The organism is Actinomycetospora sp. NBC_00405 (assembly GCF_036044095.1).
Taxonomy (GTDB): domain Bacteria; phylum Actinomycetota; class Actinomycetes; order Mycobacteriales; family Pseudonocardiaceae; genus Actinomycetospora; species Actinomycetospora callitridis.
The window spans coordinates 4,986,460-5,043,957 of record NZ_CP107938.1 but is presented as its reverse complement, the minus strand read 5'-3'; the positions used below and the strand labels follow the sequence as shown (position 1 = coordinate 5,043,957).

Below are 57,498 nucleotides of genomic sequence, written 5' to 3'. Positions count from 1 at the left end.
CCGGGGTGACGACGCTGGTCGGCATGGGCATCGGCGGCGTCTGGGACGTCGGCGCCAACCCCGCGCCCAACCTGCACACGCTGATGGCCTCCTGGACCGGCGCGCCGGTCAACGCCGCGTTCCTCGCCCGCGGGTCGTCCGGCTCGGCCGAGCTCCTGGAGCGGGCGGTGCTCGCCGGAGCGGGCGGGTTCAAGGTCCACGAGGACTGGGGCGCGGGCCCGGACGCCGTCGACACCTGCCTGGGCGTCGCCGAGCAGGCCGACCTCCCCGTCGCCCTGCACACCGACACGCTGAACGAGTCCGGCTTCCTCGACGAGACGCTCGACGCCGTGGGCGGGCGGACCGTGCACGCGTACCACGTCGAGGGCGGCGGCGGGCACCCCGACCTGCTGCGCATCGTCGGCCGGGACTCCGTGCTGACGTCCTCGACCACGCCGACCCTCCCGCTCACCGCCGCGACCGTCCGCGAGCTGGGCCCGATGACGATGACCGTGCACCGCGGGCACCCCGACCTGCCCAGCGACCGGACCATCGCCGCGAGCCGCATCCGCGAGCACGCCATCGCCGCGGAGAACCGGCTGCACGACGACGGTGCCATCTCGATCATCAATTCGGACGCGCTCGGCATGGGCCGGATCGGCGAGACCGTGCGCCGCACCTGGCAGCTCGCCCACGTGCAGGCCCACCTCGCCGGCGAGACGGGGCCGGACGTCGCGAACAACGCGCGGGTCCTGCGCTACCTCGCCAAGCTCACGCACAACCCGGCCGTCGCGCACGGGCTCGCCGGGCACGTCGGCTCGCTGCGGGCGGGCCGGGTCGCCGACGTCGTGCTCTGGTCGCCCGCCTGGTTCGGGGCGGTGCCCGAGCTGGTGATCAAGTCCGGGTTCGTCGCCTGGGGTGCGGCCGGGTCGGGGTCGGGCTCGACGCGGCTCGGTCAGCCCCGCCGGATGCGCGGCTTCCACGGGGCCCGCGGAGGTGCGCCCGCGCGCCTGTCCCACCAGTTCGTCGCCGCCGCGTGCCTCGACGACCCGGCCGCGCGGGCCGCGCTGCCGGTCGGACCGCACTACACCGCGATCACGGACAGCCGGGGTCTCGGCGCCGCGGACATGCTGTTCAACACTGCGACACCGGACGTCGAGATCCCCGGCGAGCCGGCCCCGGTCCGGGTCGACGGCCGCGAGGTGCCGCTGCACCACGCCGTCGACCTGCCCCTGACCCGCCTGCACCACCTGGCGTGAGGAGAGCCGTGGCCCGCGACCTGGAGATCGACCTGCTGGTGCGCGACGCCGACGTCCGCACCCTCGACGACGCGTTCCCCCGCGGGCGGGCCGTCGCGGTGCACCAGGGCCGGGTCGTCGCCGTGCTGGAGGACGACGAGCTCCCGGCCGGGGTGCGCGCGCGCCGCGTCGCGAGCGCCGGGGGCGCCACGGTGGTGCCCGGGTTCGACGACGCCCACCAGCACACGGCCTGGTTCGGGCAGTCGCTCGCCGAGATCCCGCTCGGCGGGCTGCGCGACCTCGACGCCGTCTACGACGCGGTCGCCGCGCGGGCGGCCGAGCTCCCGCCCGACGCGTTCGTCGTCGGCAGCGGCTACGACGACGTCGCGCTCGGCGGCTCGCCGGACCGGCGTGCGCTCGACCGCGCCGGGGGCGGGCGGCCGGTGTGGCTCAAGCACCGCTCCGCCCACGTCTGCGCGGTGTCCACCGAGGTCCTGGCGCGGGCCGGGGTGCTGGACGGGCAGGCCGCCGTCCCGGCCGGTGGCGTGATCGTCCGCGACCCTGCCGACGATCCGGCCGGCGACCCCACCGGCGTCCTGCTCGAGGCCGCGCAGGCGCTGGCCGGCGACCTCCTGCGCCCCTACGGCGTGACGGACCTGGCCGACGCGATCGCGCGCGCCACCGCCGTGTTCGCCCGGGAGGGCCTCACCCACGTCACCGAGGCCGGGATCGCCGGCGGGTGGATCGGGCGCTCGCCGCGCGAGCTCGCCGCCTACCAGCTCGCCCGCGAGCGCGGGGACCTCGCCGTGCGCGTCGACCTCATGCCCGAGATCTCGGTGCTGCACGACGCGCCCGGTGGGGCGGGGCGCGGCCTCGACCTCGGGCTGCGGCCGGGCCTCGGCGACGACGAGCTCCGCGTCGGACCTGCGAAGATCTTCTTCGACGGCGCCCTGAGCTCGCGCACCGCGGCGATGCGGGCGCCGTACGCGGACCGCGACCACGCCGGCTACCTCGGCGCCGAGCCCGAGGCCCTGCACGACGCCCTCGTCGAGGCCGTCGCCGGCGGCTGGACGGTCGCCGCGCACGCCATCGGCGACCGGGCCGTGGACGCCGCGCTCGACGCCTTCGCCGCGGCCGCCGACCGGCCCTGGCCCGGCGTGCGCCCGCCCCGGCACCGCCTCGAGCACGCCGGGGTCGTCGACGACGCGGCGCTCGCGCGCCTGGCCGCCCTCGGCGTCACGCCGATCCCGCAGGCCCGGTTCCTGTACGAGATCGGCGACTCGATGGCCGCCGCCGTCGGCGACGACCGCGCCGACCTGCTCTACCGCCACGCGTCGTTCCTGCGCGCCGGGCTGCGGGTGCCGGCCAGCTCCGACCGGCCGTGCGTCGCCGACGGGCACCCCCTGCGCGGGATGGCGTCGATGGTCCAGCGGCGCACTGCGGCGGGACGGACGCTGGGCGCCGACGAGGCCGTCGACGTCGAGACCGCGCTGCGCGCCTACACCGTGGACGCCGCCTGGATCGCCGGTGACGAGGACGTCCGGGGGCGGCTCGCGCCCGGCCTCGCCGGCGACCTCGTCGTCCTCGGCGACGACATCACCCGCGTCGACACCGACCGCATCGGCGACATCGAGGTCGTCGCCACCCTCCGGGGCGGACGCGCCACCCACGGCGCGGGCGCCCTGGGGCTGCCGTCCGACGGAGAGTCACCATGAGCGACACCGCACCCGCCCCCACCCCCGCCGACGCGCGCCGCGTCGCCGTCGGCGCCTTCGTCGGCACCGCCCTGGAGTGGTACGACTTCTTCCTCTACGGCACCGCCGCGTCCCTGGTGTTCAACCGGCTGTTCTTCGCCACCGACGACGCCGTGGTCGCCACCCTCGCCGCGTTCGCCTCCTTCGCCGTCGGGTTCGCCGCGCGCCCGCTCGGCGGGATCATCTTCGGCCACCTCGGCGACCGCATCGGGCGGCGTGCCTGCCTGCTGATCACCGTGGTCATGATCGGCATCGTCACCGGGCTCGTCGGCGTGCTGCCCGACTTCGCCGACATCGGCATCGCGGCGCCGGTGCTGCTGACCCTCCTGCGTCTGCTGCAGGGCGTCGCGGTCGGCGGGGAGTGGGGCGGCGCGATCACCCTCGCCGTCGAGCACGCCCCGCCGGAGAAGCGCGGGCGGTACGCGGCGATGCCCCAGATCGGCTCGCCCGTCGGCACGTTGCTCTCGTCCGGTGCGTTCCTGCTCGTGGCGCTGCTGCCGCCCGAGGACTTCGACTCCTGGGGCTGGCGGCTCCCGTTCCTCGCGGCGTTCCCGCTGGTCGCCGTGGCCCTCTGGCTGCGCCGGCGCGTCGAGGAGTCGCCGCTGTTCGACCGCCTGCTCGCCGAGGACGCCCGCGCGTCCGCCCCCGTCCGCGAGGTGATCACCGGTGCGTGGCCGGGCCTGCTCGTCGGCGCCGGGTCCGCGCTGCTCGGGGTCGGCGGCTTCTACCTCGCGACCACGTTCGTCATCAGCTACGCCACCGGCGACCTCGGGCTGCCGCGGCCGCTGGCGCTGGGCGCGACGCTCGTCGCCGCCGTCGTGGAGATCGGCGTGCTCGTCCTGGGCGGGCGGCTCGCGGAACGCTTCGGGTCGGCGCGGGTGACGGTGGTCGGGGGTGTCGCCTCCGCGGTCGTCGCGCTGCCGATGTTCTGGCTGCTCGACACCCGCAACGCCGCCGCGGTCGTGCTGGGGGTGACGCTCGGGGTCGCGATGCTCTCGATCCCGTACGCGGTCTCCGGCGACCTGCTCGCCCGGCTCTTCCCGGCCCGCCTGCGCTACAGCGGCATCGCGCTCGCCGCCAACCTCGCGGGGATCGTGTCCGGCTTCGTCCCCCTCGTCGCCACCGCGGTCCTCGCGGCGGCCGGCGGGGGCTCGTGGGCGCCGGGGCTCCTGCTGGTGGGGATCGCCCTGATCACCGTGGTGAGCGGGATGGTGGCGCCGCGGCTCTACGTGCCCGAGGGCGAGCTGTCGTTCGATGGCGGCCGGCCTACTGCGCCCAGGGAGGTGTGAGCCGCGACCCGTCGGCGAGCTCCGCCTCCAGTCCGGGCGAGGTGGTGACCCAGACCGACGCCGTCGTCGTCCCGCCGTCGACGCGCAGCTCGGCGCGGGCCGGGACGAGGACGACGTCGCCGGCGGCGACCGTCTCGGGGTGGCCGTCGAGGACCACGGTCAGGTCGCCGCCGAGCACCAGCAGCACCTCCTCGCGGCTGGGCCGGTGCGGCGCGCCGACCTGGTGCGGCGGGACCTCCAGGCGCCAGGCGCAGAGCTCGGCGCTGCCGCGCGACGGGGCGACGAGGGCGTGGAAGGACGCGCCGTGCACCTCGTGGCGGACGGCGTCGGCGGGGCGGAGGACGGGCATCCGGGACTCCTCGATGTAGTCAATACAATTGACCATATGGTCAGCCTGCTTGACCGGTGTGTCAAGGTGCGGGCGTGGACGACCGCGCTGCCACCGACCTGGCCATGCTCGTGCTGCGCGCCGCCACCGAGGTGGTCGACGGCATCGGGGAGGGCATGGCCGCCCGCGGGTACGACGACCTGCGCCCCGCCCACGGCTTCGCGTTCGCCCGGATCGCGGCGGCGGACACCACGGTCGTCGACCTCGCCGAGCACCTGGGGACGACCAAGCAGGCCGCGAGCCAGCTCGTCGCGGGACTCGTCGAGCGCGGCTACGTCGTGCGCGAGCCCGATCCGCGCGACGCCCGCGCGCGGTTGCTGCGGCTGACCGAGGCGGGCGAGGCGTGCACCCGCGCGGCGGAGGAGGCGGCGGCGGACGTCGTCGCCGGCTGGAACGAAGTGCTGCCCCGGGCGTCGCTCGGCGCGCTGCACGCGATGCTGCGCCGCGTCGTCACCCCGGGGCCGCTGCGCCCGGCGTGGTGACCAGGCGCGAGTGATCGACGGAAGAGTACGGACACTCAACGTCAGCGACGGTCCGCCGCTGACACAGAGAGCTCAGAGCTTGCGCAGCCTCAGCAGCGCATCGGCGAGGATCTCGTCGCGCTTGCAGCACGCGAAGCGGACCTGGGTCTCGACGCCCTCGGGCGAGGCGTGGAAGACCTGGTTCGGGACGGCCGCGACGCCGACGCGCTCGGGCAGCGACCGGCAGAACTCCAGCGAGTCGGTGACGCCGAGGGGCGCGACGTCGGCGGTGACGAAGTACGTCGCCTTGGAGTGGAACACCTCGAGGCCCAGCTCGCGCAGGCCGTCGGTGAGCAGGTCGCGCTTGCGTCCGAGGTCGGCGCCCAGGGCGGCGAGCCGGCTGTCGGGCAGCTCGAGTCCCGCGACGATGCCGTGCTGCAGCGGCGTGCCGGCGGCGAAGGAGAACCACTGCTTGACCCCGAGCACCTTCGCCACGAGGTCGGCGGGCCCGGTCGCCCAGCCGATCTTCCAGCCGGTCACCGAGAACGTCTTGCCGCCCGAGCCGACGGTGATCGTGCGCTCGAACATCCCCGGCAGCGTGGCGATCGGGACGTGCACGTTGTCGTCGAACACCAGGTGCTCGTAGACCTCGTCGGCCAGCACGATCAGGTCGTGCTCGATCGCGACGTCCGCGATCGCCTCCAGCTCGTCGCGCGAGAGCACCGCGCCGGTGGGGTTGTGCGGGGTGTTGAGCACGATCATCTTCGTCCGCTCGGTCACCGCCGCCCGCAGCGCGTCGGCGTCCAGCGCGTAGTGGGGCGCGTGGATCCGGACGGGCACGAGCGTCGCGCCGAGCAGCTGAGCGGTCGCGCCGTAGAGGTCGTAGTACGGCTCGAGCGCGATCACCTCGTCGCCGGGACGCAGCAGCGCGGTCATGGCCGACGAGAGCGCCTCGGACGCGCCGGAGCAGACCACCACGCCGCCGGTCGCCGCGACGTCGAGGCCGTACCAGCGGCGCTGGTGCTCCGCGATGGCCGTGCGCAGCGACGCGATGCCGACCGCCGGCGGGTACTGGTTCCACCCCTTGTGCATGGCGGCGACGGCGGCGTCGACGACCTCGTGCGGGCCCGGCGTGTCGGGGAAGCCCTGGCCGAGGTTGATCGCGTCGTGCTCGAGCGCCAGCCGGGACATCTCGCTGAAGATCGTCTCGGCCACTAGTGGGTCACTCCCATTCGATCGTCCCCGGCGGCTTGCTCGTCACGTCCAGGACCACGCGGTTGATCTCGGCGCACTCGTTGGTGATCCGGGTGGAGATGCGTTCGAGCACGTCGTAGGGCAGGCGGGTCCAGTCGGCGGTCATCGCATCCTCGCTGGAGACGGGACGCAGCACCACCGGGTGCCCGTAGGTGCGCCCGTCGCCCTGGACGCCCACCGAGCGCACGTCGGCGAGCAGCACCACCGGGCACTGCCAGATCACCTCGTCGAGGTCGGCCGAGGTCAGCTCCTCGCGGGCGATCGCGTCGGCGCGGCGCAGCGTGGCGAGCCGCTCGGCGTCGACGGCCCCGATGATCCGGATCGCGAGCCCCGGACCGGGGAACGGCTGGCGGCGCACGATCGTCTCGGGCAGGCCCAGCTCGGCGCCGACCTTGCGCACCTCGTCCTTGAACAGCGCGCGCAGCGGCTCGACCAGCGAGAACTGCAGGTCGTCGGGCAGGCCGCCGACGTTGTGGTGCGACTTGATGGTGGCCGCGCCGGAACCTCCGCCGGACTCGACGACGTCGGGGTAGAGCGTGCCCTGGACCAGGAAGTCCGCGCCCTTGCCCTCGGCCACCTCGCGCGCCGCACCCTCGAAGGAGCGGATGAACTCGCGGCCGATGATCTTGCGCTTCTCCTCCGGGTCGACGACGCCGTCGAGCTCGCGCAGGAACGTCTCCGCGGCGTCGACGGTGACGAGGTCGACGCCCGTCGCGGCGACGAAGTCGCGCTCGACCTGGCCGCGCTCGCCCTCGCGCAGCAGGCCGTGGTCGACGAACACGCACGTGAGGCGGTCGCCGATCGCGCGCTGCACCAGCGCCGCGGCCACCGCGGAGTCGACGCCGCCGCTCAGGCCGCAGACGGCGCGGCCGTCGGGGCCGATCTGCGCGCGGATCGCGTCGACGGTCTCGGCGATGATGTTCGCGGTGTTCCAGTCGGCGTCGACGCCGGCGACGTCGCGCAGGAAGCGGCGCAGGATCTCCTGGCCGTGCGGCGAGTGCCCGACCTCCGGGTGGTACTGGACGCCGGCGAACCGGCGCGCCACGTCCTCGAACGCCGCCACCGGCGCACCGGGCGACGACGCGGTGACCGTGAAGCCCTCGGGCGCCTTCGTCACGCCGTCGCCGTGGCTCATCCACACCGGGTGCGCGTCGGGCAGGTCGTCGTGCAGGCGCCCGGGTTCGGTCACCGACAGCTCGGTGCGCCCGTACTCCCGCGCGCCGGTGTGCTCGACGACCCCACCGAGCGCGCCGGCCATGAGCTGGAAGCCGTAGCAGATGCCGAACACCGGCACCCCGGCGTCGAACAGCGCCGGGTCGACGGCCGGCGCTCCCTCCTCGTACACGCTCGCGGGCCCGCCGGACAGCACGATCGCCGCCGGGTCCTTGGCGAGCATGTCGTCGACGGCCGTCGTGTGCGGCACGACCTCCGAGTACACCTGCGCCTCACGCACCCGACGGGCGATGAGCTGCGCGTACTGAGCGCCGTAGTCGACGACGAGGACGGGTCGGTCACCACTGCCGGTCACGGTCCCCATCGTGCCCGACGACCGGCACCGACCGGACGCTCGCCACCTTAGTGTCAGTGACACTAGTGTCTCCGCTACCATGACTCAGCGATCCGGACTCGCCCTCGCCGTCCTCGCCCTCGCCGCCGAGGAGCCCATGCACCCGTACCGGATGCAGCAGCTCCTGCGGGAGCGCGGCAAGGACCAGGTGGTCAACGTCGGCCAGCGCTCGCAGCTCTACAAGACGATCGACCGTCTCGTGCGGGACGACCTGCTCGTCGCCCGGGCCACCGAGCGGGAGGCGACGCGTCCCGAGCGCACCGTCTACGCGGCCACCGACGCCGGCCGCGAGCTCGCGATCACCTGGACCCTCGACATGCTCACGGCACCGCGCCACGAGTTCGCCGAGTTCACCGCCGCGCTGGCCTACCTGCCGCTGCTCGACCCCGAGGTCGCCGCGGACGCGCTGGCCCTGCGTCTGTCCGACCGGCGCAGCGAGCTCGAGCGGGTGCGCCACGACCTCGAGAAGGCACCCGACTTCCTGCCGCGGATCGTCGTCGTCGAGGCCGAGTACGCGATCGCGCACCTCGAGACCGACGTCGCCTGGATCGCCGCCCTGCTCGACGACCTCCGCTCCGGCGCCCTCACCTGGGACCGCGCCGCCCTGACCGACATCGCGCGCCGGGCGGACCCCGGCGGGGAGGACCGACCATGAAGGTGATCATCATCGGCGGCGGGACCGGCGGCATGTGCCTCGCGCACGGCCTGCGCCGCGCCGGCATCGACGTCGCCGTGCACGAGCGCGACCGGACCCGGACGAGCGGGCTGCACGGCTACCGCGTCGGCATCTCGCCGAACGGCGCGCGGGCGCTCAAGGCGTGCCTCGACCCCGAGCTCTTCGCGACGTTCGTCGCCACCACGGCCGCGCCCTACGACACGCTCGCCATGCTCACCGAGCGGTACCGGACGCTGCTCACGATGTCGTTCGACGACCTGCCGCACACCAGCGGCGGGCCCGAGGACCGCGCCCCCGAGGACAAGGAGCACAACGTCAGCCGGATGACGCTGCGCCAGGTCCTGTTCACGGGCATGGAGGACGTCATCACGTTCGACCGCCGCTTCACGCACTACTCCCAGCACCCCGACGGGCGCGTGACCGCGCACTTCGACGACGGCAGCGCCGACACCGGTGACCTGCTCGTCGGCGCCGACGGCGCGGGCTCGCCGGTGCGGCGCCAGCACCTGCCGCACGCCACGCACACCGAGACCGGCCTGGTCGGGATCGGGGGCAAGACGCTGCTCACCGAGCGCACCGAGGCCCTGCTGCCCGAGCCCGTCCGGCACGGCTTCGGTATGTACTTCGACCGCCGCGGCCAGTTCGGGATCACGCACGTGATGCGGATGCCGTGGGGCGGCGTCGACGGTCCGGGCTCCAGCGACGAGGAGCTCATGGGGCGCTGGCCCGGCCTGCGCTTCGACAACACCACCGACCACGTGTCCTGGGCGATCACGACGTCCCGCTCGCTGGCGCCGCCCGACGTCCTCGACCGCACCGGCACCGACCTCGTCACCCTCGCCGGGGAGCTCAGCGCCGGTTGGGACCCCCGCTGGCTCGACCTGATCGCCACCTCCGACCCGGGCGCGGCGGTCGCGCTGAGCATCCGCACCGCCGACCCGGTGCCGGCGTGGACACCGAGCACCGTGACGATGATCGGCGACGCGATCCACACCATGACCCCGGGCCGCGGGGCGGGCGCCAACACCGCGCTGCGCGACGCCCGCGAGCTGCGCGACCGCCTCGTGCGCGTGCGGGACGGGGAGCTCGGGCTCGTCGAGGCCGTCGGCGAGTACGAGGACCTGATGCGCCGGTACTCGTCGCTCGCCGTCCGCGAGTCGCTGGAGTTCATGAACGACAACGGCACCGCCCGGCGCCCGGTGATCGGCCCGCTCTCGGTGCTGGCCCAGCGCACCGGGATGCGCCTGGTCGACCGCATCCCGCCCGCCAAGCGCCGCATGGCCCGCGGCTTCCAGAAGGTGCGGGACTCCGAGCTGGTGTGAGGGCCTGCGGCCACGTGAGGGATCCGGGTCGCCCGGACGACCCGGATCCCTCACGTGCGGAGCATCAGCGCCAACGGTCCCGCGTCCACCTCGCCGCGGTGCCAGGGCACCTCGGCGAGCGGGACGGCCAGGCGCAGCCCGGGGGCCCGGCGGGACAACGCCGTGAGCGCAGCGGTGATCTCCAGCCGGGCCAGCGCCGCGCCGAGGCAGTGGTGCGGTCCCCGCCCGAAGCCCAGGTGCGGGCCGCGCCGCCCGGGGCACAGCGCCTCGGGGTCGTCGAAGCGCTCCGGATCGTGGTTGGCCGCCTCGATCCGCAGGAGCACCTCGTCGCCCGCCGCGACCGCGACGCCGCCGAGCTCCAGGTCCTCCTGGGCCCAGCGCGGGAAGACCTCGACGCCCAGGCGCCGGACGAGCTCGTCGACGAGGCCCTCGACGTCGGCGCGCTCGGCGAGCCCGGCCAGGGCGTCGGTGCGCAGCAGGTGGACCACGGCGACCGCGAGCCCGCCCCGCACCGTGATCACCCCGGCCGCCAGCAGCGCGCTGACCAGGGCGACCAGCTCGCCGTCGCCCAGGCGCCCGTCGTCGGCGTCGTCCACGGCGACGAGGGCGCCGAGGAGGTCCTCGCCGGGGTCCTCGCGTGCGGCCGCGACGAGCCCGTCGGTGAACGCGGTCAGCGCGCCCCACGCCCGCTCGGCCTCGGCGAGCAGGGCGGGGTCGCCCGCGGCGGCCATGGGGTCGGCGCGGAGGGCGTCCTCGACCAGGCCCCGGAACTCGGGGTGCTCGGCCAGGTCGACGCCGAGCAGCAGCCCGAGGCTCCCGACGGCCAGGGGCGTCGACAGCACGTCGACCAGGTCGACCGGCCCGTCGGCGTCCACCAGCGCCGCGACGTGGGCCTCGGCGAGCGCGGTCACCCGCGGGGCCAGCTCGGCGATCCGGCGCGGGGTGAACGCCCGGGCGACGAGGCGGCGCAGGCGGGTGTGCGCCGGCCCGTCCTGGAACAACGACGCACGCTCGTCGACGGGGACCCCGGGCGGCACGAGCCCGAGGCGCCGGTCGGCGAGCCCGGCCGCGACCAGGTCGTAGGACGTGACGAGCCACGCGCGGCGCCCGTCGGCGCGGGCGACACGGGTCACCGGCCCGGCCGTGCGGTCGTACGCCGGCGGTCCCACCGGGTCCGGGCGTTCGAGCGGCAGCGTCTGCTCCACGACTCCTCCTCCACGTTGCGGGTGCAATGTGAAGAATGACGATACAGGTGCAATGTGACAAGGTGGCGCCGTGCCGAAGCAGGTCGACCCCCACGAGCGCCGGACGCTGCTCGCCGACGCACTGCTCCGCGTCGCCGCCACCCGCGGGCTGATGGACGTGAGCCTGCGCCACGTCGCGGCCGAGGCCGGGGTCACCGCGGGGATGGTGCAGCACTACTTCCGCACCAAGGACGAGATGATGGTCTTCGCGCTGGACGTCGTCTCCGCTCGTGTCCAGGCCCGTCTCGAGGCCGACCCGACCACGCACGACGGACCGCGGGCTCTCGTGCGCGCCCTGCTCGTCCAGCTCCTGCCGGTCGACGACGACCGCGTGCTCGAGGGCCGGGTCGCGATCGCCTTCCACGCCTACGCCGCGAGCCGCCCCGCCGTGGCGACCCGGCTGCGCGAGGACACCCGGGGGATGCGCGCCATGATCGCGGAGCACATCCGGTCGGCGGGACGGAGCGCCCTGGACCCCGGGCAGGCCGCCACCGGCCTGCTCTCCCTCGTCGAGGGGCTGGCCGTCCACGTCCTGGGCGGCCACATCACGGCCGACCACGCCGTCGCGACCCTCGACGCCCACCTCGCCATGGCCTTCGGCCACGTGAGTGTTCTGGGTCGTCCTGACGACCCGGAACACTCACGTGCGGAGCATCGATGAGTTCGCGGCGCGGCGGCCGTCCACCTCCCGACGCACCCCGCCGAGGAAGGGATCCTCATGCCCGTGGCCGACCCCAGCACCGTCTACGCCGCCACCCACGTCGAGCGCGCCGCGCTCGCCGACGACCTCGCCGGGCTCACCGACGCGCAGTGGGCGACGACGTCGCTGTCCGACCGGTGGACGGTCGAGGAGACCGTCGCCCACCTCACCGCCGCCGCGAGCATCGGGCCGTGGCGCTGGGTGCGCAGCGTCCTGGGTGCGCGGTTCGACTTCGACCTGCACAACGACCGCCGCCTCGCCGAGCACTGCGGCGCCACGCCCGCCGAGACCCTCGCGCGCTTCCGGGCGGTGCGGGACAGCACGACGTCGACGTGGGGCCCGAAGGCGGCGTGGCTCGGCGAGGTCGTCATCCACGGCGAGGACATCCGCCGCCCGCTCGGGCTCGTGCGCACGCCGCCGGTGGAGACGACCACCACGGTCGCCGAGTTCGTCGCGAGCCGCGACTTCACGGTCGGCGGGAAGACGGTGAGCGAGGGCCTGCGCCTCGAGGCCACCGACGGCCCGTTCGCCGTCGGCGACGACCCCCTGGTCACCGGTCCGACGCTGTCGCTCGTCATGGTCATGGCCGGGCGCGCCGCCCACCTCGACGACCTCGACGGGCCCGGTGTCGCGACCCTGCGCAGCCGGATCCGAGGACGCCCCCTCGAGAACCCCGCCTCTAGAACGCCGCCTCGAGAAGCGCCGTGAGGCTCTCCCGCGTCACCGGGGCGGGGTTCGCGTAGGGCGCGGCGAGCACCTGCTCCACGACGCGGGGCAGTCCGTCGGCGGGCATGCCGAGGGCCGCCAGGGAGGTCGGGGCGCCGAGGTCGCGGGCCCGGGTGGCCAGGGCCTTGGCCACCGTGTCGGGATCGGGGCCCACCCCGAGCGCACGGCCGAGCGCGGCGATCGCCGCCGGCGCGGCGGGGCCGTTGTGGGCCACGACGTGGGGGAGCACGACGGCGTGGGTCTCGGCGTGCGGCAGGTCGAACGAGCCGCCCAGGACGTGGCAGAGCTTGTGGTGCAACGACATCGTCGTCGCACCGAGCACCGCGCCGCAGAGCCACGCGCCCTGCAGCGCCCCGGACCGTGCGTCCAGGTCGTCGGGCGTCTCGACGACCACCGGCAGCGCGGCCAGCAGCGCCCGCGCGCCCTCCTCGGCCATCACCGCGGTGATCGGCGTGCTGTCCGGCGCCCACAGCCCCTCGACGGCGTGGGCGACGGCGTTGAGCCCGCTGGTCACCGAGAGACCCACCGGCAGGGTGCGCGTCAGCTCGGGGTCGTAGACGACCGAGCGCGGGAGCACCGCCCGGTCCCGGCCCGTGCGCTTGACCCCGTCCTCGGTGAGACCCCACACCGGGGTCATCTCCGACCCGGCGTACGTCGTGGGCACGGCCACGACCGGCAGCCCGTGGCGCAGCGCGACGGCCTTGCCCAGGCCCACCGACGACCCGCCCCCGATCGTGACGCACCCGTCGGCACCCAGCTCGCGGGCACGGTCGGCGGCCGCGGCGGCCACCTCGACGGGCACGTGCTGGCGCGCACCGGCGAAGACCCCGGCGGCCCGGCCGCCGAGCCCGTCGGCGGCCGCGCGCAGCGTCGCCTCCTGCTCGGGCGTGCCGAGCACGAGCACCCGGGCCAGCCCGAGGCGCTCCAGCTCCTCGCCCAGCTCGGCCAGACGGCCGGGGCCGAAGACCACGCGCATCGGCAGGGCGTCGTGGACGAAGCGCATGCCGGTCAACCTACGTCGATCGCGGCCGAGGAGACGGGGACCAGGACGACCTCGACGTCGGCGTGCCGGTAGGGCCGGTCGAGGCCCTCGGCGTCCTCGTCGACGTTCGCGAAGTCCACGACCAGGTCGGACTTCACCGCGAACACCGCGTCCTGCTCGAGGTACGGGCTCCCCCGCACGAACAGGTGCGTCGTCAGCGCGTCGAACCCGGGCGCCGAGACGAGCAGGTGCACGTGCGCGGGCCGGTAGGGGTGGCGCCGGGTGGTGCCCAGCAGCGCGCCGACGGGCCCGTCGGTGGGGATCGGGTAGTGCCCCGGGACGACGGTCCGGAACCGGAACCGGCCCTCGTCGTCGGCGTGGAAGAGCCCGCGCCCGTTGCCCGCCGGCTGCACGTCCGGCTGCTGGACGTCGTAGAAGCCGTCCTCGGTGCACTGCCAGACGTCGATCTCCGCGCCGGGCACGGGCCGCCCGGACGGGTCGACCACGCGGCCGGTGACCAGTGCCCGACGGCCGCCGCCGACGTCGTCGATGCTGTCCCCGAGCTCGCGCGCCGGGGACGACGTCATGTGGAACGGGCCGAGGACGGTGCTCTCGGTGCCTTCGGGAGAGCCGTTGAGCGTCTCCACCAGCGACGACACCCCGAGCACGTCGGAGAGCAGGATGAACTCCTGGCGGGTGTCGTCGCACGTGGCGCCGACGCCGGTGAGGAAGCCGATCGCGGCCTCCCACTCGGCCACGGTGGGCTCCACCTCGCGCACGAGCTCGTGGAGGTGCACGACGACGCGCTCGAGGATCGTGCGCAGACGCTCGTCGGGGGTGGACGCGAAGCTCGCGAGCACCTCGTCCGTGAGACCCGTGCTCACAGCCGCAGCAGCCGCTCGGCGTTGCCGTGCGCGATCTTGGCCCGGTCGGCCTCGCTGATCGGGGCGGTGCGCAGGAACTCGGTGGCGACGTCCATCTCCTCGAAGGGGTAGTCGGTGCCGAAGAGGATGTGGTCGGCCCCCAGCGCGAGCAGCGAGCACAGCAGCGGCGCGGCGGAGCAGACGCCGCTGGTCGTGATGTAGAGGTTGTGGCGCAGGTACTCCGAGGGGTTCCCCCGGGCGAGCTCGATGCCGTGGTGGGCGTGGAAGTCCCAGCGGGAGTCCAGGCGCCAGAGCACGAACGGCAGGGCCTCGCCCATGTGCCCGAGGAGCAGCTTCGCCTCGGGGAAGTCGTCGAACACGCCGGAGAAGATCAGGCGCAGGGCGTGCGACGCGGTGTCGGTGCCCCAGCTCCACATCGGGCCGATGAGCTCGGGGTGCCCGGACAGCACGTCCGCCGCGTCGACGCCGTTGGCCGGGTGCAGGTAGAGCGGGACGTCGAGACCCGCCGCGTACTCCCAGACGACGCGCAGCTCGGGGTCGTCGAGGTAGCGGCCCTGGGTGTGGGCGTTGACCAGCGCCCCGCGCAGGCCGAGCTGCGTCACCGAGCGCTCGAGCTCCTTCGCCGCGGCCTGCGGGTCCTGCAGCGGCAGCGCCGCGAAGCCCGCGAACCGCGTCGGGTGGGCCTCGATCGTCGCCGCGAGCAGGTCGTTGACGGCCGAGGCGCGCGAGACCGCGGTCGCGGCGTCCGGCTCCGCCTGCAGGCCCGGCGAGTTCAGCGAGAGCACCTGCACGTCGAGCCCGGCGGCGTCCATGCGCTCGAGCCGCGCTCCGGTGAGGTCGAACAGCCGGCGCGACATCTCCGCCCACACGTGGGGTTCCGCGATCGTCGCCGTGCCCGCGCCGTACCCGGCGAGCTCCTCGGTGACGAAGTGCTCTTCCAGCCCGATCGTCCGCATCCTGACCCCGCTCCTCTATTCACCATCGCGCATTGACTTCCTCAATGATGAATCCTACCGTTCGTCGGTGTCAAACCTCACAGGAGGAGCACGCATGATCGAGAGCGCCGGAGACGGAGCGCAGCGGAGCTCGACCCTCGACTCCGAGACCGTGGACGTGGCCGTCGTGGGCTACGGCCCCGTGGGGATGGCGACGGCCGCGCTGCTGGGCGCCGCCGGGCACCACGTCGTCGTGCTGGAGCGCTACGCCGGGCTCTACAACCTGCCCCGGGCGGCGATCTTCGACGACGAGACGATGCGGACGCTGGCGCGTCTCGACGTCGCGGAGGAGCTGCTGCCGAAGCTGCACGTGCAGCGCAACTACGAGTGGCGCAACGGCGCGGGCGAGCTGCTCATCGAGCACGACTTCGCCGCGACCGGGCGCTCCGGCTGGGCGGAGTGGTACATGATGTACCAGCCCGAGCTGGAGGACGCGCTCGACCGGCGCGCCCGCGACGCCGGCGTCGACGTCCGTTTCGACAGCCCGGTCACGGGCCTGACCGACCACGGCGACCACGTCGAGCTCCACGTCGGCGGCCGCGAGCCGCACCTGGTCCGGGCCCGCTGGGTCATCGCCTGCGACGGCGGCAACAGCTTCGTGCGCTCCGCGCTCGGGCTGGCGACGACGGACTACGGGTTCTCCGAGCCCTGGATGGTGTGCGACTTCCGCTTCCGCGACGCCGCCGCGGCGCACACCGTGCCCACCGCGCGGCAGGTCGGCGACCCGGCCGGCCCCACCTCGATCATCTCGCTCGGCCCGGCGCACCACCGCTTCAGCTACATGCTCGACTCGGTCGAGGACTTCGACGTCGAGCGCGACCCCGAGAAGGTGTGGGCGCGCACCACCCGCTGGCTCTCCCGCGACGACGCCGAGCTCATCCGCGTCGCCACCTACACGTTCCGCTCCCTGGTCACCGACCGGTGGCGGGTCGGGCGCGTCCTGCTCGCCGGCGACGCCGCGCACCAGATGCCGCCGTTCCTCGGGCAGGGCATGTGCTCGGGGGTCCGCGACGCCCAGAACATCGCGTTCAAACTCGACGCCGTCCTGCGGGGCCGGCTGGCCGACGACGTGCTCGACACCTACCAGCAGGAGCGCGAGCCCCACGTCCGCGCGGTGATCGAGAAGGGCATCGAGCTCGGGCGCCAGCAGACGGTGCGCGATCCGGAGCGCGCCGCCGAGCGCGACCGCGTCCTGCTCGGGCGCCGGGCGGCGAACCAGGAGCCCGACACCATCCGCTTCCCCGGGCTGGTCGACGGCCTGCTGGCGACGACGTCGGGGCCCGGGCGCGGGGAGCTCGCGGTGCAGGGCGTCGTCGACGACGGCACGGTGCGCGACCGGCTCGACCAGGTCGTCGGGCACGGTGCCCACCTGCTGCTCGACGCCCGCAGCGTCACCCTCGACGAGGACACCGCCGCGGCCCTCGCCGCGGCGGACGTCCGCGTCGTCGCGCTGCACGCCGAGGAAACGCCCGTCGTCGACGGCCTCCTGGACATCGACGGCACCCACCTGGCCTGGCTCGCCTCCCTCGGGGTCGTCGCGGCCGCCGTCCGTCCCGACCTCTACGTCTTCGGCACCGCGACCGACGCCGACGCCACCGACGCCCTGGCCCGCGAGCTCGTCGCGGCCCTCGGCGCCCCCAGCCCGGCCCTCCAGCACTGACCAGCTCGCACTGACCAGCCAGCACCCACCCTCGCCGACGACGCCAGGAGCCCCTCGATGACCGCCCCACCCGCACGCGCCACCGAGCGCCTCGTCCTGGTCCTCTCGGCCGGCTTCGCCGCGCTCGAGGGCTACGACCTCGCCTGCTACGGCGTGACCGTCCCCTCCCTGCTCGCCGACCGCGGCTTCGGCGCCGACAAGGCCGCCGCCGGCACCGTCGGCTCGCTGGTGGCCATCGGGATGCTGCTCGGGGCCGCGATCTGCGCGGCCACCATCCGCCGGGCCGGCAGCCGGCGGCTGCTGATCGGCGGCGCGGGCCTGTTCTCCCTCGGCATGCTCGTGTGCGCGATCGCGCCGACCTTCGCCCTGTTCGGGGCCGCCCGCCTCGCCGTCGGCGTCGGGCTCGGCATCGTGCTGCCGACGGTGACGGCCTACGTCGCCGACCTCTCCGCGCCGGAACGCCGGGCCCGCAACGTCGGCATCATGATGTCCGGGTACGCCGCGGGCGCCCTGCTCGCCCCGCTGCTGGGCGCCGCGCTGCTGACCGGCGGGAGCTGGCGCTGGATCTACGTCATCGGCGCCGCCCCGGCGATCGTGCTGCTCCCGCTCGCGATCCGGATGCTCCCCGAGAGCCCGGTGCACGAGGAGTCGGGCGGCGCCGTCGCCCGGGGCGACCTCCTGGGCCTGCGCCCGCTGCTCGCCCCCGGGGTGCGGGGCGCGACGCTGCTGTTCTGGGCGATTTCGTTCTGCGGCCTGCTGCTCGTGTTCGGCATCAGCACCTGGCTCCCGACGATCATGCAGACCGCCGGCTACTCGCTCGGCTCGTCGCTGCTGCAGACCGCGGCCCTGTGGGTCGGGGCCGGTGTCGGCATGGTTCTCGGCGGGCGCATCGCCGACCGCGTCGGCATCAAGCCCGTCGTCGCCGTCGCGTTCCTCGCCGGCGCCGCGAGCCTGCTGGTGATGAGCGCCCGCCCCGCGCTCGGCGTGCTGTTCCTGCTCATGTTCGTCGGCGGGCTCGGGCTCATCGGCTCGCAGGTGCTCACCAACGCCTACATCGTCGGCCACCACCCGCCGGAGCTGCGCGGACGGGCGATCGGCTGGGCACTGTCGATCGGGCGCCTCGGCGCGATCGCCGGCCCGCTCGTCGGCGCGGCGATCCTGTCCTCCGGGCTCGGCGTGGCGTGGAACTTCTACCTGTTCGCCGTCCCCGGGATCGTCGGGGCGCTGCTGGCGCTGGCGGTCCCGGCGATCCGGTCCCGCGCGGCGACGCCGGACTCGGCCCGGGTCACCGCCTGAGACCGTGACTACGCTCCACGGCGTGGCCCCCGCCGGCGCGCAGGACGACGACCCCGAACCGCAGGGCCCGTCGGGCGCCTCCCGCCAGGGCATCCAGTCGGTCGAGATCGCGATGACGGTGCTGGACGCCCTCGAGCGCGGCGGCGGGCCGATGAGCCTCACGCAGATCGCGCAGGCGAGCGGGATGGGCGCGAGCAAGGCGCACCGCTACCTCGTGAGCCTGGGGCGTGCGGGGATGGTGGCGCAGTCGCGCAGCTCCGGGCTCTACGACATGGGTCCGGCGCTGCGCCGCCTCGGCGCCGAGTCGCTGCGGCGCATGGACGAGGTCGGGCTGGTCTCGCAGTACATCCCGGGCCTGCGCGATCGCACGGGCCACGCCGTCAACCTCGCGGTGTGGGGCGACCACGGGCCGGTCATCGTGCGCTGGGACTACGGCGCCTACGCCCTCCCGATCACCGTGCGCGTCGGCGCGACGATGCCGATGCTGACGTCGTCGGTGGGCCGGGTCTACCTCGCCCACCTGCCCCGCTCGCTCACCGAGCCCGTCCTGCGCGCCCAGGAGGCCGACACCGGCGCCGGCTCGACGCGCGAGGTCGACGCCGTCGTCGAGGAGGTCCGGCGGCTGGGCTACGCCCGGACCTCGGGCGGCGTCATCCCCGGCATCGCCTCGGTGGCGGCGCCGGTGCTCACCACCGGCGACTCGCTCCCGCTCGTCGTCGCCCTCGCCCTGCCCGAGCGCGCGGCGTCGGAGGACGTCCTGCGCGACGTGACCGCGGAACTGCTGGAGGCCACCGCTGCGATGTCCGCGGAGCTCGGCGTGGCGTGAGCCCCGGAACGTGAGCACCCGAAATCCGGCGGCCCCGACCCGATCTCCCGGTTAGCGTCCTGTCCCGTCCGAGGCACCCGAGCCGCGGAGAGGAGACAGCACCGTGCAGAAGGTCGGCGAGCGTCTGGTCAACTGGGCGTCGATCCTCGACGCGCGCACGCGGGAGCAGGCCGAGCGCACGGCGGCGATGCCGTTCATCCACCCGCACGTCGCGCTCATGCCCGACGCGCACCTCGGCCGGGGCGCGACCGTCGGGTCGGTGATCCCGACCCTGCGGGCGATCATGCCGGCGGCCGTGGGCGTGGACATCGGCTGCGGGATGGCGGCGGTCCGGACGCAGTTCGACGTCGGGGAGCTGCGGGCGAAGGGGTCGCTCGCGCCGCTGCGGGAGTCGATCGAGCGGGCGATCCCGCTCGGGGCCGGGCACCACAACCGGAAGGTCGTGGCGACCTCGGTGCCGCGGGTCGAGGAGCTCACGCACCTCGCCGAGGAGGCCGGGTTCGACCCGTCGCGGGACAAGAAGGGGTGGGAGGCGCAGCTCGGCACGCTGGGCAGCGGCAACCACTTCATCGAGGTCACCGTCGACGAGGCCGACCGGGTGTGGCTGTTCCTGCACTCCGGATCCCGGGGCGTGGGCAACAAGATCGCCCAGCGACACACCGCCGTGGCGCGCGAGGCCTGCGCCGGCGTCGACCTGCCCGACCCGGACCTCGCCTACCTCACCGAGGACACCGAGGAGTTCTGGACCTACATCCGCGAGCTGCGGTGGGCCCAGCACTACGCGCTGCTCAACCGCGAGGAGATGATGGACCGGGTGGTGCGGCAGACCTCGGAGTTCGTCGGCACCGAGGTGGTGGAGCAGGAGCGGATCTCCTGTCACCACAACTACACCGAGTCCGAGGAGCACTTCGGCGAGCAGGTCTGGGTCGCCCGGAAGGGCGCCATCGACGCCTCGGCGGGCCGGGCCGGCCTGATCCCGGGCTCGATGGGCACGGCGTCGTACGTGGTGGCCGGCAAGGGCGAGCCCGAGTCGCTGCACAGCTCGCCCCACGGGGCGGGCCGGGCGTACTCGCGGACCGCGGCCCGGAAGACCTTCACGCACGACCAGCTGCGGGAGGCCATGGCCGGGATCGAGTTCCGGGACACCGAGGCGTTCCTGGACGAGATCCCCGGGGCGTACAAGGACGTCGACGTGGTCATGGCCGACGCCGCCGACCTCGTCGAGGTCCGGCACACCCTGCGCCAGATCGTGAACGTGAAGGGCACCTAGGGCGCGCCCGGATCTGCGCGAAGGGCACCATCGATCGCTAGAAGCGGCTGATGGTGCCCTTCGCGCGATCCCGCCGAGGTGGCACCCCGCGCCTACACCACCGCGGTCTCGCCCCAGATGTCCTCGAGGTAGCGGCTCGACGTCCGCAGGCCCGCGAGCCAGGCCTCGCCGTCGGACTCGCCCGCGCCGGTCTTCGCGCGGAACACCGCGACCAGGGCCGCGCGCACACCGGGCGCCATGGTCGAGGCGTTGCCGCACACGTAGACCACGGCGTCCTCCTGCATCGCCGCCCAGACCTCGTCGGCGGCGCCCTCGAGCGCGTGCTGGACGTAGCGGTACGGCGAGCCCGGCACCCGCGAGTACGCCGGGAACAGCGTCGCGACGCCCGCCTTCTCGAAGGCGGCGAGCTCGTCGGCGTAGAGCAGGTCGTCCTCGGGGTCGCGGCAGCCGAGGAACAGCAGCGAGCGCGCGATCGGGACGCCGCGCGCCCGGAGCGACTCGCGCTCCTGGAGAAACCCGCGGAACGGGGCCATCCCCGTCCCCGCGCCCACCATGATCATCGGGACGTGCGGGTTCTCCGGGGGCCGGAAGCTGATGCTCGGCGAGCGGACGAAGGTGAACACCGTGCCGCCCTCGGGGACGTCGCCCAGGTGCCCGGAGCACACGCCCCGGAACGTCGCGCCGTCGCCCGCACGCGCCGGGCCCTCGAGCACCCCGACGGTCAGCGCGACCTCCGACGCCGTCTGCGGCGACGACGAGATCGAGTAGAACCGCGGGCGCAACGGGGGCAGCAGGTCGAGGAACGTCGCGAACGGCAGGTCGCACTCCGGGTGGGCCTCGAGCAGCTCGACCAGCGTGCGCCGGGGCTTGGCGATCTGCTCCCGGTAGCGCGCCTTCGCGTCGTCGTCGCTCGACGCCAGGCCCGCGAGCTCGTCGCGCGCCACCCCCTCGGGCATCGCCGCGGCCATCGCCGTGAGGCCCGCGCGGCTCGCCACGTCCTGCAGCTCCACGCAGCCCACGAGGATGCCGAGCAGCGGGTAGGGCTCGCCGACGGGCAGGTGGGTGGGCGCTGGGCGGGTGGGCGAGCCGGCAGCGGTGAGCGTGACGAACTGGCCCCCGTCGAGCCCGAAGCGGGCGATGACGCGGTTGACCAGCCCGATCGGGTTGCGGGGCAGCACGCCGAGGTGGTCACCGGTCGCGTAGGTCGCGCCGGCGGGCAGCGCGATCTCGAGGTGGCGCACCGAGCGGCCGCCCGGCGTGCCGGCGCGGGCGGTGAGCTCGCGGTTCACGCGCACCGTGGCCGCCTGGCCCCGGTAGGACTGCAGCACCGGGCTCGCGGTGCGCCGTTGCTCGAGCGTCACGGACAGGCGCGGTCCGCCGTCGGCCGTCGCCGTCGTCGAGGCGTCCAGGCCCAGGGCGGCGCCGAGGCCGTCCCACAGCCCCGCGTACCAGTCCTCGAACTGCGCGTCGAAGTCGCCGCGGGCGTCGCCCTCGCCGCGCCGGTACACGCGGGTGGCGCCCCGGGCCTCGAGTCCGCGGTCGACGCGCATCGGCACGGCCTGGTACGTCGCGGCCCAGTCGCGGTTGCCGCACCCGAAGACCGTGTACTTCACGCCCGCAGCCGAGGACACCGAGCCGTCCAGCCAGGCGCAGAACCTCCCCGCGTTGTCCGGCGGCTCCCCGTTGTACGACGAGGTCACGACGACCACGGCGCCCTCGCTCGGCAGCTCCCCCACGGCCTCGTCGAGCGCGGCGGTGCGCGCGGTGTAACCGCGGTCGCCCGCGTCGCGGGCGATGCGGGTGGCGAGGTCCTCGGCGGCGCCGAGGTTGGAGCCGAACAGCACGAGCAGCGGCGTGCCGTGCCGGTCGGCCGCCGCCACCGGCAGCGAGGCGCTGCGGGGTTCGGCGACTGCCGCCGGCGCCGGCCGGGACCCGCCGGTCCCCCAGGTGCGACCCGATCGCGGCCGCACCCGGATGGTCAGACCCTCCGGCTTCAGGGTGAGCGACTCCTTGATCGTGAGCTGGTAGTCCGCGTGGTCGACGAGCTCGAAGCGGTGCATGACCATCGCCAGCACCAGCGTCGCCTCCTGCATGGCGAACTGGCGCCCGATGCAGGCGCGCTGGCCCGAACCGAAGGGCCGGAAGGCGTTGGGCGGCAGGGCGTCGCGGCGCTCCGGCGCGAAGTGCTCGGGGTTGAAGTCCTCGGCGTCGTCACCCCAGACCTCAGGGAGCCGGTGCAGCATCGGCGTCAGCGCGATGATCGACCGCCCGGGCTCGAACGGGCCCCAGCCGCCCACCGTGGTGGTCTCGCGGGCCTGGCGCGTGAACGCGGGCGCGGTCGGCCACAGGCGCAGCGTCTCGTCGAGGATCTGCCGGATGTAGCCGAGCTGCTGGATCTGCGACACGGTCGGCGCCACCGAAGGATCGGTGCCGAACACGCGGTCGATCTCCTCCTGCGCCGTCGCCACCACCTCGGGATGCTTGAGCAGGTACGCGATCGCGAACGAGAGCAGCCCGCTGGTGGTCTCGTGGCCGGCGACGAGGAACGTGACGCACTGGGCGACGATATTGTGGTCGGGCAGGGCGTTCCCCTGCTTGTCGGTGCCGACGAGCATGTGCCCGAGCAGGTCGTTCCCGGGGTCCCCGGACGCCTTCCGCGCGTCGAGGATCCGCTGGACCGTGTCGTCCATGTACTTCGCGTCGGCCATCAGCTTGCGCTGGGCCCCGCGCCGCAACGGCAGCAACGCCGGGGGCACCTGCTGGCGGTGCTGCGTCTCGTGCAGCGCGCCCATCATGGCCTCGACGAACGGGTGCTGGGTGTCGCGGTAGAACGAGTTGAACCGGTAGCCGAAGCCGCAGAGCGCGATGGTGTCGAGGGTCAGCCGGGTCATGTCGGCCGCGACGTCGATGTCCTCGTCGGGGTTGGCGCGCTCCCACTTCAGGCACAGCTGCTCGGCGATGTCGATCATCGGGTCGACGTAGCCCTTCATCGCCCACGTCGAGAAGCTGGGCAGCAGGATGTCGTGCGCCGACTTCCAGAGCGGGTCCTCGGTGTCGGCCGTGAAGAGGCCCGCGCTCTTGTGGGTCTTGCGGAACTCCCGCTGGCTCAGCCCGACGAGCTTGTCGAAGCGGCTGTCGTCGCAGAGGTCGTCCACCATCTCCAGACCCGAGACGACGTAGCGGGTCCCCGACGGCGAGCTCACCGCGTAGATCGGCCCGTACTTGCGGGTGAGCGCCATCAGGTCCTGGATCAGCGTCGCCGGGTGGACGTCGCGGACGTTGCCCAGCAGCGGCACACCCTTGGGCCCGGGGATGTCGGCGACGGTCCGGGACGGGGTTGCCGCGCTCGACGTGGGGGTGGTCATGGCTCGCTCCTGGTGGGTCGGCGCGGGGCGGGGACGGCGGGGGCCTCGGGTGCGTGGCGGACCGCGCGGTCGTGGCGCAGGAGCACGACGGCGACGAGCAGCACCCAGGCCGGGAGGACGAGCAGGCTCGCGGGGTGGTCGGTCGCGGTGATCAGCAGCCAGGTCGCGAGCACGTAGCCGGCGATCGCCCCGCCGCGGGGCATGACGCCCGCGCTGCGCAGGAGCGTCGTCGTGGTCAGCGCGAACATGCCGGCACCGCGCACGGAGAACACGAACACCAGGCCGTAGCCGAGCCCGGACAGGGCACGCGCGGCCTCCGGGGCCAGCGGCGGACCGCCGCCGATCGTCGTCACGAACACCGGCGTCGCCAGGGCGGCGGTGCCCGCGAAGAGCAGGGCGACGAACAGGACCCCGGAGAGCAGGTTGAGACCGTTCGCCATGGCCGAGGGCGCCGGTGCCAGCGTGTCGAGCACGGAGCGCAGGGCGACGACGAACCAGAGGAACGCGATCCCGGCCAGCGGCACGAGGTAGAGGGCCACGGCGGTGACGACGGTGTTGCCGGCCCCGGCGTAGAAGGTCCCGTACGCGTGGTCGGGGGCACCGAGGTGCGGCACGCCGTTCACCACCACGAGGGCCGCGACGAACAGGCCCGAGAAGACGAGGCCCATCACGGCGGCGAGCCGCGGCGTCGCGGGCTTCACCGCTCGTCCTGCACGGGCTCGGCCTGCAGGTCCTCGAGGACCCGCAACAGGTCGAGCGTGCCGGAGAACGGCTGCTCCCGGCCGGTCTCGGTGATCACGGTGCCCTCCAGGCGCCCGTCGGGGGTGCGGAGGAGATCGACGCTCAGGTGCATGCCGGCCTCCTCTCCGCTCGTCACCGTCGAGCGTGCGGGGCAGAGGCGACGGACGCCCCGGCCGGACCTTCCAGTCGGGCTTCCAGTCGTGTGCGCAGCTCCCGCCGGGAGGTGACACCGAGCTTCGCGTAGACGTTGCTGAGGTGGTACGCGACGGTGCGCGGGGTGATGTAGAGGTCGCGCCCGACCTCGCGGTTCGTCAGCCCCCGCGCGACGAGGGCGACGACGGCCTCCTCGTGCGGGGTCAGCCCGAGCGCGCCGGCATCGCTGCTCGTCGGCGCCGGCGTCAGCCCGGCGGCGTGCAGAAGCTCCTCGGCGCGGGCGCACCACGGCGCGGCACCGAGGCGGGCGAGGGTGTCGCGGGCGCCGCGCAGGAGGTCGACGCCGGCCCGGCGTTCGCCGGCAGCGAGCAGGCGGCGTCCGATCTCGGTCTCCAGGCGGGCGACCGCGTGCGGGGCGACGACGTCGGCGACGCCCGCCTCGGCCGGCGAGCGCCAGGGGGCACCGAGCCGGACCCGCAGCCGCGCGACGTCGACGGCGTACCGGCCGCCGGCGCGCGGGGCGAGGGCGTCGAGCGCCGCCGTGGCCTCGGCGACCCGGCCCAGGGCCAGCAGCGCCTCGACCTCGAGCACCCGGGGTGCGAGCACCCCGAGACCGTCGGCCGCCGCCCGCACCGCAGGCTCCTGCGCCGGCGCGAGCGCCCGCAGCAGCGCCTGCGGATCGTCCTCGACCTCCGCGAGCACCGCCCCCGCGACCGCGGCGCACAGGTCGACGCCCCACCAGTGCGGGCCGAGCGTCGTCGCCGCCGCGAGGTGGGTCCGCGCCTCGTCCCCGCGTCCCCGGATCGCCAGCGCCTCCGCCGCGAACGTGTGCGCGAGCGCGCCGGGCAGCGCCGTCCCCCCGTCGCGGGCGAGCGTGATCGCCAGCTCGAAGCCCTCGACCACGCCGTCGGGGATCCCGAAGCGGTCCGCGACCGCGGGGCGGAAGGCCAGCGCGAGGGCCAGCGCGCGCACCGGCTCCCCCGCCCGGGCGCGGTGGACCGCCTCGTCGAGGTGCAGCGACGCCGCCGCGTCGTCGCCGCCGAGCGTCGCGAGCATCCCGCGCAGGGTCAGCGCGTCGACCGGTGGCGCGCGCCCGTCGTCGCCCCCGGCGCGGTCGAGGATCGCCCGGGCGTCGTCGCCGCGCCCGGCGACCGCGAGCCCCAGGATCAGCGCCAGCCCCGCCGGGAGGCGGACGTCGTCGCCGCGGGCGGGGTGGGCGAGCGCGACGCCCGCGGTCTCGATCGCCCGCGCCGGGTCACCGCGCAGCAGGTGCAGCACCGCGAGGTGCGCGGCGGCCCCGGCGCGCGCCCGGTCGCCCGGACGTCCGTCCCCCGGGACACCCGTCGCCAGCGCCGCCTCCAGGCGCTCGCGGGCCACGCCGAACCGTCCGGTGACGAGCGCCAGCTGGCCGAGCACCGCGGTCCGCCAGGGCCCCGCCCGGCACCCCTCGACCGCGCCCTCCAGGGCCACCGCCCGCGCGACCTCGCCGTCGGCGAGCAGCCGGGACGCCGCCGCGAGCAGCCGGCGCTCGCGGTCGTCCGGGTCGGTGCTGAGGTCGGCGGCCGCGCGCAGCAGGTCGGCCGCCTCGGAGCCGGCGAGCGCCGCGCCCGGCTCGCCGACCAGGTCCTCGAGCTCGGCGGCGAGCTCCGGGTCCGGGCCGGCGGCCGCCGCGACCCGGTGGTCGAGCGCGGCGCGGCCCGAGAGGAGCCCCGCCGAGGTCGCGTGCAGCGCGCGGCGCCGCATCGGCGGCAGGTCCCCGCGGATCGCGGCCCGCACGAGGGGGTGCACGAACCCGATCCGGACCGTCGGCCCGCCGGGGAGCTCCTCGACCAGGCCCATTCCGACCGCCTCGTCGAGCGCGGCGGCCGGGTCGTCGAGGCCCGCGACGGCGGCGGCGAGCGCGAGCGGGGCGTTCTCGCCGAGCACCGAGGTCGCGACCACCAGCGCCTCGGTCGCGGGCGCCGCGCGGGCGAGGCGCACGAGCACCACCGACGCGAGGCTGCGCGGTGCCGGGAGCGCGTCGGCGCTGCCCGCGAGCACCTCGGGCGGCAGTTCCTCGAGCAGCGCCCGCGCGTGCAGCGGGTGGCCCCGGGTGTGGCGCCACAGCCGCTCGGCGGCGCCGGTGGAGCCCAGCGGACGGCCGACGGCGGCGGCGAGCTCGGAGAGCTCGGCGGGCTCGAGCCCCTCGAGGCGCACGCGGCGGATCGCCCGCCCGGCGGCCGGGAGGCGCTCCCACCAGGCGTCGGCCGGGGCCGGTTCCCGCGCGTCGGGCCCGGACCCGGCGACCCGCACCCCCGCCAGCACGAGGACCCGGTCGTGGCGCAGCCGCCGCAGCGTGAACACCAGCACCCGCACCGAGGCCGGGTCGGCCCACTGCAGGTCGTCGAGCACCAGCAGCACCGGATCCTCGTCCGGCAGGGCCCCCAGCGCACCGAGGAGGTCGGCCCCCACGGCCAGCGGGTCGGCCCGCGGGTCGCGGTCGGGGCGCAGCAGCGTGAAGCGGTCCAGCAGGGCCGGCGGGAGGTCCGCCAGGAGCTGGTCGAGCAGCCCGTGCGCGAGCCCGGTCTCCGCGGCGTCGCCGGTGGCGGTCAGGACGGCGGACGCCCGGCACCCGGCGACGGCGCGGGCCAGGACCGCGCTCTTGCCGGCACCGGCCTCGCCCTCCACCCACACGACGCCCGGCCGCCCGGCGCGCGCGTCGTCCCAGGCCTCCTCGACGAGCGCCAGCGGTCCGCGGCGCCCGACGAACACGGGGGCCGACGCGCGCCGAGGCCACGGGGCCTCCGGGTGCGCGGTCATGAGGGCGACCTGAGCGCACCCGCCGTCGCCTGTCCAGGCCCACTTCCGTGGGAGACCGGACGATCGCCCTCGGTGGTCGCAGGTCAGCGGCGCACGGACAGCCCGACGCGCTGGAACTCCTTGAGGTCCGAGTAGCCGGTCTTGGCCATCGCGCGGCGCAGGGCACCGAAGAGGTTCATCGTCCCCGCGCCGGAGCGGGCGGGCCCGGTCAGGACGGTCGCGAGGTCGGGCGCGACGGTGGGCACGCGGGTGATCCCGCTGCGGGGCAGCGACGGGTGCGCGGCCGACGCCGTCCAGTACCAGCCCGCGCCCGGGGCCTCCTCGGCCGCGGCGAGCTGCTCGCCGAGCATCACCGCGTCCGCCCCGCAGGCAATGGCCTTCGCCAGGTCGCCCGACGTGCCCATCGCACCGTCGGCGACGACGTGGACGTAGCGCCCGCCGGTCTCGTCGAGGTAGTCGCGTCGCGCGGCGGCCGTCTCGACGAGCGCGGTGGCCATCGGCACCCCGATGCCCAGCACGGCGTCGGTGGACGTCGCCGCGCTCTGCCCGTAGCCGACGATGACGCCGGCGGCGCCGGTGCGCATGAGGTGCATGGCGGTGCGGTAGTCGGCGACCCCGCCCGCGACGACGGGGATGTCGAGCCCGTCGATGAAGTCCTCGAGGTCGAGCGGGCCCTCGGCGCCGTCGTCCTCGCCCCCCACGTGCTCGGCCGAGATGATCGTGCCCTGCACCACGAGCACCTCGACGCCCGCGGCCAGCAGGGTCGGCGTGAGCTCCCGGGCGTGCTGCGGGCTCACGCGTGCCGCGACGGTGGCGCCGCCGCCCCGGATGCGCTCGAGCGCCTCGGTGAGCAGCGCGGGCTGCACCGGCGCGGCGTGCAGGCGCTGCAGCTCGGCGACGGCGTCGGCCGGATCGGTGGCGGCGCGGCCGACCACCTCGGCCAGCACCTTCTCCGCCTCGGCGTGCCGTGCCCAGAGGCCCTCGGCGTTGAGGACGCCGAGCCCTCCGAGCCTGCCGACCTCGGCGGCGGTGGCCGGGGAGACCACGGCGTCCGTCGGGTGCGTCAGCAGCGGGAGCTCGAAGCGGTAGGCGTCGAGCTGCCAGGCCGTCGACACCGCCGACGACGAACGCGTCCGGCGCGACGGGACGATGTCGAGATCGTCGAACACGTAGCTGCGCTGGGCGCTGCGGCCCCGACCGATCTCGACCTGCTCGCGCACGCGGGAGGTCCTTCCTGGCTAGCGCGCGCCGTAGTTCGGCGCCTCGGCGGTCATGGTGACGTGGTGCGGGTGCGACTCGGCGAGCCCGGCGGCGGTGATGCGCACCATGTGCGCCCGCTGCAGCTCCTCCGTGGTCCGCGAGCCCGTGTAGCCCATGGCCGCCCGCAGTCCGCCGACGAGCTGGTGGGCCACCTGGGCCAGCGGCCCCCGGAAGGGTACGCGTCCCTCCACGCCTTCGGGCACCAGCTTGTCGTCGGAGAGGACGTCGTCCTGGAAGTAGCGGTCCTTCGAGTAGGACCCCTGCCGCCCCCGGGTCTGCATCGCCCCCAGGGAGCCCATGCCGCGGTAGGTCTTGAACTGCTTGCCGTCCAGCAGGACGAGGTCGCCCGGGGTCTCCGCGGTGCCGGCCAGCAGCGACCCGAGCATCACCGTGCTCGCACCGGACGCGAGCGCCTTCGCGATGTCGCCGGACGACTGCAGCCCGCCGTCGCCGATCACCGGGACACCGGCCGGCGACGCGGCGGCCGCGGCCTCGTGGATCGCGGTGATCTGCGGGACACCGACCCCGGCGATGACGCGCGTGGTGCAGATCGAGCCCGGCCCGACGCCGACCTTGATGGCGTCCGCCCCCGCGTCGACGAGCGCCTGGGCGCCCGCGCGGGTGGCGACGTTGCCGCCGACGACCTCGACGCGCTCGCCGAGCTCCTGCTTGAGCTTCGCGACCATCGCGGTGACCGCGCGGGAGTGCCCGTGCGCGGTGTCGACGACGAGGACGTCCACGCCGGCGTCGACCAGGGCCATCGAGCGCGACCAGGCGTCGTCACCGACGCCGACCGCCGCGCCGCAGAGCAGGCGGCCGTCGGGGTCCTTGGTGGCCATCGGGTACTGCTCGGTCTTCACGAAGTCCTTGACGGTGATCAGGCCGCGCAGGATCCCGGCGCCGTCGACGAGCGGGAGCTTCTCGATCTTGCGCCGGCGCAGCAGGCCGAGCGCGGCCTCGGCCGTCACGCCCACCTGCGCGGTGACGAGGTCCTCGGAGGTCATGACCTCGCGGACGCGACGCGAGTGGTCGACCTCGAAGCGCATGTCCCGGTTGGTGATGATGCCGACGAGCCGGCCGGACTCGTCGACCACGGGCAGCCCCGAGATCCGGAACTTGGCGCAGAGCGCGTCGACCTCGGCCAGGGTGTCGTCGGGCGAGCAGGTCACCGGGTCGGTGACCATCCCGGCCTCGGACCGCTTGACCACCTCGACCTGGGCCGCCTGCGCCTCCGCCGGCAGGTTGCGGTGGAGCACGCCCATGCCGCCCTGACGGGCCATCGCGATGGCCATCCGCGACTCGGTGACCGTGTCCATCGCCGAGCTCACCAGCGGGACGCGCAGGGTGACCCGGCGGGTCAGCCGCGCGGACGTGTCGGCCTCGGAGGGCACCACGTCGGACTCGGCCGGCAGGAGCATGACGTCGTCGAAGGTCAGGCCGAGCAACGCGAACTTCTCGGGCAACCCGGGCTCGGTCAACACCATGGGCTCAATCGTAGTCGCGCCGCCGACCGGTCCCCCGGGCGCGCGGACCGCCGCCGCGTGACGCGCGCCGCGAGACGGGTAAATTGCTGGTCGTGCCGTACGAAGCGTTGCCGCCCGATCCGTTCGCGGGAGATCCCGCGGACCCCGCCCGCGCGCTCGGGGGGCCGGACGCCGACGCCGCCGACGACGCGCCCCTCGACGACGCCGAGCGCGACGAGGTGGTGGCCGATCTGGGCGACCTCGCCGTGTTCGAGGCCCTGCTCGCGCCCCGTGGCGTCCGTGGCGTCGTGGTCGACTGCGAGGACTGCTCCGAGCAGCACTACCACGACTGGGACCTCCTGCGGGCGAGCCTCCAGCAGCTCCTCGACGAGGGCCACATGCGCCCGCACGAGCCCCCGTTCGACCCGGACCCCGCGTCCTACGTCACCTGGGAGTACTGCCGCGGGTTCGCGGACGCGACGCTCGCGGAGTAGCCCTCCTCACGCACGAACGGCCCGGTCCCCTCACGGGGGCCGGGCCGTTCGGCGTTCGGGGTGGGGTCAGCCCGTGGTCGTCGTCGCACCGGGGTCGGAGGACATCCCGTTGGTGGTGGTCGACGGCGGCGGGTCGTCGGCGCCACGGGTGTCGGGAGCCGCCGGGTCGGCCGGGGATGCCGGGTCGGCGGGCGACGGCGAGGCGTCCTCGGGCGTGACCGGGGCCGGCTCCGCCGGGCTCGGCGTCGCCGTGTCGTCCGCGGTGGAGCTCCCGCCCGACGACGGCGCCGTGCTCGGCTCGGAGCCGGCGGGCTCGCGGGACGAGGGCGACGGGTCGGACTCGATCGAGCTCTGCACCCGGTCGCGCTCCTGGACCAGCGGGGCCCGCTGCTCCGGCGCCACCTGCGGGATGGCGATGTTGGCCTGGGCCAGCTCGTTGCGGGCCGCCGTGGTGTCGCCCCGCGCCAGGGCGCCGTTGGCGGCCTCGATGCGGTTGCGGACCTCCTCGACGCGCTCGACGCCCTGCGCGCGCTCGGAGAAGAAGACCTTGGAGACGCCCCAGAGCGTGTCGCCCGGCATCGCGCCGTGGACCGCGACCGTCAGCCCGGCACAGGCGACGGCGGCCGCCACCGCGGCGATGGCGAACGGCATGCGTCGACGGCCGCGCGAGCGCAACCGGTCCCGCGACTCGTGCCCGGCGGCGACGGCCTCGGCCGCCTCGTCCAGGGACACGAGCTCCGGCATCGGGTCGGCCTCGATGTCCGCCCGCCACGCGGCGAGGATCGCCGCGAGACGGTCGTCGTCGTCGGAGCCGCCGAATCCGTAGCCGTCGGCCCCTCCGCCGGCACCGCCGGCGAGCGCGTCGATCAGGGCGTCGTCCGCCCGGACCGCTGCGAGGTCGACGGGGCCGTCGACGAGGTCACCCTCGGACCCGCCCGACGCCCGGTGGCCGCCCACTCAACTCACCTCTTCCGAGATCGCGGACACCGCGGTCCGCAGCTTCGACAGGGCCCGGTGCTGTGCCACCCGCACAGCGCCGGGAGTGGATTCGACCGCTTCCGCGGTCTCCTCCGCTGACAATCCAACGACGACACGCAACACGAGGATTTCCCTCTGTTTGGGGGGAAGCGTGTCGAGCAGTTGACCCATCTGGACGGACAACGCTCCGTTGAGTGCCCGCTGCTCGGGGCCGTCCCGGGGATCGAGCTCCTCGGGGAGCTCCTCCACGGGCTCGGAGCGGCTGCGAGCGACCGAACGGTGGGCGTCGACCACCTTGTGGGCGGCGATCCCGTAGACGAACGCGAGGAACGGGCGGCCCTGGTCGCGGTAGCCCGGCAGTGCTGTCAGCACGGCGAGACACACCTCCTGGGCCACGTCGTCAGCGGAGACCGCCGACCGTTCCTGCCGGCCGATGCGCGCGCGGCAGTACCGCACGACCAACGGCCGGATGATCGCGAGAACGCGGTTGAGAGCCGAGCGGTCGCCGTCGTTGGCGGCGGCCACCAGACCCTCGAGGTCGTTCCCTGCTTCGCTCATCGCTGCGCGTGGCCCCGGTGTTACGCGGGGCGGTGGCACCGGGCGCATCGGCCTTGATGTCGACACGGGGTCCACCGCCGGACGGACCGACGTCCCGGCCGAGGTGAGGTGACCGGACGACGGGTTGGTCGGATCAGCGTAGCGGGCGGTCTGCGGGCCCTGCGCGGCCCAGGAAGCGGGTGGTGCGGCGTTCGCCCGGTCCGGGCCACGCCACCGATCCGCCGCGCGGTGCACCGCGCGGGGGATCCCGATCACCGGCGTCGGGACGTCGTCGGCGTGCATCCCTCGGGTCACGTCGCCGGCACCCCCCGAACGTCCGTCGTTCCGGTATGCGGTCAGGAGACCAGGCCCCGTCGGAAGCCGTGTGCCACGGCCTGCGCACGGTCACGGACGCCCAGCTTGCGGAACAGGCGGCGGGCGTGGGTCTTGACGGTGTCCTCGGAGAGGTAGAGCTCGCGGCCGATCTGGCCGTTGCTCTTGCCCTGGGCCATGCCGCGCAGCACCTGCAGCTCCCGCTCGGTGAGCTGGACGCCGGAGTCGGCCGGGGTGCGCGGGGCGGGCACCGAGGTGCTCGCGAGGGTGTGGGCCAGCGCGGCGACGAGCTCGGGACGCGAGGCGTCCCAGCGCAGGTAGCCGCGGGCACCGCCGGCGATCGCCGCGGCGATGCTGCCGGAGTCGTCGGGGGCACCGAAGACGATGACGTTGGCCTGCGGGTGGGCGGCCACCAGCCGGCGCGTGGCCTCGACGCCCGTGGGCACCGCGCGCTGGGTGCCGACGAGCACGACGTCGACGGTCTGCCGCGAGAACCGCGTGAGCAGCTCGTCGCCGTGGGCGACGCAGTCGATGCGGTGGACCCCCGGGACCGCGGACATCACCCTCGTGAGGCCTTCACGGACGCTGCGACGGTCGTCGCAGATCAGCACCGTGGTCACGGGAGCTCCTTTCTGCACGGACGCAGCAGCCGATGAGCGAGCACTCTCCCCCATCGGCGCCCGGAGCGACGAGCTTGACCCGCCGTCGGCGCTCTTTTCGCCGGGGCGCGTCGACCCCGGCTCGCGTCCGCGGTCGAGTCCGCGCTCGACGTGCCGGTCCATGCGCTCTCCTCACGACGGGCGCGGGGCTGTCCACGCCTCGATGGGGCCGAGGGCCTCCACGGCCTCCCGGCTCCGCCCGGTACGACAACCGGACGAGCGTGACGACCCTCCCCCTGTCCAACGTCCCAGCGACCTTACGGTGACGACCGGAGATCCACCGGATACGACCGTCCGGCGACCTCCCGTGTACTCCGCGTGCGGAGGATGATCACGGATCGGAGCCGGTTCGGCAAGCACCCCTGCATGTAGGCGACCGTTCGTCGTGAGGGATGGCGCACGTCGCAAGCTCTTGTCCGGTCGCGCGCAACCGCCATAGGGTCCCCATCGGTGGTCGCGGTCCGCGCCGTCGTGGGCACGGTCAGTGACGGCCACCGGGAGCGCGAACCGTACGGAGGCGGACCACACCGACCGCCGTGCGGACGCGCGGAGCAGCCGGACCCACGGGTCCTCGCGTAGGAGGTGGCTCATGGCGGACGTCCGCCGGCTTCCGGGACCCAATGCCGACATCTGGGACTGGCAGCGACTCGGATCCTGCCGAGGCATGGACAGCGCGTTCTTCTTCCACCCCGACGGTGAGCGCGGCCCCGCCCGTGCGCACCGCGAGCGCCGGGCGAAGGCGGTCTGCCGCGACTGCCCGGTGGTCGAGCCGTGCCGCCGGCACGCCATCGCCGCCGGCGAGCCCTACGGCATCTGGGGCGGCATGTCGGAGTCCGAGCGGGTCGCGGTCGCCACCGGGCGCCCGCGCCGTCTCACGAGCGGCTGAGCCGCTTCCCGACCCCCGCACACGACGGGCCCCACCGCGACTGCGGTGGGGCCCGTCGTGTGTCATCTCCGGCTCACTGACCACGCGACAGCCGCATTCGGCGCGGCTGACTTAGTGGCCGTGCCCGTGGCCGTGGCCGTGGCCACCGCCTGCGGCGGCGGGCTCCTCGTCGGCGGGCTTGTCCACCACGGCACTCTCCGTGGTCAGGACCATGCGCGCGATGGAGGTGGCGTTCTCCAGCGCGGAGCGCGTCACCTTGACCGGGTCGATGATCCCGGTCGCCATGAGGTCGCCGTAGGTGCCGGCCGCGGCGTCGTAGCCGGTGCCCCAGCCCGCCTCGGCGACGTGCGCGGCGACGACCGAGCCCTCGAGCCCCGCGTTGCGGGCGATGGCCCGCAGCGGCGCCGAGAGCGCCCGGCGCACCAGGGCCACACCCGTGGCCTCGTCGCCGGTGAGGCCGAGGCCGCCCTCGAGCTCGGCCGAGGCGTGCAGCAGCGCGCTCCCCCCGCCGGGGACGATGCCCTCCTCGACCGCCGCACGCGTGGCGGCGATCGCGTCCTCGATGCGGTGCTTGCGCTCCTTCATCTCGGTCTCGGTGGCCGCACCGACCTTGATGACCGCGACGCCGCCGTGGAGCTTGGCCAGCCGCTCCTGGAGCTTCTCGCGGTCCCAGTCGGAGTCGGTCTCGCCGATCTCGCGCCGGATCTGGGCGATGCGCGCGTCCACGGCCTCCTTGGAGCCGCCACCCTCGACGAAGGTGGTGGTGTCCTTGGTGATCACCGCGCGGCGCACGCTGCCGAGCACCTCGGGACCGGCGTCGGACAGCTTGGTGCCGGTCTCGGGGTTGACCACCGTCGCGCCGAGCGCGGCGGCGAGGTCGTCCATGAACGCCTTGCGGCGGTCGCCGAAGAACGGCGCCTTGACCGCGGCGACCTTGACCGTCTTGCGGATCGAGTTCACCACGAGCGTCGAGAGCGCCTCGGCCTCGACGTCCTCGGCGATGATCAGGAGCGGCTTGCCCGACTCGACGACCTTCTCCAGCAGCGGGAGGAGGTCCTGGATCGCGCTGATCTTGTCACGGTTCAGCAGGACCTGGGCGTCCTCGAGGACCGCTTCCATCGAGTCGTTGTCGGTGACGAAGTAGGGCGAGATGTAGCCCTTGTCGAACTGCAGACCCTCGGTGATCTCCAGCTCGGTCGCCAGCGTCGAGGCCTCCTCGACGGTGATGACGCCGTCCTCGCCGACCTTCTCCATGGCCTCGCCGATGAGGTCGCCGATCGTCTGGTCGCGGGACGCGACCGCGCCGACGGCGGCGATGCCCTGACGGCCGTCGACCGGGGTGGCGCGCGAGCGCAGCACCTCGGTGACCTTCTCGGTGGCGGCGACCATGCCGGCACCCAGCGAGGTGGGGTTGGCGCCCGCGGCGAGGTTGCGCAGGCCCTCGGCGACCAGCGCCTGGGCGAGGACCGTGGCCGTCGTGGTGCCGTCGCCGGCGACGTCGTTGGTCTTGGTGGCGACGTTCTTCGCCAGCTGCGCACCGAGGTTCTCGAAGGGGTCGTCGAGCTCGATCTCGCGGGCGATGGTGACGCCGTCGTTGGTGATCGTCGGACCACCGAACTTCTTCTCCAGCACGACGTGACGCCCCCGCGGTCCGAGGGTCACCACGACCGCACCGGCCAGCTGGTCGACGCCGCGCTCCAGGGCGCGGCGGGCGGTCTCGTCGAACGTGATCTGTTTGGGCACTGACCTACCTTTCGTGACGCGAGACGACGCCGCCCCGGTCACCCCGTCCGGGGCCACCGGGGCGGCATCGCTGTGCTCTGTGGAGCGGCGTCGTTAGTTGACGACCGCCAGCACGTCGCGCGAGGAGAGGATCAGGTAGTCCTCGCCGTTGTACTTGATCTCGGTGCCGCCGTACTTCGAGAACACGACGACGTCACCCACCGCGACGTCGAGCGGGATGCGGTTCCCGTTGTCGTCCACGCGGCCCGGGCCCACGGCCAGGACCTTGCCCTCCTGGGGCTTCTCCTTCGCCGTGTCCGGGATGACGATGCCGGACGCGGTCGTGGTCTCGGCCTCGCTGGCCTGCACCACGAGCTTGTCCTCGAGCGGCTTGATGTTCACGCTGGCCACGTCGGTGACCTCCACCTGTCTGGGGTCGGAGCGGTATACGCCGGAAACGATCCACGGCGCCGGTGGTCCGACCCGTCGTCGCGGGTGCCGGGGCGGCTCCGACGCCGTGCTGTTGGCACTCTATCCCCGAGAGTGCCAGGTCATCAACGAGGGTCTGACGCGGGCGGGTCGCCGCCGGGCGTGCGCCTCATCGTGTACGCGTCCGCACCCGAGGAGTAGTAGCGGCGGCGGGTGCCGACGATCTCGAACCCGGTCACGCGGTAGAGGTGCTGCGCGGCCTCGTTGTCGGTGCGGACCTCCAGATACGTCATCGCACCGATCCGGTCGGCGGCCGCGAGCAGGTCGTCGAGCACCGCGCGCCCGATGCCGCGGCCCTGGTGACCGGGGTCCACCCCGATCGTGTGGATCTCGGCCTCGGCCTGCTGTCCGAGCCGCGCGGGGAGCAGCGCGATGCCGCCGTAACCGACGAGCTCCCCCGCGCTGCGGGCGGCGAGGTAGACGTGGCCGGCGCGCAGCTCGTCGCGGAACGCCCGCGCGCTCCACGGGTCGTCGCCGGGGAACAGGACGGCCTCGAGCTGCGCGCACCGGTCGGCGTCGTCGGGGGTCAGGGCGTCGACGACGACGTCGGTGCTGGTCATGGGCGCGTGACGGTCTTCGGCGCGCCGGGCGGGACCGCGTCGGGGCGGCGCAGGTAGAGCGGCGCCAGTGGGGCCGGCGACGTCCCCGCGCGCAGGGCGGCCGCGGCGACCGCGACCAGCCCGGCGGGCGTGGGGCCGGGCACCCCGCCCTCGGCCCCGAGCTGCTCTGCCGCGTCGCCCACGACCCGGTCGATCGGCCCGAGGTCCGTCTCCAGGCGCTCGGCGAGCACGGCGGGGGCGACGACCTCCGGGCCGTGGGTGCGGACCCCGTCGACCACGAGGCTCCAGTAGACCTCGCGGCGGCGGGCGTCGGTGACGACCAGGACGCGTCCCGGGAGGCCCGCGGCCATCGCGTCGTGGGTGCCGACGCCGTGCACCGGGATCCCGAGCGCGTCGCCCATCGCCGCCGCGGTGACGAGCCCGACGCGCAGGCCCGTGAACGGTCCGGGGCCGAGTCCGGCGACGACGGCGTCGAGGTCGCGGCGGGTGCGTCCGGCCTCGGCCAGCGCGTCGCGGACGGCGGGGGCGAGGAGCTCGGCGTGGGCCCGGGCGCCGACGCCGTCGCGGGCCGCGAGCGTGACGGGGGGTCCGTCGGGCTCCAGCTCGACGACGCCCGCGGTGATGCGGGCGGTGGCGGTGTCGAGGGCCAGGACGAGCACGCCCGAGACCCTACGAGCCGGGGTCCCCGCCGCCGACGAGGCGGGCGGGGCCCTCGAGCACGGCGACCCGGGCCTCCGGCGCGTCGGGCGTCCCCGTGCGGTCGAGCCGGACCGTCAGGTGCTCGGCGGCGAGGTGCTCGGCGACGCCCTCGCCCCACTCGATCACCACCGCGGCGCGGGTGAGGTCGGTGTCGAGGTCGAGGTCGTCGAGCTGGGCGGCGACGTCGCGGGGGTCCGGGTCGCCGCTCGTCCCGACCCCGAGCCGGTAGGCGTCGACGTGGACGAGCACGACCCCGCGCCCGCCCAGGGCGTCGGGCAGCGGCGGGTGCTCCCGGGCGATGACGAAGGTCGGCGACGTCACCGGGCCCTCGACGCCGAGACCCTCGCCGATGCCGGCCGCGAGGCACGTCTTGCCGGCCCCGAGCGGGCCCGCGAGCACGACGAGGTCGCCGGGCTGCAGACGCGTGCCCAGGTCGTGCCCGAGGGCCGTCGTGTCCGCGGCCGTGGGCAGCACGACGCGGCGCTCCGCCCCCACGGCCCCCGGCCGGGTCACGCCCGTCGCCGGGGTCGGCGCAGCCCCCGGCGCGGTCGGTCGGCCGGCGCGGCGCGTCCGGGGCGCAGGCGGCGCAGGACCTGGGTGCGGTGGGTGCAGCGGCGCAGGAGCTCGAGCAGAGCGGCGTCGAACTCGCCGGGCTGCTCGAGCATCGCCATGTGCCCGGCGCCCTCGAGGGGCAGGAGCTCGGCGTGCGGCATCTCCGCCGAGATCAGCTCGGAGTGCTCGTACGGGATCATCCGGTCCAGGGTCCCGCCCGCGACCAGCACCTCGCACTGGGAGAGCCCCGCGAGCGCCGCGCGGCGGTTGTGCGTGGAGAGCGTGTTGGCGAACGAGGTGAGCGCGTCGAGCGGGGTGGCCGCGATCGTCCGGTCGACCAGGTTCACCAGCGCCGGGTCGGTGGAACGGTCCCCGAACGACAGGCCCTGCACGAACGCCCAGATGACGTTGCCGGCGGCCCGTCGGACGCGGTCGGCGAAGGCGGGCTGCCAGTGCGCCACCCGCCCCAGCACGTTGACCGTCGGGTTCCGGTGCGACAGCACGGCCTGCTTCAGCCCGCCGGCCATGACGTCGCCCGCCGAGGTGCACACCAGGGCCACGCCCGCGACGCGCTCCTTGAACAGCTTCGGGTTCCGCTCGGCCAGCGCCATGATCGTCATGCCGCCCATGGAGTGCCCGACCAGCACGATCGGGCCCTCGGGGACGACGGAGCGCAGGATCGCGTCGAGGTCGGCGCCGAGCTGGGCGATCGTGCACGAGCGCGCGCTCGCCTGACCGGAGCGGCCGTGGCGGCGCTGGTCGTAGAGCACGGTGCGCACCGCGGGCTCGGTGAGCTCGGAGAGCATCCGGCGCTGGAAGTGCCAGCACTTGCGGTCGAGGGCGAACCCGTGGACGAGCACGACGGTCAGCTCGTGCTTCGCGCCCGGGGTGACCGGGTCGACCTCCTCCACCGAGAGCCGCACCCCGTCGTCCGCGGCGACGGACGACTCGCGGCCCGGCGGGAGCATGCCCAGCTTCGAGGGGTGGGCCTTCTCCTCCTCGGAGAGGCGCGCCCGCTGGCGCAGGATGCGGTGGCGCGCCCGGCCGGCCCCGACCGCGCCCGCCGCGGCGGCGCCCCCCAGCACCGCGCCGGCCACGGCCCCCGCGACGCCGCCCGGGGAGACGCGGTGGTCGTGGCGGCCGTCGTCGCCGCTCACGCGCGGGGCCCGGAGGTCCGGGTGACGCGGGGACGGCAGCCGACGCCCGTGACGACCTCGTAGTGGATGGTGTCGAGCCAGCGCGCCCACTCGGCGGCCGTCGGCTCGCCCGCGTCGCCGGGGCCGAACAGGACGACCTCGTCGCCGGGGGCGACGACCGCGTCCGCGGCATCCGCCGCCGGACCCAGGTCGACCACGACCTGGTCCATGCACACGCGCCCGACGACCGGTCGGCGCCGACCGGCCAGCTGCACCGCCATCGTCCCTCCGAGCCGTCGGGGCACCCCGTCGGCGTACCCCGTGGGGACCAGCGCGAGTACCCGGTCGCTGGGAGCGACCCATTCGTGACCGTACGAGACACCTTCCCCGGCGGCGATCCGTTTGACCAGCGCGACCCGGGTGCGGAACGTCATGACCGGACGCAGTCCGTGATGGTCCGGCGCCTCGAGCGGGTCGAGGCCGTAGACGGCGATGCCGGGCCGGACGAGGTCGAGGTGCAGGTCGGGCCGGGTCAGCGTGGCGGCGGAGTTCGCCAGGTGCCGCCACGGAGCGGGGCCTCCGAGGCGCGCCGTCGCCGCCCGCCAGGCCTCGTCGAGGCGGACCGCCTGGACGTCGATGGTCGGGTGGGCGGGGGCGTCGGCGTGCGCGAGGTGCGACCAGACGGCGGCGACCTCGACCTCGCCCGCGACCCGGGCGTCCTCGGTGGCGTCGAGCAGCTCGGCCCAGGCGTCGGGCGGGCAGCCGTTGCGGCTCAGCCCGGTATCGATCTTGAGGTGCACGCGCGCGGGCCGACCGGCGCGGCGCGCCCCGGCGACGACGCCGTCGAGCTCCGCGAGCGACGAGACCCCGAGGTCGACGCGGTCGGCCACCGCGGGGGCGAAGTCCTCGTCGGGCAGGTGCAGCCAGGAGAGCACCGGGGCGTCGATCCCGGCGGCGCGCAGCTCGGCGGCCTCGCCGAGGGTGCAGACGCCGAGCCAGGTGGCGCCGCTCGCCAGCGCCGTGCGCGCGACGTCCACGGCGCCGTGGCCGTAGCCGTCGGCCTTGACCACGGCCATCGTGGCGGCGCCGGAGCGCCGGGCGAGGCCGGCGAGCAGGTCGACGTTGTGGGCGAGGGCGTCGAGGTCGACGTGGGCCTCGACGCGGGGGCGGCCGGTCGTGGTGGTCATGCGCGTGCCCCTCGGACCTGGCGGATCGCGGTCGGCAGGGCGGCCTGGACGTGCGAGGCGGGCACCGGCGACCCGGGCCCGACGTCCGCGCCCGCCCCGATCTCGGCGGCGCGGGCGTGCACGAACGCCGCGCAGCCCCCCGCCCACCAGGGCTCGAGGCCGGCGGCGAGCAGGGCGCCGGCGACCCCGGAGAGCACGTCGCCGGAGCCCGCGGTGGCGAGCCATGCGCTGCCCGCGGGGTGCACGAGCACGCGCCCGTCGGGGGCCGCGACGACCGTGGCGTTGCCCTTGAGCAGCACGGTGACCCCGAGGTCCGCGGCCGCGCGCCGGGCGGAGTCGACGCGGTCGTCGGTGAGCTCGGCGACGCGGGCGAACTCCCCGGCGTGCGGGGTGATCAGCACCGGGGCGCCGGCGGCCTTCTCCCGGAGCTCGGCGTGCTGGCCGAGCAGCGTCACCGCGTCGGCGTCGGCGAGCACCGGCAGGCCGGCGTCGAGGACGTCGCCGAGGGTCTGCGCGCCGGCGTCGTCGGTCCCGAGGCCGGGTCCGACGACCCAGGCCTGCACGCGCCCCGCCTCGCCGAGGGTGTCGGTGGCGACGATCTCGGGCCAGGCCGCGCGGACCTCGTCGGCGGCGCTGCCCGCGTACCGGACCATCCCGCTGGTGGACAGCGCCGCGGCGCCGGCGGCGAGGACCGCGGCGCCGGGGTAGGTCCGGGAGCCGGCGGCGATCCCGACGACGCCCTGGGTGTACTTGTCGTCGCCGGGCCCGGGCACCGGCCAGCGCGCGCCGACGTCGGCGGCGTCGAGCACGTCGACGGGGGCCGGCGGGAGCTCGGGGCCGAGCCCGATCTCGATCAGGGTCACCGGGCCGCAGAGGGGCGCGGCGAGCACGTGGACGGGCTTGCGGGCCCCGAACGTCACCGTGGCGGCGGCGCGGACGTGGTGCTCGCCCGGCTCGCCGGTGAGCGGGTCGACGCCGCTGGGGGTGTCGACGGCGAGGATCGGGACGCCGGCGACCTGCGCGGCGTCCGCCAGCGTGGCCGCCTCGGGCCGCAGGCCCCCGCGGGCGCCGGTGCCGACGATCGCGTCGAGCACGAGGTCGGCGTGGTGGACGGCCGCGACGCCGTGCTCGACGTCGGTGACGATGTGGCCGCGCTGCTTCCGCAGGGCCGCCAGCCCGGCGGGGTGCGCGCGGTGCGGGCTCAGCAGCACGGCGGTGACGGCGACCCCGCGCCGGCGCAGCTCGTCGCCCGCCCAGAGCCCGTCGCCGCCGTTGTTGCCCGCGCCGGCGAGGACGACGACCCGGCGCCCGGCGACCCCGCCGGTGCGGCGCCGGAGCTCGGCGAGGGCGACCTGCGCCAGGCCGTGCGCCGCCCGCCGCATGAGCGCGCCCTCGGGGGTGCGCGCAAGCACGGGCTCCTCGGCGGCACCCACCTGATCGGGCGTCCAGACGCCGTACACGGTTGCCTCCTCCGTCGGTATGTGAGCGATCTTCCCGGCCATAGCCGGGAAGATCGCTCACGTAGGCCTACTCGACGGTGACGGACTTCGCGAGGTTGCGGGGCTTGTCGACGTCGTAGCCGCGGGCGCGGGCGACCTCGGCGGCGAAGACCTGCAGCGGGACGCTCGCCACGAGCGGCTGGAGCAGGGTGGACACCGCCGGGACCTCGATGAGGTGCTCGGCGAACGGGCGCACCGTCTCGTCGCCCTCCTCCGCCACCACGATCGTCCGAGCCCCGCGGGCCTGGATCTCGCGGATGTTCGAGAGCAGCTTCTGGTGCAGGATCGCGCGGCCCTTGGGCGACGGCATGACCACCACGACGGGCAGGTCCTGCTCGATCAGCGCGATCGGGCCGTGCTTGAGCTCGCCGGCCGCGAAGCCCTCGGCGTGCATGTAGGCGAGCTCCTTGAGCTTGAGCGCGCCCTCGAGGGCCACCGGGAAGCCGACGTGGCGGCCGAGGAAGAGCACCGCCTTCGACGCCGAGAGCTCGCGCGCCAGCGCGCGGGTGGGCTCGACGACCGTCTGCAGCACGCGCGCCACGGCGTCCGTGCTCGACTCGAGCTCGGCGTACTCGCGGGCGACCTCGTCGGAGTACTTCGTGCCGAACGTCTGCGCCAGCGCCAGGCCGACGAGGTAGCAGGCGATGACCTGCGCGGTGAACGTCTTCGTCGCCGCGACGCCGACCTCGGGGCCGGCGTGGGTGTAGAGCACCGCGTCGGACTCGCGGGGGATCTGGGCGCCGTTGGTGTTGCAGATCGCCAGCACCCGGGCCTTCTGCTCGCGCGCGTGGCGCACGGCCTCCAGCGTGTCGGCGGTCTCGCCCGACTGGGAGATCGCGACGACGAGCGTGGAGCGGTCGAGCACGGGGTCGCGGTAGCGGAACTCGCTGGCCACCTCGACCTCGACCGGGATGCGGCACCAGTGCTCGATCGCGTACTTCGCGAGCAGGCCCGCGTGGTAGGCGGTGCCGCAGGCGACGACGAACACCTTGTCGATGTCGCGCAGCTCCTGGTCGGAGAGGCGCTGCTCGTCGAGCACGATGCGGCCGTCGACGAGGTGCCCGCGCAGCGTGTCGGCCAGCGCGGCCGGCTGCTCCTCGATCTCCTTCAGCATGAAGAAGTCGTGGCCGCCCTTCTCGGCGGCGGCGATGTCCCAGTCGACGTGGAACGGGCGGGTCTTGGCGGTGTCGCCGTGGAAGTCGGTGACGACGGCGCCGTCGCGGGTCAGCGTGACGATCTGGTCCTGACCGAGCTCGACCGCCTCGCGGGTGTGATCGATGAACGCGGCGACGTCCGAGGCGACGAACATCTCGCCCTCGCCGACGCCGACCACCAGCGGCGAGGAGCGCCGGGCGGCGACGATCTCGTCGGGCCGGTCGGCGTGGGTGAACACCAGCGTGAACGCGCCCTCGAGCCGCGCCACGACGGCGCGCACGGCGCCCGTGAGCCCGGCGCCCGGGTCGGCCTCGAACGCCCGCGCGACCATGTGGGCCGCGACCTCGGTGTCGGTGTCGCTGGCCAGCTCGACGCCCTCGGACTCGAGCTCGGCGCGCAGCGCGGCGAAGTTCTCGATGATCCCGTTGTGGACGACCGCGACCTTGCCGTGGGCGTCCTGGTGCGGGTGGGCGTTGCGGTCGGTCGGCGGCCCGTGGGTGGCCCAGCGGGTGTGACCCATCCCGGTGGTCCCACCCCGCCCGGTGGGCTGGTCCGACGCCCCGTTCTCGGGCAGGACCGCGACGAGGTTGTCGAGCGGTCCGGCCGCCCGGTGTACCTCGAGCGACCCCGTCCCGTCGACGACGGAGACCCCCGCGGAGTCGTACCCGCGGTACTCCAGTCGTCTCAGACCATTGACGAGGACCTCTTGGGCTCCGCGCCAGCCGACGTATCCCACGATCCCGCACACCGGCCCCAGGGTAGACGCGCCCGCTCGCGGCTCCTGCGGGTGCACGACCTCCCGGGGGGTCACGACAGGCCGTGACGGGCCCGCTCCGATAGGTTCCCGGGCCATGGCGAGCGTGATCGGTGGGAAGGCCCTGGCGCCGAAGGCCGTGGTCGCCGAGCTCTCGCGGCCCGGCCCGTACCCCGTGCTGCGCGGAGAGCTCGCGCTGGTGGGCCTGCCCGGAGCGGTGTTCACCCCCGCCACGGGCACCGGCCTGCCGGCCGTCGCCTTCGCGCACGACTGGCTGCAGCCGGCCGCCCGCTACTTCGGGCTGCTCCGGCACCTCGCGAGCTGGGGGATCGTCGCCGCGGCCCCGGACACCCAGCGCAGCCCGATCGGCTCGCACCGTGCCCTCGCCCACGACCTGCGCACCGCCCTCGGCGTCTGCTCCGGCGTGCGGCTGGGCGGCACCGCCCGCGGCGCCGCGGTGAGTGTCGACCCGGGCAAGCTCGGCCTCGCCGGGCACGGCATGGGCGCGGGCTCGGCCGTCCTCGCCGCCGCCGTGCCTGCGGCCGACACGCAGGTGCAGGCGGTCGGCGAGCCCTACTGGGAGGTGGGTCACGGCGTCGCGGTGCAGGCCGTCGCCACCATCGCCCTCACCGACACGAAGCCCTCGGCGGTCGACGCCGCCCGCGCCGTGCACCTGCCCGGCATGCACCTCGGCTTCGGCAAGGACCTCGTGTCGCCGCCGGCGGCGGGCGCCGACCTGGTCGAGCAGAACTGGGGCGGCGAGTCCTCGCTGCGCACGCTCAAGAAGGCCACCCACCTCGGCCTGCTCGAGGGACGGCACTGGAGCGACATCCTGCTCGACGGCAAGGGCGAGCCGGCGACCCGGAGCCTCGTGAAGGCGCTGCTCACCGGGTTCCTGCTGCACCGCCTGGGCGGCGACGGGCGCTACGCGGCGGCGTTCGACGGCCCGGTCAAGGGGACCGAGGTCCACTCGGCCTGAGCGGGTCGCCCCCGCCCGCCGCCAGACGCTCACGCACCCGCGCGCCGGCCTCGCGTCCGGCGGCACGGCTGCGCGCGGCGGCGGCGAGGAAGACGCGCAGGCGCTCCTCGAGGTCGGCGGCCCAGGCCCGCAGCCGGGGCTCCGCCGACGGGTCGGCCCCGACCGCGGCCAGCAGGGCGTCGACCTGGGCCGGGTGCAGGCCGCCGACGGGATCGGCGGGCCGGACGGCGGCCGCGCCCGCCGCGAGGTCGCGCGACGCGGCCGCGACGGTCGCCGCCGCCACCTCGAAGACGTCCGCGGTGTCCCCCAGCTCGCCCACGAGGCCGTGCGCGGAGCGCGCCAGCGCCGACACCCGCTTCTGCACGGCGTCGGCGGACGGTCCCGCCCACGTGTCCCACAGCGGCCCGAGGTCCTCGGCGGTGTCGACGTGCTGGCGGCGCACCTGCGCCGCGGCCTCGCGTAGCGCCTCCGCCTGGGCGGCGAGCGCCGCCGGGTCGGGGAGCTCGCGGGCCTCGGCGCCGGCGCGCCGCACGGTGGCCGGGTCGGTGTCCGGGCCGGCCGGGATGCCCCGCCAGCGCGGCGGCAGGGCCGCCCAGCGGGTGAGGTGGGTGGTCAGCACGCCGACCGCGGTGTCGACGGCGCCGAACAGGGCGGCGCGGGTGGGCCCCGCGACGTCGACCGGGCCGGCCTCTCCGATGAGCCGGAGCGGACGGTCGGGGCGGGTCACCCGGCGCTGCGCGGCACCCCGCGCGGTCCGGGGCCCTCGGGGCCGGTGTCGTCACCGTTCTCGTCACCCGACCCGGCGCTGAGCAGGTGCTCCGCCAGGTCGTCGACGGCGCCTGCGTGGGCCCGCAGGAGCGCGACGGCCGAGAGCGTGCCGCCCTCGCCGGGCCGGCCGGGCCCGCCGTGGTCGGCGCTGAGCCGGTCGGCCAGCTCGTGCAGGTCGCGCGCGCGGCCCGTCACGGCCTCGACGACCTCGGGGAGGTCCGGCGGCGGGCCGTCGTCCTCGACGGCGTCGTCACCGTTCGCGGGGCCGAGACCCTCGAGGAGCTCGTCCAGGTGTCGGGCCGGGCCGTGCGCGGGCGGGATCGAGTCCATCCGCGTCCTCCGCGTCCGGCCCGCACGAGCGGGGTACCGACACCGTCCCGTCCCGCTCCCGATGACGCCGGGGCGCGGGACCGCCGTCAGGTTAACGCCTGACCGACCGCCCAGGAGCGCGAACCCGGGACCGGTCCGTCCCGGTGGGTGAGGCGGCACCGAGCGTCGCGAGCCGGTGGCGCTGTGTCGTCAGAGGGTCGTCAGCGGACGCTCGAGACGAGCCCCGCGAGCCGGTCGGCGACCTGGCCGGCCACCACCTGCGTCGGCGCCTCGACCATCACGCGCACGAGCTGTTCGGTGCCCGAGGGACGCAGCAGCACCCGGCCGCGGCCGGCGAGCTCGGCCTCGGCGGCGGCGACGGCGTCGGCGACCTCCGTCGAGGCGCCCACGGCGGCCTTGTCGGCGACGGGCACGTTGACGAGCACCTGGGGCAGGCGCGTCATCACCGCGGCGAGGTCCCCGAGCGGGCGTCCGGTGTGCGCGACGCGCGCCATGAGGCGCAGGGCCGTGAGCAGGCCGTCGCCGGTGGTGGCGTGCGCCGGGAGCACCACGTGCCCGGACTGCTCGCCGCCGAGCGAGAACCTCCCGGAGCGCAGCTCCTCGAGGACGTAGCGGTCGCCCACCGCCGTCGTCCGCAGCGCGACCCCGGCGTCGGCCATCGCGAGGTGCAGGCCGAGGTTGCTCATCACGGTGACGACGAGGGTGTCCGCCGCGAGCTCGCCGCGCTCGTGCATGTCGAGCGCGAGGATCGCGAGGATCTGGTCGCCGTCGACGACGGTGCCGTCGGCCGCCACGGCGAGGCACCGGTCGGCGTCGCCGTCGTGGGCGATCCCGAGGTCGGCGCCCTCCGCCACGACCGCGCGCGTGAGGACGTCCATGTGCGTGGAGCCGACGCCGTCGTTGATGTTCCAGCCGTCGGGGTCGGCGTGCAGCGCGGTCACCCGGGCACCGGCCGCGGCGTACGCGCGGGGCGCGGCCTGCGAGGCGGCGCCGTGTGCGCAGTCGACGACGACGTGCAGCCCCGCCAGCGGCGTCGGCGTGGCCGACGCGAGGTGGGCGACGTAGCGCTCGAGCGCGTCGGGGACGTCGCGCACCCGTCCGATGTCGTGGCCGGTGGGACGCGGCGTGGCGTCGCCTGCACGGACGTGGGCCTCGATCTCGTCCTCGATTGCGTCGGGCAGCTTGTGCCCGCCGGCGGCGAAGAGCTTGATGCCGTTGTCGGGCATCGGGTTGTGCGACGCCGAGATCATCACGCCGAGGTCGGCGTCGAACTCGCCGGTGAGGTACGCGACGCCGGGCGTCGGCAGCACGCCGACGCGCAGGACGTCCGCACCCGCGGCGCTCAGTCCGGCGGTGACGGCCGCCTCGAGCATCTCGCCGCTGGCCCGCGGGTCACGACCCACGACGGCCAGGGGGCGACTGCCCGAGGCACCACGCCGACCGCCGGCCCGGGCGTGCTCGGCGAGCACGCCCGCGGCCGACGCGGAGATCGCCGTCGCCAGCTCGGGCGACAGGTCGGCATTGGCCAGCCCCCGCACACCGTCGGTGCCGAAGAGCCGCGCCATCAGCGCTTCGAGTACTGAGGAGCCTTCCGGGCCTTCTTGAGGCCGTACTTCTTGCGCTCCGTGGCCCGCGGGTCGCGGGTGAGGAAGCCGGCCTTCTTGAGGCCCGGACGGTCGTCGGGGTCGACCTCGGTGAGCGCGCGGGCGAGGCCCAGGCGCAGGGCGCCGGCCTGGCCCGACGTGCCGCCACCGTGGAGGGTGGCGAAGACGTCGAACTGCTCGGTGCGCTCGGTGATCACCAGCGGCTCACGGATGAGCTGCTGGTGCACCTTGTTCGGGAAGTACTCCTCGAAGGCCTTCCCGTTGCACACGATGCGGCCCGTGCCCGACACGAGGCGGACGCGGACGATGGCCTCCTTGCGGCGGCCGACCGTCTGGATGGGGCGGTCGATCTGGGCGAACACCGGCGCGGGCGCGGCGTCGCCGAAGACGTCGGTCTCGGCGTCGTCGGTCTCGGCGCCGTCGCTGTCGGCGTCCACCTCGACCTCGGCCAGGACCTCGTCGTCGGCACCGGGCTCGTCCGTGGCGGACACCGGGGTGCCGCCGACGGCACCCTCGGGCAGGTCCGCAGCTTCGGCGAGCGTCTGGGCCGCGTCCGTGTCGTTGACCTCGGGCTGGTCGGTCGCGTCGTCGGGGCTGGTCACTGGCTCACCTGTCGAATCTCGTAAGGCACCGGCTTCTGCGCGGCGTGGGGGTGCTCGGGACCGGCGTACACCTTGAGCTTGCTGCCCATGGCGCGGCCGAGGCGGTTGTGCGGAAGCATGCCCTTGATGGCCTTCTCGACCACGCGCGCCGGGAACCTGTCGAGCTCCTCGCCGATCGTGCGCGAGCGCAGGCCGCCGGGGAAGCCGCTGTGGTGGTACACCATCTTGTCGTCACGCTTGCCGCCGGTGAGGGCGATCTTCTCCGCGTTCACGATCACGACGAAGTCGCCGGTGTCGACGTGCGGCGCGTACGTCGGCTTGTGCTTGCCCCGCAGCAGCTGGGCGCTCTGGGCGGCCAGGCGGCCGAGGACGACGTCGGACGCGTCGATGACGTGCCAGGCGCGGTCGATGTCACCGGGCTTCGGACTGAACGTGCGCACGGAAGCTACCTCGTCACGGACGGCTGGGCGGTCGGCTCGGGGCCGGGGTGTGGTCGAGCGGGCGCGGGACATGCACCGCGCATCAGTCGTCCAGAGTACGCGTGGGGCCACCGACGACGGCGACCACCCCCTCGCCGCTGGGCGTCCTCGCGGAGCCGCCGTCAGGTGAACATGTTCTTCACCTGGTTCTCGGTGTTCTGGTAGTTCGCGTTGACCGTGCCGGTGCGCGTGCCGATCTGCGCCAGCAGGCCCTTCATGTCCTCCCAGGACGTGCGGATCTGCTGCTGGCGCTGGCGGTAGAAGTCGGCGGCCGCGCCGTCCCAGACCGCGAGCCGGGCGATCGTCGAGTCCAGATCGGCCAGCTCCTGCTCGATGGCGGACGCGCTCCGGCCGATGTTGGCCTGCGCGCCCTCGATGTCGCCGAACGACACCCGGATCTCACTGCTCATTGGGGACTCCGTCCTCGTCCGTGCGGGTGTCTCAGAGGTACTGGCCGAGGCCGCCGCCGGAGGCGGACGTCGTCGCACCGGGGGCCGGGCCCGACCCGCCCGTGCCGCCCAGCTGCGAGAACGCCTGGCGGTTGTCCTCGTCGGAGGCGGCGTAGTTCCGCCCGCTCTGGCCGATCTTCGCCGCGATCTCGTCGAGGGCGGTGTTGATCCGCGTCGCGTCCTCGTTCCACCGCGCCATGAGCCCCTGGAACGCGACGGACCCCTGGCCGCGCCACGTGCCCGCCAGGGGCGCGAGCTGCGACTGCAGGCTGCTCATGTGGCCCTGCATGCCCTGCTTGATGTCCTGGATCCGCTGCGAGGCGGTGAGCATGACGTCGGTCTCGGTACCGAACTGCCCGGCCATCCGCGGCTCCCTCCGTGTCCGGGGGCCGACCGGCCCCGTGTGCTGCTGACGGATCGAGCATGACGAGCGGGCGCGGCCCGTGGTGGTCGTTTCGTGAAACCCGCGGACCTGATCCGCGGCCCGTTCAGCCGGCGGGCCCGAGGGTCTCGACGACCTGCGCGCAGGCCGCCAGCACCCGCGTCGCCTCGGCGTCGTCCGTGGCGTGCCGGCACCCCACGCTGACCATCGACGACGGCGACGAGAGCACCACGAACCAGTCGACCCGCACGCCCGGCGCGGGGTCCTGGCGGTAGCGGGCGACCTCGCGGTCGCCGAACTCGGCGCGCGCCTCGTAGCCAGACACCGGGTCGCCGGCGGCGCGGGCGGCCTCGTACTGGGCGGCCAGCTGCCCGCGGGCGCGCTCCGGGTCCTCGGCGGCGGCCCCGTCGAGAGGGTTCTCCTGGACGGCGACGAGGTCCGTGCCCCGCGGGGCGCCCACGGGGCGGAGCAGCACCCGGCGCGCGGCCGCGTCGCCGCCGGCGGTGACCCACCCGACCGGGGTGACGAAGACCTGTCCGCCGACGACCGTGGGCGTGCCGGACGGGCGGCTCACCGCCCGGACGCCCAGGACGATCCCGGTGACCAGGGCGAGGATCGCCAGCACCGCGATGACGACCGCCCCCACGCCCACCGGGCGCCGCGGCGGGCCGGCCGACCGTGGCCGGCGCGCGGGGAGCCGGCGCGAGGACCCGGGCCGGGCGGACCGCGGCCGCGCGACCACGGCCGCACCGGACGCGGTGGCGTCGTCGCCCCCGTCGCCCCCGTCCGCGGGGTCGACACGGCGCACCGGGAGCAGCGCCGGCGACCCCGACGAGGTCGGCGTGAGCCAGGCAGGGGTGTCGGCGGGGCCGCCGAGGTCCTCGGTCGGCTCGGCGTCGGGCCCCGCGGGCTCGGCCCGGGGCCACGCCCGCTCCCCCGGCGGCAGCTCGACGGTCGGGGGGTCGAGCAGCGGGCCGGCGGCCGACCGGGGTGCGGACGACGAGGACGAGCCCGCACCGGCCGCGACGGCGGCCCCCGCCCGCACCCGCGACGCCGCAGCACCGGCGACCCCTCCGAGCAACGCCTCGTCCTCCCGTGCCACGACGAGCGCGCCCCGCACCACGACCAGCCGCGGCTCCGGCGCCACGGTGGCGGGCACGCCCAGCTCGCGGTGCACGAGCGCCGCGAGCAGCGGGATCCGTGCGCCGCCGCCGGTGAGCCACACGCCGTCGAGATGCTCCGGGCCCGTGCCGGCGTCGGCGAGCGTCTCGGCGAGGAGGTCGACGACCCGCCGCAGCGACGGGCGCAGGACCTCGGTGAGCTCGCCCCGCGACAGCCAGGCGGCGGTGAGCCGCCCGGGCAGTGGCACCGCAGCCTGCTCGGCGTCGGAGAGCTGCTCCTTCGCGGCCCGCACGTCGTCCAGCAGGACCTGACGGTGCCGCCGGTCGCCGAGGGTCGTGGCGGCGACGACCTCGCGGACCCGGTCGGCGTCGCGCCGCGCCGCCAGATCATCACGCGACGGGTCCTCGGGGGTCGGCTCGTCCGCGAGCGTCGAGAGCAGGTGGCCCAGCAGCAGCTCGTCGGCGTCGTCGCCCCCGAAGCGGTCGTCCCGTCGCCGCGCGAGCAGCCGGGCGCCACCGCAGCGCCCGGGGTCGGGCGCGAGCACGGACGCGTCGGCCCCGCGCGCCCCGAGGTCGAGCACCGCGACCGGCCCCGGCCGCGCGCGACCGTCGTCCCGCGGGCGCATCCAGGCGGCGTGTGCGGCAGCGGCGACGGGTTCGGCGAGCAGGGTGAGCTCGGCGGCGAGCCCGGACCCGGCCCGCCGCAGCACCTCGCGGCGCCCGGCGTCCCAGCCGGCCGGGTGGGTGAGGACGAGGTGGCGCGGCCGGTCCCCGCGCAGCAGCGGACCCGCCCGCTCGAGCGCCCCGGCGAGGACGGCGCCCCACGCCTCCGCGATCCCGACCACCCGGGTGCCGAGCAGGAGGTCGGGATCGTCGACCCGCAGGCGTGGCGTCGGCTCGTAGCGCGCGGGATCGGTGGGGGCCAACCGCCGGGCGGCGGACCCGACGGCGAGGGCCGTGCCGTCGGCGGGGGCGAACACGGCGGCGAGGTCGAGCGGCACCTCGGCGGGCTCGACGGTCTCCGCGGGCGCGCGACCGTCGCGGGGGTCGGGCGACACGTCCACGGCCGCGGCCACCGTCGTCACCCCGAGGTCGATCGCGACCGTCGGGCCCTCGCTCACGGGTCGGCGTCCGGCACGGCCCCCGGCACGGGCCCCGCGGCGTCCGGGCCGGTGATCGGCGGATCCGGGGCGCGCCACCCGACCTGCACGAGCCGCTCCCCGTGGCGCCGCCCGACGAGCCACCCGCGCCCCGGCGGCTGCGGACCCGGCCGGACGGTGCCCAGCAGCACGCCCTCGTCGCGACTGCCGCTCATGACGATCCCAGGCGACGAGAGCTCGCGCAGGCGGGCGAGCACCGGCTCGAACACCGCGCGGGACGCCCCGCCCGTGCGCCGCGCGACGACGAGGTGCAGGCCGACGTCGCGGGCCTGGGGCAGCAGGTCGAGCAGGACGGCCAGCGGGTTGGTCGCGGCGCCCGCGACGAGGTCGTAGTCGTCGACGAGGACGAAGACGTCCGGGCCGGTCCACCACGAGCGCGCCCGCAGCTGCTCGGGCGTGACGTCGGGGCCGGGCAGCCGGCGCTGCAGCGACTCGACGAGCTCGGCGAGCGCCCGGGTCAGCGCCGCGGCCGACGACGTGTAGGAGATGAGGTGGTCGCTGGCCACGGCCCCGAGCAGCGAGCGCCGGTAGTCGACGATGACGAGCCGGGCCTGGTCCGGCCGGTACCGGGTGACGATCTGGTGGGCCAGCCCCCGCAGCAGCGCCGTCTTGCCCGACTCGGCGTCGGCGAAGCAGACGAAGTGCGGGTCGGCGGACACGTCGAGCAGGACCGGCGCGAGGCGCTCCTCGGACAGCCCCAGCGGCAGGAGGTGCGGCGGGCCGTCGTCCGGGCCGGGCAGCGCCTCGACGCCCACACGGTCCGGGAGCAGCCGCACCCGCGGCGCCCCGGTGCCGCCCCAGGCCGCCGCGACGCGGGCGACGAGCTCGCCGGTGGCGCGACCGAGGTCGGCTGCGTCGGCGACCCCGTCGAGACGCGGCAGGGCGGTGAGGACGTGGCGCTTGTCCGGTGACAGCCCGCGCCCCGGGCGCCCCGACGGCACGACGGCGGCGACGCGGCGGTCGACCTCGGATTCCGACGGGTCCCCGAGCCGCAGCTCGAAGCGGGTGCCGAGCAGGTCCTTGAGGGCGGGCCGCAGCTCCGCCCAGCGGCTCGCCGTGATCACGACGTGCACCCCGTAGGAGAGGCCGCCCGTCGCCAGCGAGATCACCGTCTGCTCGAGACCCTCGTGCTCGGTGCGGAAGGCGTGCCAGCCGTCGACGACGAGGAAGACGTCGCCGAGCATGTCGCTGCCGCCGGTGCCGGGCGCGAGCTCGCCGCGCCGGCGCCGGGCCCGCAGGTCGGCCATCGACTCGACCCCGGCCTCGCGGAACCAGCGCTCCCGTCCCGCGAGCAGCGCGGTCACCTCGGCCACCGTGCGCCGCACGAGCTCGGGCTCGCCGCGGCCCGCGACCGTACCGACGTGCGGCAGCCCCGCCAGCCCGGAGAGCGTGCCGCCGCCGAGGTCCACCGCGTAGAACTGCACCTCGGCCGGCGTGTGGGTCAGCGCGGCCCCGACGACCAGCGTGCGCAGGAGCGTCGACTTGCCCGACTGCGGCCCGCCGGCGACCACCACGTGTCCCGCCGCCCCGGCGAGCTCGGCCCACAGCACGTCGCGGCGCTGGTCGTAGGGGCGGTCGACGACGCCCACCGGCACCGCGAGCTGCCCGTTGGCGGGGAAGCCGGGCGCGCTGAGCCCGCGGTCCGGGGTCGCGGTCAGGGGCGGCAGCAGCGCGTCGAGCGTCGACGGGTCGGCCAGCGGCGGCAGCCACACCTCGTGCGCGGGCGGCCCCTGGCCACGCAGCCGTTCGACGACGACGTCGAGCACCGACGGCGTGCCGTTCACCCCGCGCGGGACCGACGGTCCGTGCGGGCCGATCACCGCGGGCGGACCGCCGGCCGGGGCGTGACCGTTGCCGTCGCCGTCGCCGTGGCTCTCGAGCACCGCGCCCGGCTCCACCCAGCTCGCGGTGAAGGGGCGCGGGCGCATCTCGCGAGGGACCGGGGAGGGGTCGGGCGCGACCGGCTCGGCGGAGCGGTACGGCGCCGACACGTACCCGGCCTTGAACCGGGTCATCGTCGACGACTCGACCTTCAGGTAGCCCGAGCCCGGCACCGGCGGCAGCTCCGCCGCGTCCGGGACCCCGAGCACGGCCCGCGAGTCCGACGGCGAGAAGGTCTTGAGCCCGATGCGATAGGACAGATGTGAGTCGAGGCCCCGCAGCCGTCCCTCCTCGAGGCGCTGCGAGGCGAGCAGCAGGTGCATCTGCAACGAGCGCCCGAGCCGCCCGATCGCGACGAACAGCTCCGCGAAGTCGGGCTTCTGGCTCAGCAGCTCGGAGAACTCGTCGACGACGACGAACAGGGTCGGCAGCGGGTCCAGCGGCGCGCCGTTCTCCCGGGCGCGCTCGTACTCGGTGACGTTGGCGAGGTTGCCCGCGGCGCGCAGCTTCTCCTGGCGGCGCTGCATCTCGCCCGCCAGCGCGTCCTGCATGCGGTCGACGAGGCTGAGGTCGTCGGCGAGGTTGGTGATCACCGCGGCGACGTGCGGCGCCCCAGCGAGCCCGGCGAACGTGGCGCCGCCCTTGAAGTCGACGAGCACGAGGTTCAGGGCCTCGGACGAGTGCGTCGTGATCAGCCCGAGCACGAGGGTCCGCAGCAGCTCGGACTTCCCGGACCCGGTGGCCCCGACGCACAGCCCGTGCGGGCCCATCCCCTCCTGGGCGGCCTCCTTGATGTCGAGCTCCACCGGCTCGCCCTCGGCCGAGACCCCGAACGGCACCCGCAGCCGGTCCCGCACCGGGCGCGGGCGCCAGGCCGCGGTGACGTCGAACGTGGCGGGCTCCCCGTCGACGCCGAGCAGCTCGAGGATGCCGGGGCTGGTCAGCAGCGGCTCCTCGTCGTGCGCGCCGGCCGCGGGCGGGCGGCAGGGCGCGAGCCGCCGCGCGAGCGCCTCGGCCTCGGCGCCGCCGAGGGTGTCGGGCCGGCCGAACCACTCGACGCCCTGCTGACCCCGGGCCCCGATGCGGCCCTCGCCGTCCGCTTCCAGGACGAGCCCGAGCCCCCGGCGCGCCGTGAGCGTGCCGAGGGAGTCCGACAGGTCGATCACGGTGACGCCGGCCATGCCCTCCTCGAGCACGACCTGCTCGGAGCGCGTGACCTCGGCGTCCTCGAGCACGACGACCACGTGGCGGGTGTCGGCGGCCGGCGCGGCACCTCGGGTGAAGCGCCCCCGCCCCGCGAGCTCCGGGGCCAGCCACGACTCGACCGCGGCCAGCGAGGACGTCACCATCCGCACCGGCCCGGCGCCGTCGGACAGCCGCGGGTGCGCGACGTGCGGGAGCCACTTGACCCACTCCCACTCCGCGCGGGCGGGACCCGCGGCGGCCACGGCGACCACGAGGTCCTCGGGGCTGTGGAACGTCACGAGCTGCGCGAGCAGCGCCCGCACGAGCCCGCGACGGGCCGCCGCGTCGCCGCCGGTGACGCCCACCGACGCGAACGCGCGCAACGACACCGCCGTGGGCAGGTCCGGGACGATCGAGTGGGTGCGCACGAAGCGGCGCAGGGCCACCGTCGACACCGGCTCGAGATCGTCGACGGGGCCGGTCTGCGGCGGGACGAGGGCGGTGGCGAGGCGCTGGGAGCCGCGGCCGACGCGCACGTGCGCGAAGTCCGGGTCGGACGGGCGGCGCTCCCACATCCGCGGGCCGCGCGCGAGTCCGACGAGCGTCGCGGGCTCGGGGTGGGTCCACTCGAGGGCGCGACGCTGGTCGACCGCCGTCTCGCGGGCCCGCCGGCGCATCTGTGCGAGGTAGCGCAGGTAGTCCTTGCGGTCCTCGTCGGCCTCCGCCCGGCGCTGCCCGCCGCCGCGCGTCGCACCACCGGCGACCATGCCGATGGTCGAGAGCGCGAACATCCCGCCGAAGAGCCACGAGGTGGGGTTGTCGACGCCGATGACGACGATGAACCCGAGCGAGCCGAGCACCATGAGCAGCGGCAACAGCCGCAGCAACGGGGACGTCGGCACCGCGCGCGGGATCTCCGGCGGGGCTTCGAGGTGGACCTCGCCCGACGGCACCTCCGGGGGCGCCGGGCGTGCGGCGCGCCGGAAGACCCGTGTGCCCACCGGTCGCCCCCCATCCTCCGAACGCACCACCCGGCCCCCGCGGTCCGGCCATACTAAGGAGCCGCGGCCCGCCCGGGGTCCGTCTCGGCGAACCTCCGGACGGTCCCCGGACGGCGCCGATGCCAAGATCCCCGAACGACGGTCGCCGAGAGCCGGGAGGAGCGCATGACGGACACCGCCCGCCCGGGTCGCGCGCTGCCGGGGACTGCCGGGGACGGGGCCCGCGCCTCGTTGCCCGCGGGGTCGTCCGCGCCGGTGACGGCCGCGAGCCGGGTGTCGGTCCTCGCGCCCCGCACGCGGGTCGACGTCGCCCTGCCCCCGGACGTCCCGCTGGCCGACCTGCTGCCGGTGCTGCTGGACATGACCGGCGAGTCGGGCGTCGGCGCCCGGGGCGGTGCCTGGACGCTCGCCCCGCTCGGGCAGGGCCCGGTCGACCCGTCGCGCACGCTCGCCGCCCTCGGTGTCCTCGACGGCGACCAGCTCGTGCTGCGACGCCGGGCCGACGCGGCGCCGCCCCCGCTGTTCGACGACGTGGTCGACGCCGTCGCCGAGGCCACGCCGGCGAGCTACCGGGCGTGGGGGCCGGGGCTCGCGGGCGTCCTCGGGCTCTGCGGGCTGGCGCTCGGGCTCGCGGGCGCGGTCCTCGCGCTCGTCGTCGCCGGCCGGGGTCCGGGCACCGCCGGGGGGCTCGGCACGGCCGCGGTGGCCGGCGTCGCCGCCCTCGGGGCACTCGCCGCGGCCGCGGTGTGCACGCGGGTCGTCGACGGCACGGCCGCCGGGTCGGTCCTCGCCGCCGGCGCCGTCGCCCTCGCCGGGGTGGCGGGCGTCGCCGCGGTGCCCTGGGGGCGCCCGGCCCCGCCACCTCGCTCGCCGCGACGTCCGGGGCCCCGCAGCTGCTGCTCGGCGCGGTCCTCGCCGCGGCCGTCGCCGCCGCCTCGCTCCTGGTGCTCGGCCGGGCCGGGCGCGCCGGCGTCGCCGCCCTGCTCGGCGCCCTCACCGCGGCGGTGCTCGTCGCCCTGGCCACCGGCATCGCCACCGTGGTCGACGCGGGCGACGCCGCGGGCATCGCCGCCGGGGCCGGCGCGCTCGCCCTCGTCGCGTCGGCGCTGCTCCCGCGCACCGGGATCGCGCTCGCCCGCCTCCCCCTGCCCCGCGTCCCGGCGTCGGCCGAGGAGCTCGCCGACGACCCCGGCGTCGCCGAGCACGCCGACATCGAACGTCGCGCCGACCGCGCCCACGCCGCCCTCTCCGGCCTGGTCCTCGGGTGCGGCGCCGTCACCGCGGGCGCCGTCACGGTGCTCGCGCTCGCGCCGGTGGGCGGCTGGCGGGGTGTCGCCGGCTGGGCGCTCGCGGTCCTGCTGACGCTCCTGCTCGCCCTGCGCTCGCGCACCTACGCCAACGGCGTCCAGGCCGTCGCCCTGCTCGTCTGCGCGCTGTTCGCGGGCGCGGGGCTGGTCGTCGGCTGGCTGCTCGTCGCCCCGCCGGCCGTCGCGATGCTGGCCGTGCCGGCGGTCGCCCTCGCGGCCGGCGCAGGGGCGTTCGTGCTCGGCGTCGTGGTGCCCCGGAGGCGGTTCTCCCCGGTGGCCCGGCGGGCCGTCGACATCGCGGAGGCCGTCGGGATCGCG

Annotated in this window: 50 protein-coding genes and 1 pseudogene (2 of these 51 cut by a window edge); 17 read left to right on the top strand and 34 right to left on the bottom strand. The window is 75.6% G+C overall.

The window, feature by feature from the left end; translation table 11 throughout:
- The 3 genes in view from OG774_RS24995 to OG774_RS24985 are tightly spaced (at most 8 nt apart) and all read left to right on the top strand, a layout consistent with a single transcriptional unit that may run on beyond the window.
- Nucleotides 1-1,238 carry the 3' portion of an urease subunit alpha gene (locus tag OG774_RS24995; protein ID WP_328305022.1) on the top strand. It extends 451 nt beyond the left edge of the window, so only the last 1,238 of its 1,689 coding nucleotides appear in the window; its start codon lies beyond the left edge, outside the window; it ends in the stop codon at nt 1,236-1,238.
- Between the two features lie 8 nt (nt 1,239-1,246).
- On the top strand, nt 1,247-2,932 hold the full coding sequence (locus OG774_RS24990) for an amidohydrolase (RefSeq protein ID WP_328305021.1): 1,686 nt from the start codon (nt 1,247-1,249) through the stop codon (nt 2,930-2,932).
- On the top strand, nt 2,929-4,260 hold the full coding sequence (locus OG774_RS24985) for an MFS transporter (protein ID WP_328305020.1): 1,332 nt from the start codon (nt 2,929-2,931) through the stop codon (nt 4,258-4,260). The genes OG774_RS24990 and OG774_RS24985 overlap by 4 nt, the downstream gene beginning before the upstream one ends.
- Here the strand turns inward: OG774_RS24985 and OG774_RS24980 are convergent.
- Nucleotides 4,238-4,609, bottom strand: a complete 372-nt coding sequence (locus OG774_RS24980) for a cupin domain-containing protein (RefSeq protein WP_328305019.1) — start codon at nt 4,607-4,609, stop codon at nt 4,238-4,240. The genes OG774_RS24985 and OG774_RS24980 overlap by 23 nt on opposite strands.
- A gap of 74 nt (nt 4,610-4,683) precedes the next feature.
- On the opposite strand from OG774_RS24980, the gene OG774_RS24975 reads away from it, so the two are divergent.
- A complete protein-coding gene (locus tag OG774_RS24975; protein ID WP_328305018.1) occupies nt 4,684-5,130 on the top strand; it encodes a MarR family winged helix-turn-helix transcriptional regulator in 447 nt (148 codons plus the stop codon).
- Nucleotides 5,131-5,202: 72 nt separating this feature from the next.
- Here the strand turns inward: OG774_RS24975 and OG774_RS24970 are convergent, their stop codons facing one another.
- Together OG774_RS24970 and guaA are read right to left on the bottom strand one after the other, a co-directional pair.
- Entirely contained in the window at nt 5,203-6,324 is a 1,122-nt protein-coding gene (locus tag OG774_RS24970; RefSeq protein ID WP_328305017.1) for an aminotransferase class I/II-fold pyridoxal phosphate-dependent enzyme, read from the bottom strand.
- A gap of 7 nt (nt 6,325-6,331) precedes the next feature.
- Entirely contained in the window at nt 6,332-7,891 is a 1,560-nt protein-coding gene (guaA, locus tag OG774_RS24965; RefSeq protein ID WP_442873912.1) for a glutamine-hydrolyzing GMP synthase, read from the bottom strand.
- A gap of 79 nt (nt 7,892-7,970) precedes the next feature.
- On the opposite strand from guaA, the gene OG774_RS24960 reads away from it, so the two are divergent.
- Both OG774_RS24960 and OG774_RS24955 read left to right on the top strand, forming a co-directional pair.
- Nucleotides 7,971-8,585: a PadR family transcriptional regulator gene (locus tag OG774_RS24960; protein WP_328305015.1), complete on the top strand. Its 615-nt coding sequence runs from the start codon at nt 7,971-7,973 to the stop codon at nt 8,583-8,585.
- Nucleotides 8,582-9,928 carry an FAD-dependent oxidoreductase gene (locus OG774_RS24955; protein WP_328305014.1) on the top strand — a complete coding sequence of 449 codons (1,347 nt, stop codon included), beginning with the start codon at nt 8,582-8,584 and terminating at the stop codon, nt 9,926-9,928. Before OG774_RS24960 ends, OG774_RS24955 begins: the two co-directional genes overlap by 4 nt.
- 50 nt (nt 9,929-9,978) lie before the next feature.
- Here OG774_RS24955 and OG774_RS24950 read toward each other — a convergent pair whose 3' ends face one another.
- Nucleotides 9,979-11,133 carry a cytochrome P450 gene (locus OG774_RS24950; RefSeq protein ID WP_328305013.1) on the bottom strand — a complete coding sequence of 385 codons (1,155 nt, stop codon included), beginning with the start codon at nt 11,131-11,133 and terminating at the stop codon, nt 9,979-9,981.
- 70 nt (nt 11,134-11,203) lie between these two features.
- On the opposite strand from OG774_RS24950, the gene OG774_RS24945 reads away from it, so the two are divergent.
- Together OG774_RS24945 and OG774_RS24940 are read left to right on the top strand one after the other, a co-directional pair.
- On the top strand, nt 11,204-11,833 hold the full coding sequence (locus OG774_RS24945) for a TetR/AcrR family transcriptional regulator (protein WP_328305012.1): 630 nt from the start codon (nt 11,204-11,206) through the stop codon (nt 11,831-11,833).
- A gap of 57 nt (nt 11,834-11,890) precedes the next feature.
- On the top strand, nt 11,891-12,580 hold the full coding sequence (locus tag OG774_RS24940) for a maleylpyruvate isomerase family mycothiol-dependent enzyme (protein ID WP_442873911.1): 690 nt from the start codon (nt 11,891-11,893) through the stop codon (nt 12,578-12,580).
- On the opposite strand, the gene OG774_RS24935 is transcribed toward OG774_RS24940, so the two are convergent.
- From OG774_RS24935 to OG774_RS24925, 3 genes are read right to left on the bottom strand one after another with little or no spacing between them, the layout of a single operon-like run.
- Entirely contained in the window at nt 12,552-13,601 is a 1,050-nt protein-coding gene (locus OG774_RS24935; protein WP_328305010.1) for a maleylacetate reductase, read from the bottom strand. The two genes, OG774_RS24940 and OG774_RS24935, sit on opposite strands and share 29 nt — an antisense overlap.
- Nucleotides 13,602-13,606: 5 nt before the next feature.
- Nucleotides 13,607-14,464: a dioxygenase family protein gene (locus OG774_RS24930; RefSeq protein WP_328305009.1), complete on the bottom strand. Its 858-nt coding sequence runs from the start codon at nt 14,462-14,464 to the stop codon at nt 13,607-13,609.
- Nucleotides 14,461-15,420, bottom strand: coding sequence for an amidohydrolase family protein (locus OG774_RS24925; protein WP_328305008.1), 960 nt, complete (start codon nt 15,418-15,420; stop codon nt 14,461-14,463). The genes OG774_RS24930 and OG774_RS24925 overlap by 4 nt, the downstream gene beginning before the upstream one ends.
- 94 nt (nt 15,421-15,514) lie before the next feature.
- Here OG774_RS24925 and OG774_RS24920 point away from each other — a divergent pair, with 94 nt between their 5' ends.
- From OG774_RS24920 to OG774_RS24905, 4 genes are all read left to right on the top strand, one after another.
- On the top strand, nt 15,515-17,119 hold the full coding sequence (locus OG774_RS24920) for a bifunctional 3-(3-hydroxy-phenyl)propionate/3-hydroxycinnamic acid hydroxylase (protein ID WP_328305007.1): 1,605 nt from the start codon (nt 15,515-15,517) through the stop codon (nt 17,117-17,119).
- A 57-nt stretch (nt 17,120-17,176) separates the two neighbouring features.
- A complete protein-coding gene (locus tag OG774_RS24915) occupies nt 17,177-18,415 on the top strand; it encodes an MFS transporter (protein WP_328305006.1) in 1,239 nt (412 codons plus the stop codon).
- Nucleotides 18,416-18,437: 22 nt separating this feature from the next.
- A complete protein-coding gene (locus tag OG774_RS24910; protein WP_328305005.1) occupies nt 18,438-19,241 on the top strand; it encodes an IclR family transcriptional regulator in 804 nt (267 codons plus the stop codon).
- A 103-nt stretch (nt 19,242-19,344) separates the two neighbouring features.
- Nucleotides 19,345-20,511: an RtcB family protein gene (locus tag OG774_RS24905; protein ID WP_328305004.1), complete on the top strand. Its 1,167-nt coding sequence runs from the start codon at nt 19,345-19,347 to the stop codon at nt 20,509-20,511.
- Nucleotides 20,512-20,603: 92 nt separating this feature from the next.
- Here OG774_RS24905 and OG774_RS24900 read toward each other — a convergent pair whose 3' ends face one another.
- From OG774_RS24900 to guaB, 6 genes are all read right to left on the bottom strand, one after another.
- Nucleotides 20,604-23,876 carry a bifunctional cytochrome P450/NADPH--P450 reductase gene (locus OG774_RS24900; protein WP_328305003.1) on the bottom strand — a complete coding sequence of 1,091 codons (3,273 nt, stop codon included), beginning with the start codon at nt 23,874-23,876 and terminating at the stop codon, nt 20,604-20,606.
- Nucleotides 23,873-24,577, bottom strand: a complete 705-nt coding sequence (locus tag OG774_RS24895) for a hypothetical protein (protein ID WP_328305002.1) — start codon at nt 24,575-24,577, stop codon at nt 23,873-23,875. Before OG774_RS24895 ends, OG774_RS24900 begins: the two co-directional genes overlap by 4 nt.
- A complete protein-coding gene (locus OG774_RS24890; RefSeq protein WP_328305001.1) occupies nt 24,574-24,729 on the bottom strand; it encodes a hypothetical protein in 156 nt (51 codons plus the stop codon). The genes OG774_RS24895 and OG774_RS24890 overlap by 4 nt, the downstream gene beginning before the upstream one ends.
- Nucleotides 24,730-24,749: 20 nt before the next feature.
- Nucleotides 24,750-27,569, bottom strand: a complete 2,820-nt coding sequence (locus OG774_RS24885; RefSeq protein WP_328305000.1) for an ATP-binding protein — start codon at nt 27,567-27,569, stop codon at nt 24,750-24,752.
- 83 nt (nt 27,570-27,652) lie between these two features.
- Entirely contained in the window at nt 27,653-28,789 is a 1,137-nt protein-coding gene (locus tag OG774_RS24880) for a GuaB3 family IMP dehydrogenase-related protein (RefSeq protein WP_328304999.1), read from the bottom strand.
- An 18-nt stretch (nt 28,790-28,807) separates the two neighbouring features.
- Nucleotides 28,808-30,313 carry an IMP dehydrogenase gene (gene guaB, locus OG774_RS24875; protein ID WP_274194318.1) on the bottom strand — a complete coding sequence of 502 codons (1,506 nt, stop codon included), beginning with the start codon at nt 30,311-30,313 and terminating at the stop codon, nt 28,808-28,810.
- Nucleotides 30,314-30,396: 83 nt separating this feature from the next.
- On the opposite strand from guaB, the gene OG774_RS24870 reads away from it, so the two are divergent.
- Nucleotides 30,397-30,786 (top strand): DUF5319 domain-containing protein, encoded by a 390-nt coding sequence (locus OG774_RS24870; RefSeq protein WP_274190714.1) that lies wholly within the window; start codon nt 30,397-30,399, stop codon nt 30,784-30,786.
- Between the two features lie 66 nt (nt 30,787-30,852).
- On the opposite strand, the gene OG774_RS24865 is transcribed toward OG774_RS24870, so the two are convergent.
- From OG774_RS24865 to OG774_RS24855, 3 genes are all read right to left on the bottom strand, one after another.
- A complete protein-coding gene (locus OG774_RS24865; RefSeq protein WP_328304998.1) occupies nt 30,853-31,743 on the bottom strand; it encodes an anti-sigma-D factor RsdA in 891 nt (296 codons plus the stop codon).
- Entirely contained in the window at nt 31,744-32,322 is a 579-nt protein-coding gene (locus tag OG774_RS24860; protein ID WP_274194704.1) for a sigma-70 family RNA polymerase sigma factor, read from the bottom strand.
- Between the two features lie 335 nt (nt 32,323-32,657).
- Entirely contained in the window at nt 32,658-33,254 is a 597-nt protein-coding gene (locus tag OG774_RS24855) for a response regulator transcription factor (protein ID WP_116709579.1), read from the bottom strand.
- A 628-nt stretch (nt 33,255-33,882) separates the two neighbouring features.
- On the opposite strand from OG774_RS24855, the gene OG774_RS24850 reads away from it, so the two are divergent.
- Nucleotides 33,883-34,179 carry a WhiB family transcriptional regulator gene (locus tag OG774_RS24850; RefSeq protein WP_274190717.1) on the top strand — a complete coding sequence of 99 codons (297 nt, stop codon included), beginning with the start codon at nt 33,883-33,885 and terminating at the stop codon, nt 34,177-34,179.
- A gap of 111 nt (nt 34,180-34,290) precedes the next feature.
- Here the strand turns inward: OG774_RS24850 and groL are convergent, their stop codons facing one another.
- The 9 genes from groL to glmS all read right to left on the bottom strand — a co-directional run bounded on the left by groL (nt 34,291) and on the right by glmS (nt 43,926).
- Complete coding sequence (groL, locus tag OG774_RS24845; protein ID WP_328304997.1) at nt 34,291-35,922, bottom strand: chaperonin GroEL; 1,632 nt, start codon at nt 35,920-35,922, stop codon at nt 34,291-34,293.
- Nucleotides 35,923-36,015: 93 nt separating this feature from the next.
- On the bottom strand, nt 36,016-36,327 hold the full coding sequence (groES, locus tag OG774_RS24840) for a co-chaperone GroES (protein WP_274190719.1): 312 nt from the start codon (nt 36,325-36,327) through the stop codon (nt 36,016-36,018).
- Nucleotides 36,328-36,455: 128 nt separating this feature from the next.
- Nucleotides 36,456-36,950 (bottom strand): ribosomal protein S18-alanine N-acetyltransferase, encoded by a 495-nt coding sequence (gene rimI / locus OG774_RS24835; RefSeq protein WP_328304996.1) that lies wholly within the window; start codon nt 36,948-36,950, stop codon nt 36,456-36,458.
- Nucleotides 36,947-37,609 carry a tRNA (adenosine(37)-N6)-threonylcarbamoyltransferase complex dimerization subunit type 1 TsaB gene (tsaB, locus tag OG774_RS24830; protein ID WP_328304995.1) on the bottom strand — a complete coding sequence of 221 codons (663 nt, stop codon included), beginning with the start codon at nt 37,607-37,609 and terminating at the stop codon, nt 36,947-36,949. Before tsaB ends, rimI begins: the two co-directional genes overlap by 4 nt.
- A 10-nt stretch (nt 37,610-37,619) precedes the next feature.
- Entirely contained in the window at nt 37,620-38,162 is a 543-nt protein-coding gene (gene tsaE, locus OG774_RS24825) for a tRNA (adenosine(37)-N6)-threonylcarbamoyltransferase complex ATPase subunit type 1 TsaE (protein ID WP_442873910.1), read from the bottom strand.
- Nucleotides 38,159-39,358, bottom strand: coding sequence for an alpha/beta fold hydrolase (locus tag OG774_RS24820; protein ID WP_328304994.1), 1,200 nt, complete (start codon nt 39,356-39,358; stop codon nt 38,159-38,161). The genes tsaE and OG774_RS24820 overlap by 4 nt, the downstream gene beginning before the upstream one ends.
- Nucleotides 39,355-40,524 (bottom strand): alanine racemase, encoded by a 1,170-nt coding sequence (gene alr, locus OG774_RS24815; protein ID WP_328304993.1) that lies wholly within the window; start codon nt 40,522-40,524, stop codon nt 39,355-39,357. The genes OG774_RS24820 and alr overlap by 4 nt, the downstream gene beginning before the upstream one ends.
- On the bottom strand, nt 40,521-41,984 hold the full coding sequence (locus tag OG774_RS24810) for an NAD(P)H-hydrate dehydratase (RefSeq protein ID WP_328304992.1): 1,464 nt from the start codon (nt 41,982-41,984) through the stop codon (nt 40,521-40,523). The genes alr and OG774_RS24810 overlap by 4 nt, the downstream gene beginning before the upstream one ends.
- A gap of 67 nt (nt 41,985-42,051) precedes the next feature.
- Entirely contained in the window at nt 42,052-43,926 is a 1,875-nt protein-coding gene (gene glmS / locus OG774_RS24805) for a glutamine--fructose-6-phosphate transaminase (isomerizing) (protein ID WP_328304991.1), read from the bottom strand.
- Between the two features lie 103 nt (nt 43,927-44,029).
- Here glmS and OG774_RS24800 point away from each other — a divergent pair, with 103 nt between their 5' ends.
- Nucleotides 44,030-44,911 (top strand): dienelactone hydrolase family protein, encoded by an 882-nt coding sequence (locus OG774_RS24800; protein WP_328304990.1) that lies wholly within the window; start codon nt 44,030-44,032, stop codon nt 44,909-44,911.
- Here the strand turns inward: OG774_RS24800 and OG774_RS24795 are convergent.
- From OG774_RS24795 to eccCa, 9 genes are all read right to left on the bottom strand, one after another.
- Complete coding sequence (locus tag OG774_RS24795; RefSeq protein ID WP_328304989.1) at nt 44,883-45,638, bottom strand: hypothetical protein; 756 nt, start codon at nt 45,636-45,638, stop codon at nt 44,883-44,885. The genes OG774_RS24800 and OG774_RS24795 overlap by 29 nt on opposite strands.
- Nucleotides 45,635-46,009, bottom strand: coding sequence for a hypothetical protein (locus tag OG774_RS24790; protein ID WP_328304988.1), 375 nt, complete (start codon nt 46,007-46,009; stop codon nt 45,635-45,637). The genes OG774_RS24795 and OG774_RS24790 overlap by 4 nt, the downstream gene beginning before the upstream one ends.
- Nucleotides 46,010-46,209: 200 nt before the next feature.
- Entirely contained in the window at nt 46,210-47,574 is a 1,365-nt protein-coding gene (gene glmM / locus OG774_RS24785; protein WP_328304987.1) for a phosphoglucosamine mutase, read from the bottom strand.
- Complete coding sequence (gene rpsI, locus OG774_RS24780) at nt 47,574-48,215, bottom strand: 30S ribosomal protein S9 (RefSeq protein ID WP_328304986.1); 642 nt, start codon at nt 48,213-48,215, stop codon at nt 47,574-47,576. The genes glmM and rpsI overlap by 1 nt, the downstream gene beginning before the upstream one ends.
- The gene (gene rplM, locus OG774_RS24775) at nt 48,212-48,655 is read right to left on the bottom strand and encodes a 50S ribosomal protein L13 (RefSeq protein WP_274190731.1); all 444 of its coding nucleotides are present in this window, start codon (nt 48,653-48,655) and stop codon (nt 48,212-48,214) included. The genes rpsI and rplM overlap by 4 nt, the downstream gene beginning before the upstream one ends.
- 161 nt (nt 48,656-48,816) lie before the next feature.
- Nucleotides 48,817-49,104 (bottom strand): WXG100 family type VII secretion target, encoded by a 288-nt coding sequence (locus tag OG774_RS24770; protein ID WP_328304985.1) that lies wholly within the window; start codon nt 49,102-49,104, stop codon nt 48,817-48,819.
- 31 nt (nt 49,105-49,135) lie between these two features.
- Nucleotides 49,136-49,507, bottom strand: coding sequence for a WXG100 family type VII secretion target (locus OG774_RS24765; RefSeq protein WP_328304983.1), 372 nt, complete (start codon nt 49,505-49,507; stop codon nt 49,136-49,138).
- Nucleotides 49,508-49,631: 124 nt separating this feature from the next.
- The gene (locus tag OG774_RS24760; RefSeq protein WP_328304982.1) at nt 49,632-51,767 is read right to left on the bottom strand and encodes a type VII secretion-associated protein; all 2,136 of its coding nucleotides are present in this window, start codon (nt 51,765-51,767) and stop codon (nt 49,632-49,634) included.
- A complete protein-coding gene (gene eccCa / locus OG774_RS24755; protein WP_328304980.1) occupies nt 51,764-55,873 on the bottom strand; it encodes a type VII secretion protein EccCa in 4,110 nt (1,369 codons plus the stop codon). Before eccCa ends, OG774_RS24760 begins: the two co-directional genes overlap by 4 nt.
- Nucleotides 55,874-56,038: 165 nt before the next feature.
- Here eccCa and eccD (OG774_RS24750) point away from each other — a divergent pair.
- A pseudogene (gene eccD / locus OG774_RS24750) lies at nt 56,039-56,653 on the top strand (type VII secretion integral membrane protein EccD); the annotation flags it as partial.
- Nucleotides 56,620-57,498, top strand: partial view of a type VII secretion integral membrane protein EccD gene (eccD, locus tag OG774_RS24745; RefSeq protein ID WP_328304979.1) — the 5' portion only. 60 nt of this gene lie beyond the right edge of the window; 879 of the gene's 939 nt are visible here — the first part of the coding sequence; the start codon lies at nt 56,620-56,622; its stop codon lies beyond the right edge, outside the window. The pseudogene eccD (OG774_RS24750) and the gene eccD (OG774_RS24745), both read left to right, overlap by 34 nt.

Coding starts and splice junctions, on each gene's coding strand:
- rimI (WP_328304996.1), bottom strand. CDS start 36,950: ATGACCAGCACCGACGTCGTCGTCGACGCCCTGACCCCCGACGACGCC.
- OG774_RS24925 (WP_328305008.1), bottom strand. CDS start 15,420: ATGCGGACGATCGGGCTGGAAGAGCACTTCGTCACCGAGGAGCTCGCC.
- OG774_RS24800 (WP_328304990.1), top strand. CDS start 44,030: ATGGCGAGCGTGATCGGTGGGAAGGCCCTGGCGCCGAAGGCCGTGGTC.
- OG774_RS24790 (WP_328304988.1), bottom strand. CDS start 46,009: ATGGACTCGATCCCGCCCGCGCACGGCCCGGCCCGACACCTGGACGAG.
- OG774_RS24850 (WP_274190717.1), top strand. CDS start 33,883: ATGGCGGACGTCCGCCGGCTTCCGGGACCCAATGCCGACATCTGGGAC.
- OG774_RS24765 (WP_328304983.1), bottom strand. CDS start 49,507: ATGGCCGGGCAGTTCGGTACCGAGACCGACGTCATGCTCACCGCCTCG.
- guaB (WP_274194318.1), bottom strand. CDS start 30,313: ATGGTGTTGACCGAGCCCGGGTTGCCCGAGAAGTTCGCGTTGCTCGGC.
- OG774_RS24890 (WP_328305001.1), bottom strand. CDS start 24,729: ATGCACCTGAGCGTCGATCTCCTCCGCACCCCCGACGGGCGCCTGGAG.
- OG774_RS24860 (WP_274194704.1), bottom strand. CDS start 32,322: ATGAGCGAAGCAGGGAACGACCTCGAGGGTCTGGTGGCCGCCGCCAAC.
- alr (WP_328304993.1), bottom strand. CDS start 40,524: ATGACCACCACGACCGGCCGCCCCCGCGTCGAGGCCCACGTCGACCTC.
- glmM (WP_328304987.1), bottom strand. CDS start 47,574: ATGGCGCGGCTCTTCGGCACCGACGGTGTGCGGGGGCTGGCCAATGCC.
- OG774_RS24985 (WP_328305020.1), top strand. CDS start 2,929: ATGAGCGACACCGCACCCGCCCCCACCCCCGCCGACGCGCGCCGCGTC.
- OG774_RS24960 (WP_328305015.1), top strand. CDS start 7,971: ATGACTCAGCGATCCGGACTCGCCCTCGCCGTCCTCGCCCTCGCCGCC.
- OG774_RS24955 (WP_328305014.1), top strand. CDS start 8,582: ATGAAGGTGATCATCATCGGCGGCGGGACCGGCGGCATGTGCCTCGCG.
- OG774_RS24940 (WP_442873911.1), top strand. CDS start 11,891: ATGCCCGTGGCCGACCCCAGCACCGTCTACGCCGCCACCCACGTCGAG.
- OG774_RS24915 (WP_328305006.1), top strand. CDS start 17,177: ATGACCGCCCCACCCGCACGCGCCACCGAGCGCCTCGTCCTGGTCCTC.
- OG774_RS24980 (WP_328305019.1), bottom strand. CDS start 4,609: ATGCCCGTCCTCCGCCCCGCCGACGCCGTCCGCCACGAGGTGCACGGC.
- OG774_RS24920 (WP_328305007.1), top strand. CDS start 15,515: ATGATCGAGAGCGCCGGAGACGGAGCGCAGCGGAGCTCGACCCTCGAC.
- OG774_RS24770 (WP_328304985.1), bottom strand. CDS start 49,104: ATGAGCAGTGAGATCCGGGTGTCGTTCGGCGACATCGAGGGCGCGCAG.
- OG774_RS24900 (WP_328305003.1), bottom strand. CDS start 23,876: ATGACCACCCCCACGTCGAGCGCGGCAACCCCGTCCCGGACCGTCGCC.
- OG774_RS24885 (WP_328305000.1), bottom strand. CDS start 27,569: ATGACCGCGCACCCGGAGGCCCCGTGGCCTCGGCGCGCGTCGGCCCCC.
- OG774_RS24935 (WP_328305010.1), bottom strand. CDS start 13,601: ATGCGCTTCGTCCACGACGCCCTGCCGATGCGCGTGGTCTTCGGCCCC.